This is a genomic window from Alkalicoccus luteus, assembly GCF_052061695.1.
GTDB lineage: Bacteria > Bacillota > Bacilli > Bacillales > Salisediminibacteriaceae > Alkalicoccus > Alkalicoccus luteus.
In genome coordinates this window covers 1-54889 of sequence record NZ_JBPZEY010000008.1, presented here as the reverse complement: position 1 = coordinate 54889, position 54889 = coordinate 1, and the positions used below count along the sequence as shown (strand labels likewise).

At 52.1% G+C, this 54889-nt stretch carries 68 protein-coding genes, 1 rRNA gene and 1 other annotated feature (1 of these 70 cut by a window edge); all 69 genes read right to left on the bottom strand.

What is annotated here, in order from left to right:
* Positions 1-173 carry the 5' portion of a 50S ribosomal protein L13 gene (gene rplM / locus ACSZLD_RS11775; RefSeq protein WP_168004325.1) on the bottom strand. Its footprint begins 265 nt before the window's first position, so the window shows 173 of its 438 coding nt (coding positions 1-173); its start codon is at positions 171-173; the stop codon falls past the left edge of the window.
* 167 nt (positions 174-340) lie between these two features.
* On the bottom strand, positions 341-1126 hold the full coding sequence (gene truA / locus ACSZLD_RS11770) for a tRNA pseudouridine(38-40) synthase TruA (protein ID WP_444685251.1): 786 nt from the start codon (positions 1124-1126) through the stop codon (positions 341-343).
* Positions 1127-1141: 15 nt separating this feature from the next.
* On the bottom strand, positions 1142-1939 hold the full coding sequence (locus ACSZLD_RS11765; protein ID WP_444685250.1) for an energy-coupling factor transporter transmembrane component T family protein: 798 nt from the start codon (positions 1937-1939) through the stop codon (positions 1142-1144).
* Complete coding sequence (locus ACSZLD_RS11760; RefSeq protein WP_444685249.1) at positions 1932-2807, bottom strand: energy-coupling factor transporter ATPase; 876 nt, start codon at positions 2805-2807, stop codon at positions 1932-1934. The genes ACSZLD_RS11765 and ACSZLD_RS11760 overlap by 8 nt, the downstream gene beginning before the upstream one ends.
* Positions 2792-3613 (bottom strand): energy-coupling factor transporter ATPase, encoded by an 822-nt coding sequence (locus ACSZLD_RS11755; RefSeq protein WP_377909361.1) that lies wholly within the window; start codon positions 3611-3613, stop codon positions 2792-2794. The genes ACSZLD_RS11760 and ACSZLD_RS11755 overlap by 16 nt, the downstream gene beginning before the upstream one ends.
* Positions 3614-3899: 286 nt before the next feature.
* Positions 3900-4262 carry a 50S ribosomal protein L17 gene (gene rplQ, locus ACSZLD_RS11750; protein ID WP_168004320.1) on the bottom strand — a complete coding sequence of 121 codons (363 nt, stop codon included), beginning with the start codon at positions 4260-4262 and terminating at the stop codon, positions 3900-3902.
* A gap of 54 nt (positions 4263-4316) precedes the next feature.
* Positions 4317-5261 carry a DNA-directed RNA polymerase subunit alpha gene (locus ACSZLD_RS11745; RefSeq protein ID WP_377909360.1) on the bottom strand — a complete coding sequence of 315 codons (945 nt, stop codon included), beginning with the start codon at positions 5259-5261 and terminating at the stop codon, positions 4317-4319.
* Between the two features lie 133 nt (positions 5262-5394).
* Positions 5395-5787, bottom strand: a complete 393-nt coding sequence (gene rpsK / locus ACSZLD_RS11740; RefSeq protein WP_168004318.1) for a 30S ribosomal protein S11 — start codon at positions 5785-5787, stop codon at positions 5395-5397.
* Positions 5788-5805: 18 nt separating this feature from the next.
* Entirely contained in the window at positions 5806-6171 is a 366-nt protein-coding gene (gene rpsM / locus ACSZLD_RS11735) for a 30S ribosomal protein S13 (RefSeq protein WP_168004317.1), read from the bottom strand.
* A gap of 18 nt (positions 6172-6189) precedes the next feature.
* A complete protein-coding gene (gene rpmJ, locus ACSZLD_RS11730; protein ID WP_090842670.1) occupies positions 6190-6303 on the bottom strand; it encodes a 50S ribosomal protein L36 in 114 nt (37 codons plus the stop codon).
* Positions 6304-6351: 48 nt separating this feature from the next.
* Positions 6352-6570 carry a translation initiation factor IF-1 gene (gene infA, locus ACSZLD_RS11725; RefSeq protein ID WP_090842671.1) on the bottom strand — a complete coding sequence of 73 codons (219 nt, stop codon included), beginning with the start codon at positions 6568-6570 and terminating at the stop codon, positions 6352-6354.
* 4 nt (positions 6571-6574) lie between these two features.
* A complete protein-coding gene (locus ACSZLD_RS11720) occupies positions 6575-6877 on the bottom strand; it encodes an RNA-binding protein (protein WP_377909359.1) in 303 nt (100 codons plus the stop codon).
* Between the two features lie 13 nt (positions 6878-6890).
* Positions 6891-7646 carry a type I methionyl aminopeptidase gene (map, locus tag ACSZLD_RS11715; protein ID WP_444685248.1) on the bottom strand — a complete coding sequence of 252 codons (756 nt, stop codon included), beginning with the start codon at positions 7644-7646 and terminating at the stop codon, positions 6891-6893.
* Complete coding sequence (locus tag ACSZLD_RS11710) at positions 7643-8296, bottom strand: adenylate kinase (RefSeq protein ID WP_377909357.1); 654 nt, start codon at positions 8294-8296, stop codon at positions 7643-7645. The genes map and ACSZLD_RS11710 overlap by 4 nt, the downstream gene beginning before the upstream one ends.
* Positions 8297-9015: 719 nt before the next feature.
* Entirely contained in the window at positions 9016-9456 is a 441-nt protein-coding gene (rplO, locus tag ACSZLD_RS11705) for a 50S ribosomal protein L15 (protein WP_377909356.1), read from the bottom strand.
* Positions 9457-9485: 29 nt separating this feature from the next.
* On the bottom strand, positions 9486-9674 hold the full coding sequence (gene rpmD / locus ACSZLD_RS11700; protein WP_377909355.1) for a 50S ribosomal protein L30: 189 nt from the start codon (positions 9672-9674) through the stop codon (positions 9486-9488).
* Between the two features lie 12 nt (positions 9675-9686).
* Positions 9687-10184 (bottom strand): 30S ribosomal protein S5, encoded by a 498-nt coding sequence (gene rpsE, locus ACSZLD_RS11695; protein ID WP_168004313.1) that lies wholly within the window; start codon positions 10182-10184, stop codon positions 9687-9689.
* Positions 10185-10210: 26 nt separating this feature from the next.
* Positions 10211-10573, bottom strand: a complete 363-nt coding sequence (gene rplR / locus ACSZLD_RS11690; RefSeq protein ID WP_168004312.1) for a 50S ribosomal protein L18 — start codon at positions 10571-10573, stop codon at positions 10211-10213.
* A 35-nt stretch (positions 10574-10608) separates the two neighbouring features.
* Complete coding sequence (gene rplF, locus ACSZLD_RS11685; protein ID WP_377909354.1) at positions 10609-11145, bottom strand: 50S ribosomal protein L6; 537 nt, start codon at positions 11143-11145, stop codon at positions 10609-10611.
* Positions 11146-11176: 31 nt separating this feature from the next.
* Positions 11177-11575, bottom strand: coding sequence for a 30S ribosomal protein S8 (gene rpsH, locus ACSZLD_RS11680; protein ID WP_377909353.1), 399 nt, complete (start codon positions 11573-11575; stop codon positions 11177-11179).
* Positions 11576-11603: 28 nt separating this feature from the next.
* Positions 11604-11789 carry a type Z 30S ribosomal protein S14 gene (locus tag ACSZLD_RS11675; RefSeq protein ID WP_168004309.1) on the bottom strand — a complete coding sequence of 62 codons (186 nt, stop codon included), beginning with the start codon at positions 11787-11789 and terminating at the stop codon, positions 11604-11606.
* 28 nt (positions 11790-11817) lie between these two features.
* Positions 11818-12357 carry a 50S ribosomal protein L5 gene (rplE, locus tag ACSZLD_RS11670; protein WP_168004308.1) on the bottom strand — a complete coding sequence of 180 codons (540 nt, stop codon included), beginning with the start codon at positions 12355-12357 and terminating at the stop codon, positions 11818-11820.
* A 30-nt stretch (positions 12358-12387) separates the two neighbouring features.
* Positions 12388-12699 carry a 50S ribosomal protein L24 gene (rplX, locus tag ACSZLD_RS11665; RefSeq protein ID WP_377909388.1) on the bottom strand — a complete coding sequence of 104 codons (312 nt, stop codon included), beginning with the start codon at positions 12697-12699 and terminating at the stop codon, positions 12388-12390.
* Between the two features lie 57 nt (positions 12700-12756).
* Positions 12757-13125 carry a 50S ribosomal protein L14 gene (gene rplN / locus ACSZLD_RS11660; protein WP_377909352.1) on the bottom strand — a complete coding sequence of 123 codons (369 nt, stop codon included), beginning with the start codon at positions 13123-13125 and terminating at the stop codon, positions 12757-12759.
* Positions 13126-13169: 44 nt separating this feature from the next.
* Positions 13170-13430 (bottom strand): 30S ribosomal protein S17, encoded by a 261-nt coding sequence (gene rpsQ / locus ACSZLD_RS11655; RefSeq protein ID WP_377909351.1) that lies wholly within the window; start codon positions 13428-13430, stop codon positions 13170-13172.
* A gap of 20 nt (positions 13431-13450) precedes the next feature.
* Positions 13451-13651: a 50S ribosomal protein L29 gene (gene rpmC / locus ACSZLD_RS11650; protein WP_168004305.1), complete on the bottom strand. Its 201-nt coding sequence runs from the start codon at positions 13649-13651 to the stop codon at positions 13451-13453.
* Entirely contained in the window at positions 13641-14075 is a 435-nt protein-coding gene (gene rplP, locus ACSZLD_RS11645; RefSeq protein ID WP_168004304.1) for a 50S ribosomal protein L16, read from the bottom strand. The genes rpmC and rplP overlap by 11 nt, the downstream gene beginning before the upstream one ends.
* A gap of 2 nt (positions 14076-14077) precedes the next feature.
* Positions 14078-14737, bottom strand: a complete 660-nt coding sequence (gene rpsC / locus ACSZLD_RS11640) for a 30S ribosomal protein S3 (protein ID WP_168004303.1) — start codon at positions 14735-14737, stop codon at positions 14078-14080.
* 2 nt (positions 14738-14739) lie between these two features.
* A complete protein-coding gene (rplV, locus tag ACSZLD_RS11635; RefSeq protein WP_168004302.1) occupies positions 14740-15081 on the bottom strand; it encodes a 50S ribosomal protein L22 in 342 nt (113 codons plus the stop codon).
* Positions 15082-15103: 22 nt separating this feature from the next.
* On the bottom strand, positions 15104-15382 hold the full coding sequence (gene rpsS, locus ACSZLD_RS11630) for a 30S ribosomal protein S19 (protein WP_377909350.1): 279 nt from the start codon (positions 15380-15382) through the stop codon (positions 15104-15106).
* 60 nt (positions 15383-15442) lie between these two features.
* Entirely contained in the window at positions 15443-16276 is an 834-nt protein-coding gene (gene rplB / locus ACSZLD_RS11625) for a 50S ribosomal protein L2 (RefSeq protein ID WP_377909349.1), read from the bottom strand.
* 32 nt (positions 16277-16308) lie between these two features.
* A complete protein-coding gene (gene rplW / locus ACSZLD_RS11620) occupies positions 16309-16599 on the bottom strand; it encodes a 50S ribosomal protein L23 (RefSeq protein ID WP_377909348.1) in 291 nt (96 codons plus the stop codon).
* Positions 16599-17222 carry a 50S ribosomal protein L4 gene (gene rplD / locus ACSZLD_RS11615; protein ID WP_377909347.1) on the bottom strand — a complete coding sequence of 208 codons (624 nt, stop codon included), beginning with the start codon at positions 17220-17222 and terminating at the stop codon, positions 16599-16601. Before rplD ends, rplW begins: the two co-directional genes overlap by 1 nt.
* A gap of 26 nt (positions 17223-17248) precedes the next feature.
* Positions 17249-17878, bottom strand: a complete 630-nt coding sequence (rplC, locus tag ACSZLD_RS11610; protein WP_377909346.1) for a 50S ribosomal protein L3 — start codon at positions 17876-17878, stop codon at positions 17249-17251.
* Positions 17879-17924: 46 nt separating this feature from the next.
* A complete protein-coding gene (gene rpsJ, locus ACSZLD_RS11605; RefSeq protein ID WP_168004296.1) occupies positions 17925-18233 on the bottom strand; it encodes a 30S ribosomal protein S10 in 309 nt (102 codons plus the stop codon).
* A 375-nt stretch (positions 18234-18608) separates the two neighbouring features.
* Entirely contained in the window at positions 18609-19424 is an 816-nt protein-coding gene (locus tag ACSZLD_RS11600; protein WP_444685247.1) for a hypothetical protein, read from the bottom strand.
* A gap of 372 nt (positions 19425-19796) precedes the next feature.
* A complete protein-coding gene (locus tag ACSZLD_RS11595; RefSeq protein WP_377909344.1) occupies positions 19797-20630 on the bottom strand; it encodes a hypothetical protein in 834 nt (277 codons plus the stop codon).
* A 368-nt stretch (positions 20631-20998) separates the two neighbouring features.
* Entirely contained in the window at positions 20999-22189 is a 1191-nt protein-coding gene (gene tuf / locus ACSZLD_RS11590) for an elongation factor Tu (RefSeq protein ID WP_377909343.1), read from the bottom strand.
* A 117-nt stretch (positions 22190-22306) separates the two neighbouring features.
* Complete coding sequence (gene fusA / locus ACSZLD_RS11585; protein ID WP_377909342.1) at positions 22307-24385, bottom strand: elongation factor G; 2079 nt, start codon at positions 24383-24385, stop codon at positions 22307-22309.
* A gap of 96 nt (positions 24386-24481) precedes the next feature.
* Positions 24482-24952 (bottom strand): 30S ribosomal protein S7, encoded by a 471-nt coding sequence (gene rpsG / locus ACSZLD_RS11580; protein ID WP_168004291.1) that lies wholly within the window; start codon positions 24950-24952, stop codon positions 24482-24484.
* Between the two features lie 47 nt (positions 24953-24999).
* The gene (rpsL, locus tag ACSZLD_RS11575) at positions 25000-25413 is read right to left on the bottom strand and encodes a 30S ribosomal protein S12 (RefSeq protein WP_168004290.1); all 414 of its coding nucleotides are present in this window, start codon (positions 25411-25413) and stop codon (positions 25000-25002) included.
* Between the two features lie 111 nt (positions 25414-25524).
* A complete protein-coding gene (locus ACSZLD_RS11570; protein WP_377909341.1) occupies positions 25525-25773 on the bottom strand; it encodes a 50S ribosomal protein L7ae-like protein in 249 nt (82 codons plus the stop codon).
* 113 nt (positions 25774-25886) lie between these two features.
* The gene (gene rpoC, locus ACSZLD_RS11565) at positions 25887-29504 is read right to left on the bottom strand and encodes a DNA-directed RNA polymerase subunit beta' (RefSeq protein ID WP_444685246.1); all 3618 of its coding nucleotides are present in this window, start codon (positions 29502-29504) and stop codon (positions 25887-25889) included.
* Between the two features lie 36 nt (positions 29505-29540).
* Positions 29541-33086, bottom strand: coding sequence for a DNA-directed RNA polymerase subunit beta (gene rpoB, locus ACSZLD_RS11560; protein ID WP_377909339.1), 3546 nt, complete (start codon positions 33084-33086; stop codon positions 29541-29543).
* A 360-nt stretch (positions 33087-33446) separates the two neighbouring features.
* Positions 33447-34049 (bottom strand): class I SAM-dependent methyltransferase, encoded by a 603-nt coding sequence (locus ACSZLD_RS11555; RefSeq protein ID WP_377909338.1) that lies wholly within the window; start codon positions 34047-34049, stop codon positions 33447-33449.
* 234 nt (positions 34050-34283) lie between these two features.
* Positions 34284-34646, bottom strand: coding sequence for a 50S ribosomal protein L7/L12 (rplL, locus tag ACSZLD_RS11550; RefSeq protein WP_444685245.1), 363 nt, complete (start codon positions 34644-34646; stop codon positions 34284-34286).
* A 47-nt stretch (positions 34647-34693) separates the two neighbouring features.
* A complete protein-coding gene (gene rplJ, locus ACSZLD_RS11545; protein ID WP_377909336.1) occupies positions 34694-35197 on the bottom strand; it encodes a 50S ribosomal protein L10 in 504 nt (167 codons plus the stop codon).
* A gap of 48 nt (positions 35198-35245) precedes the next feature.
* Positions 35246-35395: a sequence feature (ribosomal protein L10 leader region), on the bottom strand.
* A 36-nt stretch (positions 35396-35431) separates the two neighbouring features.
* The gene (gene rplA, locus ACSZLD_RS11540) at positions 35432-36127 is read right to left on the bottom strand and encodes a 50S ribosomal protein L1 (RefSeq protein ID WP_168004283.1); all 696 of its coding nucleotides are present in this window, start codon (positions 36125-36127) and stop codon (positions 35432-35434) included.
* 126 nt (positions 36128-36253) lie between these two features.
* Positions 36254-36679: a 50S ribosomal protein L11 gene (rplK, locus tag ACSZLD_RS11535; protein WP_377909335.1), complete on the bottom strand. Its 426-nt coding sequence runs from the start codon at positions 36677-36679 to the stop codon at positions 36254-36256.
* 171 nt (positions 36680-36850) lie between these two features.
* Entirely contained in the window at positions 36851-37387 is a 537-nt protein-coding gene (gene nusG / locus ACSZLD_RS11530) for a transcription termination/antitermination protein NusG (protein ID WP_377909334.1), read from the bottom strand.
* Positions 37388-37444: 57 nt separating this feature from the next.
* A complete protein-coding gene (secE, locus tag ACSZLD_RS11525) occupies positions 37445-37648 on the bottom strand; it encodes a preprotein translocase subunit SecE (protein WP_168004280.1) in 204 nt (67 codons plus the stop codon).
* A gap of 71 nt (positions 37649-37719) precedes the next feature.
* Positions 37720-37863 (bottom strand): 50S ribosomal protein L33, encoded by a 144-nt coding sequence (gene rpmG, locus ACSZLD_RS11520; protein ID WP_377909333.1) that lies wholly within the window; start codon positions 37861-37863, stop codon positions 37720-37722.
* A gap of 144 nt (positions 37864-38007) precedes the next feature.
* Entirely contained in the window at positions 38008-38649 is a 642-nt protein-coding gene (sigH, locus tag ACSZLD_RS11515) for an RNA polymerase sporulation sigma factor SigH (protein WP_168004535.1), read from the bottom strand.
* Positions 38650-38780: 131 nt separating this feature from the next.
* Positions 38781-39296: an NYN domain-containing protein gene (locus ACSZLD_RS11510; RefSeq protein WP_444685244.1), complete on the bottom strand. Its 516-nt coding sequence runs from the start codon at positions 39294-39296 to the stop codon at positions 38781-38783.
* Between the two features lie 3 nt (positions 39297-39299).
* Positions 39300-40052 (bottom strand): 23S rRNA (guanosine(2251)-2'-O)-methyltransferase RlmB, encoded by a 753-nt coding sequence (gene rlmB, locus ACSZLD_RS11505; protein WP_168004277.1) that lies wholly within the window; start codon positions 40050-40052, stop codon positions 39300-39302.
* Positions 40049-40450, bottom strand: coding sequence for a Mini-ribonuclease 3 (locus tag ACSZLD_RS11500; protein ID WP_444685354.1), 402 nt, complete (start codon positions 40448-40450; stop codon positions 40049-40051). Before ACSZLD_RS11500 ends, rlmB begins: the two co-directional genes overlap by 4 nt.
* 14 nt (positions 40451-40464) lie before the next feature.
* Complete coding sequence (gene cysS, locus ACSZLD_RS11495; RefSeq protein WP_444685243.1) at positions 40465-41871, bottom strand: cysteine--tRNA ligase; 1407 nt, start codon at positions 41869-41871, stop codon at positions 40465-40467.
* An 8-nt stretch (positions 41872-41879) separates the two neighbouring features.
* On the bottom strand, positions 41880-42545 hold the full coding sequence (gene epsC, locus ACSZLD_RS11490) for a serine O-acetyltransferase EpsC (protein ID WP_168004275.1): 666 nt from the start codon (positions 42543-42545) through the stop codon (positions 41880-41882).
* A gap of 325 nt (positions 42546-42870) precedes the next feature.
* Positions 42871-44331: a glutamate--tRNA ligase gene (gltX, locus tag ACSZLD_RS11485; protein ID WP_444685242.1), complete on the bottom strand. Its 1461-nt coding sequence runs from the start codon at positions 44329-44331 to the stop codon at positions 42871-42873.
* 63 nt (positions 44332-44394) lie between these two features.
* Positions 44395-44874 carry a 2-C-methyl-D-erythritol 2,4-cyclodiphosphate synthase gene (gene ispF / locus ACSZLD_RS11480; RefSeq protein WP_377909329.1) on the bottom strand — a complete coding sequence of 160 codons (480 nt, stop codon included), beginning with the start codon at positions 44872-44874 and terminating at the stop codon, positions 44395-44397.
* Complete coding sequence (gene ispD, locus ACSZLD_RS11475; protein WP_377909328.1) at positions 44871-45578, bottom strand: 2-C-methyl-D-erythritol 4-phosphate cytidylyltransferase; 708 nt, start codon at positions 45576-45578, stop codon at positions 44871-44873. Before ispD ends, ispF begins: the two co-directional genes overlap by 4 nt.
* A 32-nt stretch (positions 45579-45610) precedes the next feature.
* Positions 45611-46717 (bottom strand): PIN/TRAM domain-containing protein, encoded by a 1107-nt coding sequence (locus ACSZLD_RS11470; RefSeq protein ID WP_377909327.1) that lies wholly within the window; start codon positions 46715-46717, stop codon positions 45611-45613.
* Positions 46718-46806: 89 nt separating this feature from the next.
* A complete protein-coding gene (gene disA, locus ACSZLD_RS11465; protein ID WP_444685241.1) occupies positions 46807-47889 on the bottom strand; it encodes a DNA integrity scanning diadenylate cyclase DisA in 1083 nt (360 codons plus the stop codon).
* A complete protein-coding gene (gene radA, locus ACSZLD_RS11460) occupies positions 47864-49270 on the bottom strand; it encodes a DNA repair protein RadA (protein WP_377909325.1) in 1407 nt (468 codons plus the stop codon). The genes disA and radA overlap by 26 nt, the downstream gene beginning before the upstream one ends.
* 462 nt (positions 49271-49732) lie before the next feature.
* Positions 49733-52180, bottom strand: coding sequence for an ATP-dependent protease ATP-binding subunit ClpC (clpC, locus tag ACSZLD_RS11455; RefSeq protein ID WP_377909323.1), 2448 nt, complete (start codon positions 52178-52180; stop codon positions 49733-49735).
* Entirely contained in the window at positions 52177-53274 is a 1098-nt protein-coding gene (gene mcsB, locus ACSZLD_RS11450) for a protein-arginine kinase McsB (protein WP_444685240.1), read from the bottom strand. Before mcsB ends, clpC begins: the two co-directional genes overlap by 4 nt.
* Positions 53271-53819, bottom strand: a complete 549-nt coding sequence (gene mcsA / locus ACSZLD_RS11445; RefSeq protein ID WP_377909321.1) for a protein-arginine kinase activator protein McsA — start codon at positions 53817-53819, stop codon at positions 53271-53273. Before mcsA ends, mcsB begins: the two co-directional genes overlap by 4 nt.
* Positions 53820-53832: 13 nt before the next feature.
* Positions 53833-54306, bottom strand: a complete 474-nt coding sequence (locus tag ACSZLD_RS11440; protein ID WP_444685239.1) for a CtsR family transcriptional regulator — start codon at positions 54304-54306, stop codon at positions 53833-53835.
* A gap of 462 nt (positions 54307-54768) precedes the next feature.
* Positions 54769-54885: ribosomal RNA gene (gene rrf / locus ACSZLD_RS11435) — 5S ribosomal RNA — on the bottom strand.
* Positions 54886-54889 lie beyond the last annotated feature (4 nt).

The following is a 54889-nucleotide window of genomic DNA, read 5'->3' as shown; positions in this document are numbered from 1 at the left end:
ATGATGATGACATTGTCACCAGTATCGATGTGCGGGGTGAATGTTGGCTTGTGCTTCCCGCGGAGCAGGCTTGCAACCTCAGAAGACAGACGACCGAGCGTCTGGCCTTCTGCGTCAACAACCAGCCATTTGCGTTCTACTTCAGTTGGCTTCGCCATATATGTTGTACGCATGATTAATTTCCCTCCTAAATGTGACTCATTCAAAAAAACAACTTACGATCTAATCGATTCCGTACCCGGGGCAAGTGGGCATAAGAATACCGTTAACCATCATATAATAGATGCTCTGCTGTGTCAATACGAAAAAACACACGGGCGAGTTGTTTTTCCATCTTTTTTTACTGCGGATGGATTTTAGCTGCGAGACGTGCCTTCAGCTCCTCTTCCGTGTAGTCGACGCCGGCTAAATAAAGGCCGTGGCCGGGGGCTGTTTTCGCAGCGAGCGTACGGTCTTCTGCATGAAGCAGCTCCGGAAGTGACTCCGGCTCGCGGCTGCCGTACCCGATGTCTAACAGCGTGCCGGTCATGACGCGCACCATCTGGTACAAAAAGCCGCTCCCGATAAAGCGCAGCACCCACTCCTCGCCTTCCCGGATCACGTCGATCGCGTACATCGTCCTTACTTTGTCCTCGACGTCCGTGCGGGGCGAGGAGAGGCTCGCAAAGTTGTGCGTGCCGAGCAGATAGGCAGCCGCTTTCTGCATGCGCTCTGCATCCGGCTCGTGCCGCAGCTGGTACACGTAGTGTCTGCGGAAGACGTCCCGCTCCCGGGCTGTCGTGAGCCGGTAGCGGTATTCCTTCGCCACAGCTCCATAGCGGGCGTGAAACCCTTCCGGAGCCGTCTCAGCGTGTCTCACGTGGATGTCATCCGGCAGCAGGCTGTTCAGTGCCATCGGCCAGCGCTCTTCCGGAATAGCGAGCGGCGTATCGAAGTGAACCGGCTGGCTTAGTGCATGCACGCCGGTGTCCGTTCGCCCCGACGACGTGGACGGCCAGCTGGCTGCTTTATGCAATTTAGCGAGCGCCCGCTCGACCTCTCCCTGGACCGAGCGCGCGTCCGGCTGCTTCTGGTAGCCGCGAAAGCCGCTCCCGTCATAGCTGATCTGCATCACCATACGTTTCATGAACAACGCTCCTTTTTATCCAACAGACAGCACGCTCCACACGCCAAAAGCTGCAAACACGAGCAGCACGACCGTATCGCGGTTCCGCCAGGCGAGCTGCCGGAACTTCGTGCGTCCTTCACCGCCCGCGTAGCCTCTCGCCTCCATCGCTTCTGCCAGCTCTTCGGCCCGCTGAAACGACTGGACAAACAGCGGCACGAGCACTGGGATAAACGCGTTAAGCCGCTTCCAGATCGAGCCGCTGGAGAACGTGGCGCCCCGGGCGGTCTGTGCCTTTAAAATCTTTTCCGTTTCCGTTAAAAGCGTCGGGATAAAGCGGAGCGCGATCGACATCGTCAGCGCAAGCTCATATACCGGCACGCGGAAACGGTTGAGCGGATGCATGAGCCGCTCCATCCCGTCGGTCAGATCAACCGGGGTCGTCGTGAGAGTGAGCATCGTCGCGAGCACGATCAATAAAAACAGGCGCGTCGCAATCAGGCTGCCCTCTATAACGCCGCCGCTGTAAATCGTGAGCCAGCCGAGACTGACGAGCACTGTTCCATCCCGCGTCATAAACAGATGCAGGAGGAACGTAAAGACGACGATAAGCAGAATCACGCGGATTCCTTTCCAGAAAAAGCGGAACGGGATCCCGGCGGATAAAAAGGCGGCGACCGTGAGCGCTGCTGCCGTCCCGAGCACGAGCGGGTCACGTGAGACGAACAGAAAGATCATAAAAATGATGACGGCAATCAGCTTTGCCCGGGGATCAAGCGAATGAACGAACGATTTCCCCGGCACGTACTGGCCGATGATGACGTGCTCAAGCATCCTGTACGCCCCCTTTCAGAAGCGTCAGAATGCGCGAGAATGTTTCTGTTTCATCAAAGGCACTGATATCCACTTTAGCTCCGGAAGCCTCTCTCAGCCGGTACAGGAGCCTGACGGTGTCCGGCATTTCCAGCTGATGGCGCTCCAAAAGCTCCGCGTCCGTAAACAGCTCACGCGGCGCTTTCTGCGCGATCGCTTTTCCGTCCTCCATCACCGTCACCGTGTCTGCATAGCGGGCGACGGCATTCATGTCATGGGAAATCATAACGACGGTCCGCTCCGGCTTTTCCTCTTGCCAGGAGCGAAACAGCTCCATCATGCTTTCACGGCCGGCCGGATCGAGTCCTGCCGTCGGCTCATCGAGTAACAGCAGCTCCGGTTCCATTGCGAGCACGCCTGCAATCGCAGCCCGGCGCATCTGTCCCCCGCTCAAATCGAACGGCGAACGGGTGAACAGCTCGGCGCTGATGCCGGTGCGTGCAAGTGCCTCTTCCGCGAGACGGCGGGCCTCGTCATCCGTGAGACCGAGGTTTTTCGGACCGTACATGACGTCGTCGATCACTGTTTCATCAAACAGCTGGGCCTCGGGAAACTGAAACACGACGCCTGCTTTGCGGCGAAGACCCGCTATGTGCTTCTGCTTCGTTTCCGGGGTGATCGTCCAGTCGCCGACGTAGACTGTTCCCTCCTGCGGACGGAGCAGGCCGTTTAACAGCTGCAGCAGCGTCGACTTGCCCGACCCGGTATGGCCGACGCAGGCGTGAAAGGCACCGAAGGCAAATGAGACCGACGTGCCCTGAAGTGCCTTCGCTTCAAACGGGCCTCCCGGCATATAGGCATACGAAACGTTCTCTACACGTAATTGCACAGCACCCTCACCAGCTCTTCTTCTGACGTAGGGGACCCGGGGTCAATCCCTTCCAGCCGCAACCGCTCCGCCATCAGCACCGCAAGCGGAAGCACCAGGCCCGCCTCTTTTAAGAGATCAGGCTTTTTGAACAGCTCAGCCGGCGATGCATCGGCTGTCAACTGCCCTTCGCGCATGACGAGCATGCGGTCCGCTTCAGCAGCTTCCTCGAGGTCATGCGTGATCATAATGACCGTGATTCCGTCCTCGCGGCAAAGCCTGCGGACAACGTCACGTACGTCACTTCGTCCGGCCGGGTCCAGCATCGACGACGCCTCGTCCAGAATGATCACATCCGGCTTCAGCGCCGTAATGCCGGCAAGGGCCACACGCTGCTTCTGACCCCCGGAAAGGCGGTGCGGCTCGCGGTCCTCGAGCCCGCTTAATCCGAGCCTCTCCACTGCCGCTGCGACACGCTCCTTCATCTCGTCATACGGAATGCCCGCATTCTCAAGTCCGAAGGCGATATCGTCTGCGACCGTCGGGGCGACCAGCTGGTTATCCGGCTGCTGAAACACCATCCCGGCCCGGCGGCGGAGTGTCATGATCGTCTCCGGGTCGGTCGTCAGAAAGCCGCACGTCGTCACCGTGCCCTCCCGCGGAAGCAGCAGGCCGTTCAGACAGCGGGCGAGCGTCGACTTGCCGGAACCGTTGTGGCCGGTTACCGCCAGCCATTCACCGGCTGCAGCGGTAAACGACACGTTTTTTACGACATCTGTCTCCCCATCATAGGAAAACGAGACGTTTTCTACGATTACCCGGCTCATGTCTGCCCGCTCCTTTCACGTATAGATGAATGATGGATCTCTGCTGAGAGGCTAATCGTAACTCACAGCCCCTATTCGCAGCAGATTCCGCCGCTGTGCGCAGTGATCGCTGCTTTATGCGTACCGGTACCCTCGTTGTGCGTAAAGATCCGCCGTTTATGCGCAGATAGACGGCTGTTGTGCGGAAGCGGAAACGAGGAGCCCCCTGCGGTCGTCCATTATCAACAAAAAAAGGGCGTCGCGCAATGACTGTTTCCAGCATTGGCTGTGCGCCCCTTTCGCTTCCTTATACGAGCTCGATGATTGCCATTTCCGCACCGTCTCCGCGGCGTGGTCCAAGCTTCATCACGCGAGTGTAGCCACCCTGGCGTTCGTCGTAGCGCTTTGCGATGTCATCGAAAAGCTTCTGGACTGCGTCCTGACCAGTTTCTTCGTTCGCTGTTTCTTTGCGGACGAATGCAGCAGCCTGACGGCGTGCATGCAGGTCTCCACGCTTACCGAGCGTGATCATCTTCTCGACAGTGGAACGAATTTCCTTTGCTTTCGCTTCTGTCGTTTCAATGCGCTCATTGATAATCAGATCTGTAGTGAGATCGCGGAGCAGGGCTTTACGCGCGCTGCTGTCACGACCGAGCTTTCTGTATGCCATGAGTCATTTCCCTCCTTCGCTGAATCCATCCGGCCAAAGCCGGATGCAAAGTCGTCAGTCTTCTTTACGCAGGCCGAGGCTGAGTTCGTGCAGCTTTTCCTGGACTTCCTCAAGGGATTTGCGTCCGAGGTTGCGCACTTTCATCATGTCCTCTTCGGACTTCTGCGTCAGTTCCTGAACTGTATTAATACCGGCACGCTTCAGGCAGTTGTATGATCGCACAGATAGGTCGAGTTCCTCGATCGTCATCTCGAGTACCTTTTCCTTCTGATCTTCCTCTTTTTCGACCATGATCTCAGCGTTTTGCGCCTGATCGGTGAGGCCGACGAAGATGTTCAGATGTTCTGTCAGGATCTTTGCTCCGAGCGATACGGCTTCTTCCGGACGGATACTTCCATCTGTCCAAACGTCGAGCGTCAGCTTGTCATAGTTTGTTACCTGACCGACACGCGTGTTTTCCACCTGGTAGTTCGCACGCACGACCGGCGTGAAGATGGAGTCGATCGGAATGACACCGATCGGCAGGTCGCCGGTATTGTTGTCCTCAGCGAGAACATACCCGCGGCCGCGTGACGCTGATACTTTCATTTGGAACTGCGCGCCTTTGGAGAGCGTTGCGATATGAAGTTCCGGATTCAGGATTTCAACGTCGCTGTCGTGCGTGAAGTCCGCAGCAGTGACAACTCCCTCTCCATTTGCTTCGATCTCAATCGTCTTCTCCTCATCGGAGTAGATTTTAAGCGCGAGCTTTTTCAGATTCAGGATGATCGTGGTTACATCCTCCACGACACCTTCAATAGTTGAAAACTCGTGCAGTACGCCGTTAAAGGAAACGGACGTAACCGCTGCTCCCGGCAGTGAGGAGAGCATGATGCGGCGCAGAGAGTTCCCAAGCGTTGTTCCGTATCCACGTTCCAGAGGTTCTACGACGAATTTTCCGTACGTTTGATCGTCGCTTAATTCGACTGTTTCAATCTTCGGCTTTTCTATCTCGATCATTCAACAAACCCTCCTTCAAAACGTCGAAACCCCGGTTGTGAGTGACCACAACCGGAATCCCTCACTGGGCACACCTTGAACTGTTACGATTTTCATCCCGTTCAGGTGGAACGAGACATTGTGCTCGTTGCAATTATACGCGGCGACGTTTTGGTGGACGGCAGCCGTTGTGTGGAACAGGTGTTACGTCACGAATCATGCTCACTTCAAGACCAGTAGCCTGAAGGGAACGGATCGCTGCTTCACGTCCTGCACCCGGCCCTTTAACGGAAACTTCAACTTCCTTCATACCGTGATCCATTGCTGCTTTTGCTGCTGCTTCTGCTGCAGTCTGTGCTGCGAATGGAGTGGACTTACGGGAGCCTTTGAATCCAAGACCGCCTGCACTAGCCCAGGATACGGCGTTTCCCTGAGGGTCTGTGATCGTTACAATCGTGTTGTTGAACGTGGAACGGATGTGTGCAATACCGGACTCTATATTTTTACGCTGACGGCGCTTTGCGCGAGTCGTTTTTGGTTTAGCCATAGTATTCCGTTACCTCCTTTACTTTTTCTTGTTCGCTACAGTGCGGCGTGCACCTTTACGGGAGCGCGCGTTGTTCTTCGTCTTCTGACCACGGACTGGCAGACCGCGACGGTGACGGATTCCACGGTAGGATCCGATTTCGATCAGACGCTTGATGTTGAGGGAAACTTCACGACGGAGGTCCCCTTCTACCTTCACGCTGTCGACAACGCTTCGGATTTTACCGAGCTCTTCTTCTGTAAGATCGCGGACGCGGGTATCAGGAGATACGCCGGCTTCCTCGAGAATTTCCGCAGCGCGGGACTTTCCGATTCCGTAGATATACGTCAGGGAAATGACTACTCGCTTGTCGCGGGGAATGTCAATACCTGCAACTCGTGCCATACATTACACCTCCTGTATTTATCCTTGCTTCTGCTTGTGTTTTGGATTCTCGCAAATTACCATGACGGTACGTTTGCGGCGAATTACTTTGCACTTTTCGCAAATTGGTTTGACGGATGGTCTTACCTTCATGTTCTTTACCTCCTTGATAGTCGGAGTACTGCGCGACTTCTGCCGGTGTTATTTATATCGATACGTGATTCGACCGCGAGTCAGATCATACGGAGATAATTCGACGGTGACCTTGTCTCCCGGAAGAATACGGATATAGTGCATACGAATTTTACCGGATACATGTGCGAGCACCTTGTGCCCGTTATCCAGCTCGACACGGAACATCGCGTTTGGAAGCGGCTCTATGACCGTGCCTTCAACTTCAATAACATCTTCTTTGGCCATGAATTTACTCTCCTTCCTTCAGTAAATTATCGTTGATATGGGACGAAATTGCAAAACGCAGTTTCGCATTGGTGACACGACCTGTTTCTATTATACTGTTCCTTACTTCGGGGGCAATGATCTCCATGCGTTCTAAATGCTGCAGGTTCTTGCGTTTCGGACGATCGACTTTGCGCTTGTCGCCGTCGGCAATGTGCACAAACCGTTCGTCAAGAACCTCTATGATGCACGCATATTGATCTCTATCCCTTCCATTCAGTATCCGCACAAGCTCACCGGCTTGTGGAACCGAGTCAGGATCTTTCATTCCTTGACCACCTTCATCCATCACTGGATTTTGTCAGTATTTCGTATCCTGTTTCGACAATAGCAATCGTGTGTTCAAAATGAGCGCACCGGGAACCGTCACTCGTGACGACCGTCCAATTGTCGGACAGCGTCCGTACGTGCCGTTTCCCAGCATTGATCATCGGCTCCACGGCCAGCACCATTCCTGTTTCCAGCCGGGGTCCCTTGCCGGGAGGCCCGAAGTGGGGAATGGCCGGATCTTCGTGAAGGCTGCGGCCAATACCGTGTCCGGTGTATTCTCTCACAACAGAAAATCCCGCTGCTTCTGCATAGGTCTGCACGGCATGGGAAATGTCGGAGAGATTGTTCCCCGGCGCAGCAGCGCGCAGGCCTTCGTACAACGAGGCTTCGGTGACGTCCAAAAGACGCTCCGACTCCGGGGAAATGCTGCCGACTGGATACGTCCAGGCGGAGTCCCCGTGAAAGCCTTCGTACATAGCCCCGATGTCAATGCTGATGATGTCACCATCCTGGAGCACCCGGGATCCGGGTATTCCATGCACCAACTCTTCGTTTACTGAAGTACAAATACTTCCCGTAAATCCATAGAGCCCTTTGAAGGATGGAACCGCATGTTGAGATCGGATATACCTGTCGGCGATCTGATCCAGTTCTTGCGTTGTGACTCCCGGCTGGATGTGTGCCTGAAGCTCCTGATGAGTGCGGGCAACGATGTCCCCCGCCTTGCGCATCAGGGCCAGTTCATCCGCAGACTTGCGGATGATCATGCACGCGACTCCTGCAGAAGCTTGTCCACATCTGCAAAGACGTCGTTGATATCCTGCTGGCCGTCAATATTACGAAGATAGCCTTTCTCTTCATAAAAGTCAACGAGTGGCTTTGTCTGCTCGAGATTGACTTCGAGACGCTTATCAACCGTTTCCGGCTTGTCGTCGTCACGCTGAATCAGCTTGCTTCCATCCTTGTCGCATTTGCCGGCTTCCTGAGGAGGATTAAATACCTCATGGTAAGCCGTACCGCAGTCAGGACAGATCCAGCGGCCTGTGAGACGCTTAAACAGATCGTCACGCGGTACCTTGATGTAGATCACGTGATCGAGCGTGCGTCCAAGATCCGTTGTCATCTCTTCCAGTGCCTGGGCCTGGGCCGGTGTCCGTGGAAAGCCGTCCAGCAGGAAGCCTTTCGCACAGTCGTCCTGGCTCAGACGCTCACGAACGATGCCGATCGTGACTTCATCCGGGACGAGGGCGCCTTCATCCATAAAGGCTTTTGCCTTCAGCCCTAGTTCCGTGCCGTTTTTAATGGCAGCGCGGAACATGTCGCCTGTCGAGATGTGTGGAACACCGTATTTTTCAACGATTTTTTCTGCCTGAGTCCCTTTTCCGGCTCCCGGAAGACCCATAAGGATTAAATTCATGTGTCGATTCCCTCCAGCGTTTTGATGCGGCCGGCCTTATTCGGCCGTACCGGTGGAACATCTTCACTTTCAACTTGTTTCATCGTTTTAAGCAGCGGCATCTGCGACGATTCGTATTCCGTGGAAAGTTAAACGAGAGAATAACATGAGCTGATCCTGCGTCCTTGTTTCCGGGACGGATGTACGGGCCTCCGGCAGTCCGGTCTGCCCGCCGAATCGTACGGCGCGCTGAACAGGTATTTCCATCTTCCAAAAGCCCTATTCTGTAAAGACCGCTGACAGTACCGGCTCAGCGGCACAGTAACGAGGTGCTTTTATATGGCATCTCCTGCGCCTTCGAATAGCGTTACATTCACAGGTAACTCCATTCGGAATCCCAGCAGCAATCCCAGCAACGAGGAGAATAATGATCCCTCTCTGGATCCGCCTGACCTGCTGCTAAAACAGCATATGCGGTTGTCAAAAGACGATCACATTCTGCCTGTCTCTTGTCACTTGTGCCAGCTTTCCTGCGACCTGTTCCTCCGCTGCCGTCTGAACGGCAAGGAAGGTCATTGACGCGCCCTATCCCGAAAGGTGCAGCCCGAAGGCGTCGATCTCCCCGCTCCTTGGCGGCAGAATTGAACCTTCAGGGGCATGGGGCACCGATTTCGAAAGACGTGAGCGCTGCAGGTGAAGGCAGAAGCCCTCAGCCTGCCGGAAGATGCGTGAACGGGTGATTAAACGAGTTCAGCAGTTCCGCCGGCTGCTTCGATTGCATCTTTTGCAGATCCGGAGAATTTTGTAGCTTTAACAGTAAGCTTGCGCTCAAGGCTGCCGTTGCCAAGCACCTTGATGCCGCTCTTTTCATTTTTCACTACGCCTGTTTCCACAAGCAGAGCTGGTGTAACCTCTGTTCCGTCTTCGAAACGGTTCAGTGTTTCCAGGTTCACTACAGCGTACTCTGCGCGGTTAGGGTTCTTGAACCCACGCTTAGGCAGACGGCGGAAGATAGGCATCTGTCCACCTTCGAAACCAGGGCGTACACCGCCTCCGGAACGAGCGTTTTGACCTTTGTGTCCGCGACCGGCAGTTTTACCGTTACCAGTTGCGATACCACGGCCTTTACGCTTGCGCTCTTTGCGGGACCCGACAGCAGGCTTAAGTTCGTGAAGTTGCATGATGACACCTCCTCAGGTTTTTTCGTGTCTTACGCTTCGATCTCGTTAACTTTAATGAGATGGGATACTTTGTTTACCATCCCGCGCATTGCAGCGTTGTCTTCTTTCACAACAGTGCTGTTGACTTTGCCAAGACCAAGAGTCTTCACAGTCACGCGCTGATCTTCAGGACGTCCGATCAGGCTGCGGGTGAGGGTAATTTCGAGTTTCTTTGCCATGCCAATCCCTCCTTAACCTAGCAACTCTTCAACAGATTTGCCGCGTAGTTTAGCAACCTCTTCAGGGCTCTTCAGGCTTTCCAGACCCTGCATTGTTGCACGTACCATGTTAATAGGGTTGTTGGAACCTAGTGACTTGGAAAGGATGTCACCGACACCTGCAAGTTCAAGTACCGCACGGACTGGTCCGCCGGCAATAACTCCAGTACCCTCAGAAGCTGGCTTCAGAAGGACAGAGCCTGCACCGAACTGGCCTGTGATCTGGTGAGGGATCGTTGTTCCCTGCATTGGCACCTGAATCAGGTTTTTCTTGCCTTCTTCAATTGCTTTACGGATCGCTTCCGGTACTTCAAGAGCTTTACCCATACCGAAACCGACATGTCCGTTCTTGTCGCCTACGACAACGAGTGCTGCGAAACGAAAGCGGCGTCCGCCTTTTACTACCTTCGCGACACGGTTGACCGTGACCACTCTCTCTTCAATTTCCAGTTTGCTTGCATCGATACGCAATGTGTTTCCCTCCTTTATTCCGTTGATTAAAACTTGAGGCCGGCTTCACGCGCAGCGTCTGCAAGTTCTTTAACTCGTCCGTGGTACAGGTAGCCGCCGCGGTCAAATACAACCGTTTCCTGGCCATTATCAATGGCACGCTTCGCTACAAGTTCCCCGACCTGGCGAGCAGCGTCTTTGTTTCCGCCGTTTTCAACGTTAAGTTCTGTATCTAAGCTGGAAGCACTTGCGACTGTGACGCCTGCGACGTCATCAATCAGCTGTGCATAGATGTGCTTATTAGAACGGAAAACATTCAAACGCGGACGTTCAGCTGTGCCTGTGATCGAACGACGAACGTGGGCGTGTCTTTTCTTACGTACCGCGTTCTTAGCAGTCTTCGTGATCATCGAACGTCAGTCCTTTCTTTCCGTTAATTCAGGGCTTACTTCCCTGTCTTACCTTCCTTACGGCGAACGTACTCGCCCTCGTAGCGGATTCCCTTGCCTTTATAAGGCTCTGGAATACGTACGGCACGGATGTTGGAAGCAAGTGCGCCTACGCGCTCCTTGTCAATTCCCTTTACCGTTACCTGCGTGTTGGCAGGAACTTCAATTTCGAGACCGTCTTCCGGAACAAACTCAACCGGGTGGGACAGGCCTACGTTCAGAACCAGCTTGTTGCCGGTCTTCTGAGCACGGTAACCAACACCGACGAGCTCAAGCTTCTTCTCGTATCCTTTGGAAACACCTTCGATCATGTTGTTGATCAGGCTGCGCGTTGTGCCGTGCAGGGAACGGTGCTCCTTGTGGTCGGAAGGACGCTCGACTGTGATCGTGTTATCTTCGTGCTTGATTGTCATGGCTTCGTGCATTTCACGTGTCAGTTCCCCTTTAGGGCCTTTCACGGTTACAGTCTTGCCATCAAGCTTAAATTCAACTCCAGATGGAACTTCAATCGGTTTTAAACCAACTCGGGACATACGTGACACCTCCGTTCTATTACGTAATGAATTACCAGACGTAGGCGATTACTTCGCCGCCGACTTTTTGCTGTCGTGCTTCTTTATCCGTGATAACGCCAGAAGATGACGAAATGATTGCAATACCGAGTCCACCGAGTACGCGCGGTACTTCGTCAGACTTTGCATAAACGCGCAGGCCAGGCTTGCTGATTTTCTTAAGACCAGTGATAACCTTCTCGTTGTTAGCACCATACTTAAGGAAAATACGCAGCATACCCTGCTTGTTGTCCTCAACGGATTCGTAGTCGCGGATGAAACCCTCACGCTTGAGGATATCTGCGATTTCTTTTTTCATGTTGGAAGCCGGGAGCTCCAGGCTTGTGTGTCGCACCATGTTCGCGTTGCGGATGCGGGTTAACATATCAGAAATAGGATCTGTCATGACCATCGTAGTTACCTCCTTCCTTTAAGCGGAATTACCAGCTAGCTTTTTTGACGCCCGGAATTTGACCTTTGTGTGCAAGTTCACGGAAGCAGATACGGCAGAGCTTGAATTTGCGCAGTACACTGTGAGGGCGTCCACAGCGTTCGCAGCGGGAGTACTCTTGTACACCAAACTTTTTCGTACGCTTCTGTTTAGCGACCATCGATTTTTTCGCCAAGGTCTTCACTCCTCTCGTTTATAAGAGTTTATTTTTGGAACGGCATACCGAACTGTGTGAGAAGCTCACGAGCTTCTTCGTCTGTGTTAGCAGTTGTAACAATGACAATATCCATTCCTCGGACCTTGTCTACATCATCGTAGTTGATCTCTGGGAAGATCAGCTGCTCTTTCACGCCGAGCGTGTAGTTGCCTCGTCCGTCAAATGCTTTCTTGGAAACACCGCGGAAGTCACGTACACGTGGCAGGGATACAGAGACAAGCTTGTCGAGGAAGTCATACATACGCTCACCGCGCAGTGTTACCTTCGCACCGATTGGCATTCCTTCACGGACTTTAAAGCCTGCGATGGATTTCTTCGCCTTTGTTACAAGCGGCTTCTGACCAGTGATCGTTGCGAGCTCTTCTACTGCTTTGTCAAGCACCTTCGAGTTCTGTACAGCGTCACCGACACCCATGTTTACAACGATCTTTTCGAGCTTCGGTACTTCCATAACGGAAGAGTATTCGAACTTCTCTTTCAGAGAAGGTGTAATTTCCTGATTGAATCTTTCCTTCAAACGACTCATTGAATGAACCTCCTTTCAGCAGCCGGCTGCTTAGTTATCAAGCGCTTCGCCGGATTTTTTAGCAATACGTACTTTCTTGCCGTCTTCGACTTTGAAACCAACGCGCGTAGGCTCGTTTGTTTTCGGGTCGATCACCATAACGTTTGATACGTGAATAGGCGCTTCCTGGTTAAGAATTCCGCCTTGTGGGTTCGTCTGGGATGGCTTAGCGTGTTTCTTTACCATGTTTACGCCTTCCACGAGTACGCGGTCTTTCTTTGGATAAGCTTCAAGAATTTTACCTTCTTTACCTTTATCCTTACCGGAGATGACTTTAACGTTATCTCCCTTTTTCACGTGCAGTTTCGCCTGGGACATGAGGGCACCTCCTCTTTACTCGGTTGTTTCCGATCTCTATTCTTACAGTACTTCCGGCGCCAGAGAAACGATCTTCATGAACTTGTTTTCACGCAGTTCACGTGCAACCGGTCCAAAGATACGAGTTCCTCGTGGGCTCTTGTCGTCACGTACGATTACAGCTGCGTTCTCGTCGAACTTGATATAAGATCCGTCCGGACGGCGTGCACCTGTGCGAGAGCGTACGATTACAGCACGTACTACTTCACCTTTCTTGACAACGCCACCAGGTGTTGCCTGCTTTACAGAGCAGACGATTACGTCACCGATGTTCGCAGTCTTACGGCCTGTACCACCAAGTACTTTAATGCACTGTACTTCACGGGCACCGGAGTTATCAGCTACTTTTAAACGGCTTTCCTGTTGAATCATAGATTCCTTTACCTCCCTTCGGATGCGAAGACGCTATTGCGTGCTTAGATGATTACGGCCTCTTCCACTACCTCAACAAGGCGGAAGCGCTTGTCTTTGGAAAGCGGGCGGGTTTCCATGATGCGGACGATGTCGTTCACCTTTGCAGTGTTGTTCTCATCGTGCGCTTTATATTTCTTCGTGTGCTTAACACGCTTTTTATACAGCGGGTGCATCTTGTAGGACTCGATGGAAACAGTGATTGTCTTGTCCATCTTGTCAGATGTCACGCGGCCTACGTAAACTTTACGGTTGTTACGTTCCACGGTTATTCCTCCTCTCGGGACTATTCCGCAATACCGAGTTCGCGCTCGCGTAGTACGGTCTTAGCTCGTGCGATTGACTTCTTCACTTCGCTGATGCGAGCCGGGTTATCCAGCTGACCAGTCGCAAGCTGAAAGCGAAGGTTGAAAAGCTCTTCCTTAAGAGAAGTGGCTTTCTGTTCAATTTCTGCAGTGGTTAGGTTGCGGATTTCATTAGCTTTCATTTGCGTCACCACCCACTTCTTCACGTTTAATTACTTTCGTACGGATCGGCAGCTTGTGGGATGCAAGACGAAGTGCTTCGCGTGCAACCTCTTCCGATACACCGGCGATCTCGAACATTACCTTCCCTGGCTTTACGACTGCTACCCAGCCTTCAGGAGAACCTTTACCGGAACCCATTCGGACTTCAAGCGGCTTTGCAGTGTAAGGCTTGTCTGGGAAGATCTTAATCCATACCTTACCGCCACGCTTCATGTAACGCGTCATTGCGATACGCGCAGCTTCGATCTGACGGTTTGTGATCCAGGAAGCTTCAACTGCCTGAAGACCATACTCACCGAAAGATACTTCCGTTCCGCCTTTCGCTCGTCCGCGCATCTTACCACGGTGCTCACGACGGAATTTAACACGTTTAGGCATTAGCATGATTAATTTCCTCCTTCCTCTGCGTTCGTTCCTTTAGTTGGAAGGACTTCACCCTTGTAGATCCAAGTTTTAATACCGAGCTTGCCGTACGTAGTATCTGCTTCTGCAGTACCATAGTCGATGTCAGCACGGAGTGTGTGAAGTGGAACAGTACCTTCGTTGTATGATTCTGATCGGGCGATATCGGCTCCGCCGAGACGTCCGGATACTTCTGTTTTGATACCTTTTGCGCCGGAACGCATTGTGCGCTGCATGGACTGCTTCATTGCGCGGCGGAAAGAAATACGGCTTTCCAGCTGGCGTGCAATGTTCTGAGAAACGAGTGTTGCATCCATATCAGGCTTCTTGATTTCGTTGATGTTGATGTGAACACGCTTGCCAGTCATCTGGTTCAGTGTTCTGCGAAGTACTTCTACTTCAGAACCGCCTTTACCAATAACCATACCTGGCTTAGCAGTATAGATCGTAACGTTCACACGATTTGCCGCTCGTTCGATTTCAATCGTGGAAACGGACGCTTCGCTGAGACGCTGCTCGAGATAGTCGCGGATGCGGATATCTTCGTGAAGCAGATCAGCATAGTCTTTATCAGCATACCATTTGGACTCCCAGTCTTTGATGACGCCGACACGCAGTCCATGAGGATTTACTTTTTGACCCACACTTATCCCTCCTTCTTTTCTGTTAGCACTAATGTGATGTGGCTCGTACGCTTATTGATACGGCTTGCGCGTCCCTGTGCTCTTGGACGGAACCGCTTAAGTGTAACTCCTTCGTCTACGAATGCCTGAGCAACGACGAGGTTGTCCGGCTCCATTTCGTAGTTGTGCTCCGCGTTCGCGATCGCTGAATTCAAAAGCTTCTCTACAATCGGGGATGCTTTTTTCGGCGTGTGGTTCAGGATGGAGATTGCTTCTCCAACTTCCTTTCCACGGATCAGGTCAACGACCAGACGAGCTTTGCGAGGAGCAACACGTACTTGTTTTGCTACTGCTTTGGCTTCCATGAGTCAGTACCTCCCCTCTTTATTAACGTCGTGTTTTCTTATCGTCAGAAGCATGGCCCTTGTACGTACGCGTTGGCGCGAATTCGCCAAGCTTGTGGCCTACCATGTCTTCCTGAACGTAAACCGGCACGTGTTTACGGCCATCGTATACAGCGATCGTGTGACCGATGAACTGTGGGAAAATTGTAGAACGGCGGGACCAGGTCTTGATTACCTTCTTGTTGCTGGAATCAGCCTGTGCTTCTACCTTCTTCATCAGATGATCATCTACAAATGGTCCCTTTTTCAAACTGCGACCCATAATGGTACCTCCCTTCGCGATTGCGCTACGGCCCTCCGTGAGAACCGTAGGACAACCCCGTTATTTTTTACGGCGACGACGCACGATATATTTGTTGGACTCTTTGTTCTTGTTTCGTGTCTTGTAACCAAGAGTCGGCTTGCCCCATGGAGACATTGGAGAAGGACGTCCGATTGGAGCGCGGCCTTCACCACCACCGTGTGGGTGATCGTTCGGGTTCATAACAGAACCACGTACAGTCGGGCGCTTGTTCATCCAGCGGGAACGGCCTGCTTTACCGATTGTGACAAGCTCGTGCTCAATGTTGCCGACCTGGCCGACTGTCGCACGGCAAGTTCCAAGGATGAGGCGTGTTTCACCGGAGCGCAGACGTACGAGAACGTACTTTTCTTCGCGTCCGAGAACCTGTGCTTCAGCTCCTGCAGAACGTACAAGCTGTCCACCTTTTCCTGGGCGGAGCTCGATGTTGTGGATGATCGTACCTACCGGAATGTCCTTCAGCTGAAGTGCATTTCCGACTTTGATATCGGCATCCTTACCGGACATGATCTCTGTTCCAACCTTGATGCCTTTTGGCGCAAGGATGTAGCGCTTCTCACCGTCAACATAGTTGATCAGTGCGATGTTCGCAGAACGGTTCGGATCGTATTCGATCGTAGCAACGCGGCCTGGAATTCCATCTTTGTCACGCTTAAAGTCGATGATGCGGTATTGACGCTTATGACCGCCGCCCTGGTGGCGTACTGTCAGGCGTCCCTGGTTGTTGCGTCCAGCTTTTTTCGAAAGCGGCGCAAGCAGTGATTTTTCCGGCTTGTCGGTCGTAAGTTCTTCGTTCTGAAGAGTTGTCATGAAACGACGGCCGTTCGTAATCGGTTTATACTTTTTGATAGCCATGAGCTTTTCCCTCCTTCGTTAAGACGTTTTATTTACGCACCTTCAAAGAACTCAAGTTCTTTGCTGTCTGCGGAAAGTTGTACAATTGCTTTCTTGCGCTTGCGGGTATAGCCGCTGTGGCGACCGAAACGCTTGAACTTGCCTTTGTAGTTCATCGTGTTGACAGAAGCTACTTCCACGCCGAAGATTTCTTCGATAGCTGCGCGGATCTGAGGCTTAGTGGCAGATGGGGAAACTTCGAACGTGTACTTCTTGTTCTCCATCAGCTCAGCAGAGTTTTCAGTGATAATCGGGCGCTTAATAATATCGCGTGCGTTAGCCATTATGCAAGCACCTCCTCTACCTGTTTAACAGCATCCTGTGTAATAACGAGCTTCTCGTGCTTGAGAAGATCCAGTACGTTTACACCGGAAGCTTTAATAGCCGTTACTCCTGGAAGGTTACGGGCAGAAAGTGCAACTGCTTCGTTTTCGTCCGCTGTTACGATCAGTGTCTTCGTGTTAGCAGAAAGACCTGCAAGTACAGCTTTCATTTCCTTCGTTTTTGGAGCTTCGAAGCTCAGCTCTTCAAGAACAAGAATGTTATTCTCGTTTACCTTTGAAGAAAGAGCGGATTTCAGTGCAAGACGACGCTGCTTCTTAGGAAGCTTGTATCCGTAGCTGCGTGGTGTTGGACCAAACGCTACGCCGCCTCCTACCCAGATTGGGGAACGAGTTGAACCATGACGTGCACGGCCTGTTCCCTTCTGACGCCAAGGCTTGCGTCCACCGCCGCGTACTTCCGAGCGGTTCTTAGTGGAATGAGTTCCTTGACGAAGTGATGCTTGCTGCATGATGACAGCTTCATAAACTACGTTTTCGTTCGGTTCAATACCGAATACGCCTTCTGCCAGCTCGATATCGCCGGCCTGTGAGCCATCCTGTTTGTACAGAGTTACTTTAGGCATCGGGGCTCCTCCTTTCTTATCCGAAATTAGTTAGCTTTTACAGCAGACTGAACAGTTACAAAGCTGCGCTTTGCACCAGGTACGTTACCCTTAACGAGCAGTACGTTGCGCTCTGCGTCAACTTTTACAACTTCAAGGTTCTGAACGGTTACAGTGTCTCCGCCCATGCGCCCTGGAAGCAGTTTACCCGGACGTACGTGGTTCGGGTCAACAGGCCCCATGGAACCTGGCGAGCGGTGGTAGTGAGAACCGTGGGACATTGGCCCGCGGGACTGATTGTGTCGCTTGATCGCACCCTGGAATCCTTTACCTTTGGACTTACCAGTTACGTCTACGATATCTCCCTCAGCAAATACATCTACCTTGACTTCCTGACCAACCTCAAGTTCAGCTGCGTCAGCGTCGCGGATTTCCTTCACGAAGCGCTTAGGCGTTGTGTCTGCTTTAGCAGCGTGTCCTTTTCTCGGCTTGTTCTGGTTGTTTTCTTTCTGGTCAAAAGCACCAAGCTGAATCGCTTCGTAGCCGTCGCCTTCTGCTGACTTCTTCTGAAGCACAACGTTTGGCTCCGCCTGGATTACAGTGACAGGCACTGCTTCACCGGCTTCTGTAAAAACTTGCGTCATGCCGAGCTTTTTTCCTAAGATTCCTTTGGTCATCCGTCACACCTCCTGTTAATAATTAAATATTTTTTATATAAACAAATTAAAGCTTGATTTCAATGTCCACACCAGACGGCAGGTCAAGACGCATCAGCGCATCAACTGTCTGTGGTGTCGGCTCAAGAATGTCGATAAGACGCTTGTGCGTGCGCATTTCGAACTGCTCACGGGAATCCTTGTACTTGTGCACCGCACGAAGGACTGTGTATACAGAACGTTCTGTCGGAAGCGGGATAGGACCGCCTACTCCGGCACCTGAACGCTTGGCAGTCTCAACAATCTTCTCAGCAGAAGCGTCGAGTACACGGTGATCATACGCCTTTAAACGAATACGAATCTTTTGCTTTGCCATTTTTTTACCTCCTTTTTTCGCCCATTTTTGGAAATAGACTTGCTCCTCGGAAATTTTCCGTCAGCCGATCCATGGCAACGGGATCGGGTGTGTCGGTAACCTCCCGAATCAAAGCCTTTCTGTGACCAACATTGTATAGTATACAGGAAACGCGCTGTATACGCAATGCTTTTTCCGCTTATTTCTACAGTCACACTTTGTGTAGTATACAGGCTCGAAACGCTGATTTCAAGGGGTATTTGATGTAAATTCACAGATTACGAAGGGCGGAATTTTCTGATAGTTATCAGGGAGTAACAAAGCGTTCCGTGTTGCTATCCTGCTGCCCCCGAATTGGTCCTCCTCAGAGGACACCCTTTCTATAGAAGAAACTCGTCACGAGCGGTAGTGAAGCTGAATGACAGCCGGAGCCAGAAGATGTACAGGGTGCAGACTCGCGGGATCCTCATGGAACTGAAGAATGTCACCCCGCGTACCGGCAAACAGGTACAGCGCCTCGGCAGGAATTCCATCATGACGGATGTCGATCAGCACGTCCCCCGCCTCGTTTTTTACCTTGAACTGCGTGCCGCTGAAGCCGCCGTCGCTCTCACCGATGGGCACGCCCGCTTCATCACGAAAGGTCGTGTAGCTGCGCCTTACGTTCCAGACGTTCATTTTATAGGAGCCAAGCTTCGTCCCGTGCTGGTCGTAAAGATACGTGTACTGATGTAAACCGCGATTCTTTTCAAGCCGGTACAACGTGCCTTCCTGGTTTTCGACGACGAGTCGTTTCTTTAAGTATGGACGCAGTCCGATCAGGTGGAGCAGCGCGGTGATAATTTTGGTGATTCCATCTGCTTCTTCCCTGTCAATCGCCGCCCCTTCCCCTCGCATCGTGATGTAAAGCATATTCCGGAGCCAGTGCACGGCTGGAACGAGCATAATTCGTCTCTCCTGATCGAGTGCGGGAGGGGTCTCCGGAACGGTGATGCGGATCTGTTCTGCGCGCCGCTTCTTTACAGCAGCTGCGATAACGTGACCCGGTCCGGCCGCAGCAAGAGTGAAGAACGGAACAAGCGAATCGAGCGAGCCCGGCCAGCCGGTCAGTATCCAGTAGCCTGCCAGGGCAAGCGCTGCAATCGAACAGGCGGCACCGATCTTTTGAAATGTACGCGCCGTTCGCAGGTAATGTGCTTGTAAGTCAGGCATCGGTTCTCTCCTTTTTGAGCTGAATTGTTTGAACAAACGCAAGTAGCTGTGACCATCGAAGGCTCATGCTCCCCCGCCTGTCGATCGTGAGCAGACAAGCTTCTGTTGGTTTTGAGAAGCGTAAAGTTAGATTTGCAGCTTCTTGTATCACTTTTTTCGTTATATCGGTCCGCTTGTGTTGCGCAAGTGACAATTGGGTCCGCGACAGTTAATGATAGGACGAGCTGTGTTACTTTCCGTTACCGTTAAGTTCTTTTTGAAGCCCGGAGTTTTACTTTTTCATTCTAGTTTTCAACATGCCTGCCTGTTTTTATACGCTGCTAAGCTTCTTACATATAAATCCGCTGCCAAAATTGACAGCGGACAAGAATCTTACAAGGATTCAATAATTTCATTCATACGTTCAATGTTTTCAACCGCAAGTTCATAGTATTCAAAACCCGTTTCATATTGTTCAGCATTATTTGTTACTGCTCTATATAAAAGATGGCGCGTCTCGTATGACCATTCATGAATCAATTGATATTCTTCACTCTTATAATGTTGTTCCAATTCGTAGAGCTCACGATTAATATTTATAGAAGTATTTTGGATAGCGTCCCAACCGTAATGTATGATTTCAGTTGGCCGTCCTTCTTCTTCGATTCGCTCTGTTCCGAATGTCCCCATTGGTTCCGTTATATATTCACCGTAATAATCTGTGCCGCCGCTTAGGGGCAGGCCAAATTCACCGGATGGTGTGTTAAATGAGTCATAACTAATACTTGCGCGTTTCATCATTAAGCCTACCGCCTGACTTGCTTCAGGAATTTCAGGATCCCTTTGATGAAATTCCGGTGACGGCAAATGTCCGTGTGTGGCTACTTTCGTTTCCCGCTCAAATTCAAAACCGTTCTCATAAACGATCAGGTCACCCTCAATCGATTTCCCCTTTTCAGGAAGATTCAAATTTCGCAACGTTTCTTCGATAGATCGATACTTTTCTTCATCTAAATACGACTCCGGCGTGTCATATGTTCTATTTCTCAGTTCATCAAAATAGGATAACTGCCCCTCTTCACCTGCATTCTCTTCATCAGCCATAGCTTCGATATTATTCTGATCGTCTTCTAATTGTCCTTCGTTTAATTCTGCGTTTTCTCCTTCACCGCATGCAGTTAAGAAAGCCAGTGAAAGGAGAGCGGATGATTGTATGTATTTCTGCAAATTTGGACGCCCCTTTTTATTTGTAATTCGTTTCCAATGCTAACAAATAACCGTTTGATTTGTAAACTTGTATGAAATAGATCTGCTTTATTTGATGCAGGTTAGCGGACCCCAAGAAAAGATGCGAACTCCGCCATTCTTTAACTTCTTGAATACTTAGCGGCATGATCATATAAGCGGAACGCTGCCTTCCAGCATAAACAGCAATCCACCACAAGAAATAGGTAAAGACCATTCTCGTAGAAATTATTTACAAATATAAATGGCAAACATTGTCTGACATTGGCAAAGGAATCCACAAAAAAAAACCGGGCAGGTAAGCCTGCCCGGCTGGAGATGCGGATGAAGATCCGCATGTATTCATTCAATTACTCAGTGATTTCAGCAACGACGCCTGCGCCTACTGTACGTCCGCCTTCACGGATTGAGAATTTAGTACCTTCTTCAATCGCGATTGGGGAGATCAGTTCAACAGTCATCTCTACGTTGTCACCAGGCATAACCATCTCTACACCTTCTGGAAGGTGAGTAACACCAGTTACGTCCGTAGTACGGAAGTAGAACTGTGGACGATAGTTTGTGAAGAATGGAGTGTGACGTCCACCTTCTTCTTTAGACAGAACGTAAACTTCTGCTTTGAACTTTGTGTGTGGAGTGATAGAACCTGGCTTAGCAAGTACTTGTCCACGGTTGATGTCGTCACGGGATACACCACGGAGCAGTGCACCAATGTTGTCACCAGCTTCAGCGTAGTCGAGAAGCTTACGGAACATTTCAACACCAGTTACAGTAGTCTTGGATGGAGCTTCAGCAAGACCAATGATCTCAACTTCGTCACCAACGTTAAGCTGTCCACGCTCAACACGGCCAGTTGCTACTGTACCACGGCCTGTGATAGAGAATACGTCCTCTACAGGCATCATGAATGGCTTATCCTTGTCGCGGTCAGGTGTTGGGATGTAGTCATCCACCTGCTGCATCAGTTCAAGGATTGCGTTTTCGTGCTCTTCGTCACCTTCGAGAGCCTTCAGAGCAGAACCTTTAACGACTGGGATGTCGTCACCAGGGAAGTCATACTCAGAAAGAAGCTCACGTACTTCCATTTCTACGAGCTCGAGAAGCTCTTCGTCGTCAACCTGGTCCGTCTTGTTCAGGAATACAACGATGGAAGGTACACCAACCTGACGGGAAAGCAGGATGTGCTCACGCGTCTGTGGCATTGGGCCGTCAGCAGCAGATACAACGAGGATTGCTCCGTCCATCTGTGCAGCACCAGTGATCATGTTCTTAACGTAGTCAGCATGACCTGGGCAGTCAACGTGTGCATAGTGACGAGAATCAGTCTCGTACTCTACGTGTGCAGTGGAGATAGTGATTCCACGCTCACGCTCTTCTGGTGCACCATCGATCTGGTCGTACGCCATTGCAGTACCCTTACCGGACTTCTTGTGAAGTACAGCAGTGATAGCAGCAGTCAGAGTTGTTTTACCGTGGTCAACGTGACCGATTGTACCAATGTTCGCATGCGTTTTGGAACGATCAAATTTTTCTTTTGCCATGATCGAAATCCTCCTTACATATAGTTAAATTATTTGTATTTCTATTTGAAAAGGTGAAGAGCGCATCTGTCACCTTTTCTAGCTTACAACAAAATCAAAACAGTGACAATGACAGGCTTACTTACCGGAGGACTTTTTTACGATTTCCTCAGAGATGCTCTTTGGAACTTCTTCATAGTGGTCGAAGTGCATCGTGTACTGTCCACGGCCCTGTGTGTTGGAACGCAGGGAAGTTGCATAACCGAACATTTCAGCAAGCGGCACCATCGCTTTCACGATCTGTGCGTTTCCGCGTGCTTCCATACCTTCTACACGTCCGCGGCGTGACGTGATGTCACCCATGATGTCACCCATGTACTCTTCAGGGATAACAACTTCGACGCGCATAACTGGCTCAAGAAGAACCGGGCTGCACTTGCCTTTTGCTTCCTTCAGTGCGAGGGAAGCTGCTACCTTAAATGCCATCTCGTTGGAGTCGACATCGTGGTAGGAACCGTCGTAAAGACGTGCTTTTACGTCAACAACCGGGTAGCCTGCGAGCATACCGTTCTCCAGGGATTCTCTTACACCCTGTTCAACAGAACCGATATATTCACGTGGAACGACACCACCGACTACGTTGTCGATGAATTCGAATCCGCCGCCTTCGTCGTTTGGAGAGAACTCGATCCAAACGTGACCGAACTGACCGCGTCCACCGGACTGTCGAACGAACTTACCTTCACACTTAGCAGCCTGACGGATTGTCTCACGGTAAGATACCTGAGGTGCACCGACGTTTGCTTCCACTTTAAACTCACGCTTCATACGGTCTACGATGATGTCGAGGTGAAGCTCACCCATACCACCGATGATCGTCTGTCCCGTTTCGTCATCTGTGTGCGTGCGGAAAGTAGGGTCTTCCTCTGCCAGCTTGGCAAGCGCCATACCCATCTTATCCTGGTCTGCTTTAGAAGCAGGCTCTACGGACAGGTGGATAACCGGCTCAGGGAATTCCATGGACTCAAGAATAACGAGATTCTTTTCGTCACAGAGCGTGTCCCCTGTAGACGTGTCCTTCAGGCCGACACCAGCTGCGATATCCCCGGAGTAGCAAGTCGGGATTTCTTCACGGTGGTTGGCGTGCATCTGAAGAATACGGCCCATACGCTCACGCTTGCCCTTCGTAGAGTTCACTACGTAGGAACCTGCGTTAACCGTACCGGAGTAAACGCGGAAGAATGTCAGCTTACCAACGAACGGATCGGTGGCAACCTTGAAGGCAAGCGCCGCGAACGGCTGATCGTCGCCGGACTTCCGAACAACTTGTTCTTCCGTCTCAGGTACGTGACCTTCAATATCTTTAACGTCTGTCGGAGCCGGAAGGTAGTCAATAACAGCATCAAGAAGAAGCTGGACACCTTTGTTCTTAAATGCGGAACCGCAGAGTACCGGATAGAATTCAACGTTACATGTTGCAGTACGGATTGCTTTTTTAAGCGTTGGCGTGTCGATCTCTTCTCCTTCGAGATAGAGCATCATGAGATCTTCGTCAAGGTCGGAAACGGCCTCAACCAGTTTCTCACGATATTCGGCAGCCTGTGCTTTGTACTCTTCCGGAATTTCGCGTGCTTCTGTACGCGTGCCCTGGTCATCCAGGTAGTAGAACGCCTCCATTTCGACGAGGTCGATGATTCCTTCGAAGTCATCTTCCGCACCGATTGGCAGCTGAACTGCTGCAGCGTTTGCACCGAGACGGTCAGAAAGCGTCCCGAGAGAGTAGATGAAGTCTGCACCAAGCTTGTCCATCTTGTTGACGAAAACAATACGAGGTACGCCATACGTTGTAGCTTGACGCCAAACCGTTTCAGTCTGTGGTTCAACCCCGGACTGGGCATCAAGTACGGCTACTGCACCGTCGAGTACACGCAGGGAACGTTCAACTTCTACTGTGAAGTCTACGTGACCTGGAGTATCGATGATGTTAATGCGGTGGCCATCCCACTGGGCTGTTGTTGCAGCAGAGGTAATCGTGATTCCACGCTCCTGCTCCTGCTCCATCCAGTCCATCTGAGAACCGCCGTCATGCGTTTCACCGATTTTATGGATACGTCCTGTGTAGAAAAGAATACGCTCGGTCGCGGTCGTCTTACCGGCATCGATGTGAGCCATGATCCCGATATTACGAGTCTTTTCCAAGGAGAACTCTCGTGCCATGTGTCTTTTCTCCTTCCTGTGAATCGGAATTTGATTGTCTGCGGCAAAGGCGGAGAAAACTCCGCCCCTGCTGCAGGATGATCATGACAGTGGATCCTACCAGCGGTAGTGTGCGAATGCTTTGTTCGCTTCTGCCATTTTGTGTGTTTCCTCACGCTTCTTCACGGCTGCGCCAGTGTTGTTAGCTGCGTCGAGGATTTCGTTAGCGAGACGCTCTTCCATCGTCTTCTCACCGCGAAGGCGCGCGTAGTTCACGAGCCAGCGGAGACCAAGCGTGGTGCGGCGGTCCGGCTTTACTTCAATCGGTACCTGATAGTTGGCACCGCCGACACGGCGTGCTTTTACTTCAAGTACTGGCATGATATTCTTCAGCGCTTCTTCGAATACTTCCTGTGGATCCTTGCCGGATCGCTCACGGACGAGGTCGAAAGCTGCGTAAAGAGATTTCTGTGCAACACCCTTCTTACCATCGATCATGATGCGGTTGATCAGGCGTGTCACAAGCTTAGATTTATAGATAGGATCTGCTAATACATCTCGGCGAGGTACTGGTCCTTTACGAGGCATTAAAGGTCCCTCCTTTCAATATGATTCGGCTGCTTGCGCGCAGCTGCTTATTTCTTAGGACGCTTTGTTCCGTACTTGGAACGGCCCTGCATACGGCCGTCAACTGCTGCAGTGTCAAGTGCACCGCGCACGATGTGGTAACGTACACCAGGAAGGTCCTTTACTCGTCCACCGCGGATAAGCACAACGCTGTGCTCCTGCAGGTTATGTCCGATACCAGGGATGTAGGCGTTCACCTCAATCTGGTTTGTCAGACGTACACGTGCGTACTTACGAAGGGCCGAGTTCGGCTTCTTCGGAGTCATAGTACCAACACGCGTGCAGACACCGCGCTTCTGTGGAGAAGCTTCATCCGTCTGGCGCTTCTTGTAGCTGTTGTAACCTTTGTTCAGTGCAGGAGAGTCAGACTTCTTCCCTTTAGACTGGCGTCCCTGACGTACTAGCTGGTTAATTGTAGGCATGATGTTTCCTCCCTTCTGATCTCAAAATGCAAGCCCACTGGTCCAGGTGGTTCACAAATGGGTAAAAGGAAAGTTTTCGCTGCATCTGTAAGAATACAGCCAAAACTTTTTTCATTTTTTAATTGCTACGATCGCTGCGTTGACATCGATTCCGCATGCCCTGCCGAGCTTCTTCATCGAATCGGCATAGGTGATGGGAACGTTAAGTTCACGTGCTGTCTCGAGCGCTTTTGCCAGCACTTCCTGATCAGCGTCTTCAGCAACGACGAGCTCCCTTACCTGTTCACTTTCCAGTGCTTTTAAAGTTTGTTTCGTGCCGACCACTTTTTCAGCTGCCTGTGCTACTTTTTCATAAGACATTGTCATCCTCCAAAGCATCAGGTATTTGGCACACTTAGATATAGTATCACCAGGGCCGGACAGTGTCAACACTTTCCTGAAGGGAATTTTGTGCTGTGTCCGGCCCGGTGATCCTACATTTCTTCTTCGGGTACGGTTACTTCTTCAAACGACTGTTCTTCCGGCTCGCTCGTGTCGACGTGCTTCATCTGACGGTAGCGCTGCATGCCGGTTCCGGCAGGTACGAGCTTCCCGATGATGACGTTCTCCTTCAGGCCGACCAGTTCGTCACGCTTGCCTTTGATGGCCGCGTCGGTAAGAACACGTGTCGTCTCCTGGAAGGATGCAGCGGACAGGAACGAATCCGTTTCAAGCGATGCTTTTGTGATACCGAGCAGCACCGGCAGTCCGGTTGCCGGACGGCCGCCGCGCAGCAGAATCTCGCGGTTCACGTCGTTGAACTGATGGATTTCCACGAGGGATCCAGGCAGCACCGTCGTGTCGCCGGCGTCGATCACGCGTACTTTGCGCATCATCTGGCGAACCATGACCTCGACGTGCTTATCACCGATTTCAACACCCTGCATACGGTAAACCTTCTGTACTTCGCGCAGCAGGTATTCCTGCACGCCGTGTACACCGGAGACAGTGAGAAGCTCTTTCGGATCGATCGAACCTTCTGTCAGTTCCTGACCCGGCTTCACTTCATCGCCGATCTCCACTTTAAAGCGGGCTGCGAACAGCGCCGTATACGTGCGCGTTTCAAGCTTGTTGGAAACGACGATCTCTTTCTTTTCGCTCGCTTCGCGGATATCCGTGACTTGACCTTCAATCTCGGAAATGACCGCCTGACCTTTCGGATTACGCGCTTCGAATACTTCCTGAATTCGAGGAAGACCCTGTGTGATGTCATCCCCGGCTACGCCGCCTGTGTGGAACGTACGCATCGTAAGCTGGGTACCCGGCTCCCCGATGGACTGGGCAGCGATGATGCCGACTGCTTCGCCGACTTCCACTTCTGCGCCTGTCGCCAGGTTGCGGCCGTAGCATCGCTTACAGGAACCGTGCTTCGTATCACACGTGAAGACAGAGCGGATCAGAACGGTCTTGATGCCTGATTCCTCAATAACCTTCGCCACATCTTCGGAAATATCTTCGTTACGGCTGACGAGCAGCTCGTTTGTTTCCGGATGGTAGACGTTCTGGAAGGAGACACGGCCGACAAGACGGTCGTAGAGGCTTTCAATGACCTCAGCGCCTTCTGTAATAGCCTTCACTTCCAGTCCGCGGTCTGTGCCGCAGTCTGTTTCACGGATAATCACGTCTTGGGCAACGTCAACGAGACGACGCGTCAGGTAACCGGAATCCGCTGTTTTCAGTGCGGTATCGGCAAGACCTTTACGGGCACCGTGTGTCGAGATAAAGTACTCAAGTACCGTCAGCCCTTCACGGAAGCTGGACTTGATCGGAAGCTCGATGATTCGTCCGGACGGGTTCGCCATCAGACCACGCATACCCGCAAGCTGCGTAAAGTTCGAGGCGTTACCTCGTGCACCGGAATCACTCATCATAAAGATCGGGTTCGTCTTCTCGAGTGTTCCGAGAAGCTTCTCCTGGATCACATCTTTCGCTTTGCTCCATACTTCGATGACTTTATCGTAGCGCTCTTCCTCCGTGATCAGACCACGGCGGAACTGCTTCGAAATCTTGGATACTTTTTCCTCAGCCTCATCGAGAATTTCCTGCTTGTCTTCGAGTACGACGATGTCGGAGACCCCTACTGTAATACCAGCTTTTGTGGAATAGTAGAAACCGAGTGACTTCATCTTATCGAGCATGACGGACGTTTCGGAAATCTTAAACTTCTTAAATACTTCCGCAATGATGTCCCCGAGGAAGCCTTTCTTAAACGGCGCTACGAGCTCGCTGTTTTTGAAATGCTCTTTTACATCGGTTGTACCCGGGACGAAGAACCGCTCCGGTGTTTCGATCTCCAGGTTTTCTGCCGTCGGCTCGTTCACATACGGGAAGGACTTCGGCAGAATTTCGTTAAAGATCACCTTGCCGACTGTCGTCAGCAGCAGGTGGTTCTGGAATTCTTCACGGAAGTTATCTTTATCAATCGAGCTTACCGGCAGCGCGATACGCGTATGCAGATGCGCGTAGCCGTTCTGATAAGCCGTTAGCACTTCGTTCGGATTGTTAAAGACGCCGCCTTCGCCGATTGCGCCCTCACGCTCGAGCGTCAGGTAGTAGTTACCAAGAACCATATCCTGGGAAGGTGTGACGACTGGCTTGCCGTCCTTCGGGTTCAGGATATTCTGTGCAGCGAGCATAAGCAGGCGGGATTCAGCCTGTGCTTCAGCGGAAAGCGGTACGTGCACCGCCATCTGGTCCCCGTCAAAGTCAGCGTTGTAGGCTGTACATACGAGCGGGTGAAGCTTAATCGCACGACCTTCCACAAGTGTTGGTTCAAACGCCTGGATACCGAGACGGTGAAGCGTCGGTGCACGGTTTAACAGCACCGGATGCTCACGGATCACTTCTTCCAGTACGTCCCATACTTCCGGATTCACGCGCTCTACCTTGCGCTTTGCACTCTTGATGTTATGTGCAAGCCCGCGGCTGACGAGTTCTTTCATGACGAACGGTTTGAACAGCTCCAGCGCCATTTCCTTCGGCAGACCGCACTGATACATCTGCAGGTGCGGACCTACGACGATAACGGAACGGCCGGAATAGTCAACACGCTTACCGAGAAGGTTTTGACGGAAGCGTCCCTGCTTCCCTTTCAGCATGTGGGAAAGGGATTTAAGCGGACGGTTACCTGGTCCTGTGACCGGTCGGCCGCGGCGGCCGTTGTCGATCAAGGCGTCTACTGCTTCCTGCAGCATACGCTTCTCGTTCTGCACGATGATGCTCGGTGCACCGAGGTCGAGCAGGCGCTTCAGACGGTTGTTCCGGTTGATCACGCGGCGGTACAGGTCGTTCAGGTCAGACGTTGCAAAACGTCCGCCGTCCAGCTGGACCATCGGACGAAGCTCCGGTGGAATAACCGGAAGCACGTCGAGGACCATCCAGTCCGGATCGTTGTCGGAGTGACGGAATGCTTCGATCACTTCCAGACGCTTGATTGCACGCGTACGGCGCTGTCCCTGAGCTGTTTCCAGCTCTTCTTTCAAGGAAGCCGCCTCTTTGTCGAGGTCAATGTCCTCGAGCAGCTGGCGGATCGCCTCCGCTCCCATGTTAGCGGTGAACGAACGACCGTATTTCTCGCGGTAGCTGCGGTATTCTTTCTCAGACAGCAGCTGCTTCAATTCGAGCGGCGTGTCGCCGGTATCTGTTACGACGTAGGAAGCGAAGTAGATCACTTCCTCGAGGGAACGCGGAGACATATCGAGCACGAGGCCCATACGGCTCGGAATTCCTTTGAAGTACCAGATGTGGGAGACAGGGGCAGCAAGCTCGATGTGCCCCATACGCTCACGGCGGACTTTCGCACGTGTTACTTCTACGCCGCAGCGGTCACAGACAACGCCCTTATAGCGGACGCGCTTGTATTTACCGCAGTGGCATTCCCAGTCCTTTGTCGGACCGAAGATACGCTCACAGAAAAGACCGTCCTTTTCCGGCTTCAGCGTACGATAGTTGATCGTTTCCGGCTTCTTGACTTCTCCCCGTGACCAAGAGCGAATCTTGTCGGAGGAAGCGAGGCCGATTTTCATATATTCAAAGTTATTTACATCTATCAAGGGGCCAACCTCCCTTTCAGCATTCGAATTCACCGATTACGCGTTCGATTCTCCGCCTGACTCCAGATTCAGGTTCAGCTTATCGTTCGCCTGATCTTCTTCTTCATCGATTTCGAGCATGTCGATCTCTTCATCGTTGCTGGACAGCATCTTCACGTCCATACCGAGACTCTGCAGCTCTTTGATGAGAACTTTGAACGACTCTGGTACACCCGGCTCCGGTACGTTTTCACCTTTTACAATTGCTTCGTACGTCTTCACGCGGCCGATCGTGTCATCGGACTTCACGGTGAGGATTTCCTGAAGCGTGTAGGCAGCACCGTAAGCTTCGAGTGCCCATACCTCCATCTCACCGAAACGCTGTCCGCCGAACTGGGCTTTACCACCGAGCGGCTGCTGCGTTACGAGCGAGTAAGGACCTGTGGAACGGGCGTGCAGCTTGTCATCTACCATGTGTGCAAGCTTAATCATATACATGACACCGACAGAGACTCGGCTGTCGAACGGTTCACCTGAACGGCCGTCATACAGGACGGTTTTTCCGTCGCGGGCCATACCGGCTTCTTCGATCGTGGACCAGACATCTTCCTCGTTGGCACCGTCAAATACCGGCGTTGCAATGTGCATGTTCAGCTGACGTGCAGCCATACCCATGTGCAGCTCCAGCACCTGTCCGATGTTCATACGGGAAGGTACCCCGAGCGGGTTCAGCATGATGTCGATTGGTGTGCCATCCGGCAGGAACGGCATGTCCTCTTCCGGAAGGATTTTGGAAATAACACCTTTGTTTCCGTGACGGCCGGCCATCTTATCCCCTTCGTGAATCTTACGCTTCTGTACGATGTAAACTCGTACGAGCTGGTTCACGCCAGGCGGCAGCTCATCGCCGTCTTCACGGTTGAAAATCTTCACATCAAGCACGATGCCGTCGCCGCCGTGCGGAGCGCGCAGGGACGTGTCACGGACTTCACGTGCTTTTTCTCCGAAGATGGCGTGCAGAAGACGCTCTTCTGCGGTCAGCTCGGTAACCCCTTTAGGCGTTACTTTACCGACGAGAATGTCGCCGTCTTTTACTTCAGCACCGACGCGGATAATGCCGCGCTCATCCAGGTTGCGGAGCGCATCGTCCCCGACGTTTGGAATGTCACGCGTGATTTCTTCCGGTCCGAGCTTCGTATCACGTGCTTCGGATTCGTACTCTTCAATGTGGATCGACGTGTACACGTCGTCCTTGACGAGACGCTCGCTGAGAATGATGGCATCCTCATAGTTGTAGCCGTCCCACGTCATAAAGCCGACGAGTACGTTCTGACCGAGTGCCATTTCACCTTTTTCCATGGAAGAGCCGTCTGCAAGGATTTCTCCCTTTTCCACGACCATTCCTTCAGAGACGATTGGGCGCTGATTATAGCACGTTCCCTGGTTGGAACGTTCAAATTTCATCATGTTGTAGCGGGTAACGTCCCCTTCTACTTCACGGCCGTCGATCGTCTTCAGCTCGCGAATGTCCACAAAGTCGGCAGTTACTTTTTCCACGCGGCCGGGCTTTCTGGCTACGACTGCAGCACCGGAGTCTTTGGCAGACACGTATTCCATGCCTGTACCGACGAGCGGGGAGTGCGGCTCAAGAAGCGGCACTGCCTGACGCTGCATGTTCGCACCCATGAGGGCACGGTTGGAGTCATCGTTTTCAAGGAACGGAATACACGCCGTTGCAGCAGATACAACCTGCTTTGGCGATACGTCCATGTAGTCAACGCGGTCGCGGGCAACGATAATGTTTTCCCCGCGGAAGCGGCAGATGATGTTCTCATCCACGAAGTGACCTTCATCATCGAGCTTGGCGTTCGCCTGTGCGACGACGTAGTTGTCCTCTTCATCCGCTGTCAGGTAATCCACTTCCCGTGTTACGAGTCCTTTTTCATGGTCCACGCGGCGGTAAGGCGATTCGATAAAGCCGAACGGATTCACTTTCGCAAAAGAGGAAAGCGAGTTGATCAGCCCGATGTTCGGACCTTCCGGCGTCTCGATCGGACACATACGCCCGTAGTGGGAGTAGTGAACGTCACGCACTTCAAAGCCGGCGCGTTCACGCGTCAGACCACCGGGTCCGAGTGCAGAAAGGCGGCGCTTATGCGTTAATTCCGCAAGCGGGTTCGTCTGGTCCATGAACTGGGACAGCTGGGAGCTTCCGAAAAACTCTTTAATAGATGCGATAACCGGGCGGATGTTGATCAGCGCCTGCGGCGTAATCATGTTGGCATCCTGAATGGACATACGTTCGCGCACGACACGCTCCATTCGGGAAAGTCCGATGCGGAACTGGTTTTGAAGCAGTTCCCCTACAGAACGGAGACGGCGGTTGCCGAGATGGTCAATATCATCGGTCTGGCCTGTTCCGTGCAGCAGGTTGAAGAAGTAGCTGACAGACGAAATGATGTCGGCCGGCGTGATGTTTTTGATTTTGGAATCAATGCCGCCGTTGGCAATGATCTTCACCGGCTGCTCTTCGTCGCCGTCCTTCTGGGAGTAGATCATCACCGTCTGAAGATCCACATCTTCATCCTCAATGACGCCTCCGTTCAGGTTGTGGCGCTCAAATGAGAGCCCGTCTTCAAAGTAAGGAATGAGTTTATCGAGGACGCGGCGGTCGATCACCGTTCCTTCTTCTGCAAGAATTTCGCCTGTTTCCGAATCAACGAGTGTTTCTGCAAGACGCTGATTGAAAAGACGGTTCTTTATATGAAGTTTTTTGTTCATCTTATAGCGGCCGACGTTTGCCAGGTCGTATCGCTTCGGATCAAAGAAGCGGGACTCGAGCAGGCTTTTCGCGCTTTCGACTGTCGGCGGCTCACCAGGGCGGAGACGCTCGTAAATTTCAAGCAGCGCCTTTTCGGATCCGTCTGTATTGTCTTTTTCGAGCGTATTGCGGAGATACTCATCTTCTCCAAGCAGATCAATGATTTCCTGATCAGAGCCGAAACCGAGCGCACGCAGGAGCACCGTCACCGGAATTTTCCGCGTACGGTCAATACGTACGTATACGACGTCCTTGGCATCTGTCTCCAGCTCCAGCCATGCACCACGGTTTGGAATAACCGTAGCCGTGTAGCCGCGCTTGCCGTTTTTGTCCATCTTCTGACTGAAGTAGACACTTGGCGATCGCACGAGCTGGGAAACGATGACGCGTTCTGCCCCGTTAATAATGAATGTACCGGTATCTGTCATGAGAGGGAAATCTCCCATGAATACTTCTTGTTCTTTTACTTCACCGGTATCTTTATTAATCAGGCGTACTTTCACGCGGAGCGGTGCGGAATACGTCACGTCGCGCTCTTTCGATTCGTCGACCGGATACTTAGGCTCCCCTAAGCTGTAATCGACAAATTCCAGAACGAGGTTTCCAGTAAAATCCTCGATCGGTGAAATGTCCTGAAACATGTCCTGAATACCTTCATCAAGAAACCATTGATAAGAAGCCGTCTGAATTTCAATTAAGTTCGGCAGATCCAAAACTTCATTGATTCGTGCATAACTTCTTCTCTGGCGGTGGCGTCCATACTGAACTAGTTGACCTGTCAACTCATTCACCCCTCAAACCTAACGTTTTTATCATCAAGAGACCATAAATGCCCCTGACTGATCGTATACTGATAATGTGTGTTACGGTGGAATATGCTGTAGGAATCACAGGCCGTGCTTTTCGAGGCTGCTGTGCAGGAAGATTTGTGCAGATTCTGGAAACAAAGAAAAAAAGGGCACTAAGGTCGTTGGCATGCATCCATGTTGATGACGACTGTAGTTAATGTTCCCACCCTTTTTCTCCGCAGTTTTCTATTCAAATTCTATAAAAGCAGCTGGCGCTATGATAAAGAAGTGCATAAGAGCCCTATTTTCATATTCATACGCATTAAATAACATTAACACAGCGCCCGTATCGCGTCAATGTTTTTCTGCACGAAAGATGAAATAGCCCTTCTTTTTAGCAGTCGTTTCAACGGTGAAGCCCAGTTCTTCAAGCTTTGCCTTCGTCGACGGCGCTCCCTGCTTTTTCTGAATCACAATTGTAAGCGTACCGCCCTGCTTCAGGACGTGCCACGCCTGTTCGTACAACCGGAAGACAACCTCCTTGCCAGCCCGGATCGGCGGATTGCTGACGATCATCGCAGCACTGCCGGCATCGAGCCCTTCCAGCAGATCCTGCTCCCGCACCTCGGCCCGGGCTGCTCCGTTTCGATCCGCATTGCGCCGGGACAGTTCCACGGAACGTTCGTTCACGTCGACCATGAGCACCGGTCGTTCCGGATACCAGACGGCTGCGAAAATTCCCAGCGGCCCCCAGCCGCAGCCGGCATCGATCAGACGCCCTTCCGCTGTCGGCTCTTCAAGCGACTCGAGCAGAAGTCGTGATCCAAAGTCGAGCCCGCCTTTGGAGAAAACGCCGCTGTCGACGGTAAAGGACAGCTCCGTGCCGCGGACGGACTCCTTGAGCTCCCGCGGGCTGCTCGCTGTCGACGGTTTTTTTGAGTAATAGTGATCTGCCATAGCAGTCCCTCCCAGTCATTCAGGGCCGAAGCCCTTCTGTTTATCAGCTGCACATCATGCACTTTTCCAGTTATGAGAACAAATGTTCTTATTTGTTTTTATGCGCACAGTGCCGTGTCCCTGCACCGGCTGACCTTATGAGTATCGGGTGTATATCGCGCGGTCAGCCTGAATGTCAAAAAAGAACCCGCAGGAAATGAATTCCCGCGGGTTCCAAGCGTGCGTTGAACGCGATTACTTAACCGTGATCTTCGCTCCAGCTTCTTCAAGCTTCGCTTGCATTTCTTCAGCTTCAGCCTTTTCAACGCCTTCTTTAACTGGTGAAGGAGCGCCGTCAACAAGTGCCTTCGCTTCTTTCAGGCCGAGACCTGTGATTTCACGAACAGCCTTGATAACACCGATCTTGGAAGATCCAGCGTCTTCGAGTACTACGTCGAATTCAGTCTGTTCTTCAGCAGCTTCTCCTCCGCCGCCGCCTGCTGCAGCTACCTGAGCTGCTGCAGATACACCAAATTCTTCTTCAATTGCTTTTACCAGGTCGTTCAGTTCGAGTACGGACATTTCCTTAACCGCATCGAGAATCTCTTGATTCGTCATGATTAAATTCCTCCTGTAAATAAGTTTTTATGCTGCCGGGCAGCTTTTTATGACGCGCTTTCTTCTTCGTTCTTGTCTGCCACTGCCTTGAGGCCGATCGCGAGTCCGCGGATTGGAGCCTGAAGTACGTTGGCAAGCATGGAAAGGAGTGCTTCCTGCGAAGGAAGTTCCGCCAGTGCTTTTACTTCGTCGAGAGACACAACTTTGCCTTCGATGATTCCCGCCTTGAGTTCAAGAGCTTCATGCTTCTTCGCAAACTCGTTGAGGATCTTGGCTGGTGCTACAACATCGTCATAGCCGAACGCAATTGCAGTAGGGCCTGCAAGCTGCTCATCGATTCCAGTCAGTTCTGTCTGTTCTGTCGCGCGGCGTACCATTGTGTTCTTGTACACCTTGAAGTCGATTCCGGCTTCACGCAGCTGCTGACGCAGTTCCGTTACTTCTGCCACGTCCAGTCCGCGGTAGTCTACAACGATTGTAGACTGGCTTTCTTTCAGTTTCCCGGCGATTTCTTCCACGATGCTTTGTTTCTGCTCAATTACACTGCTCATCTAGATGACACCTCCTATGCCTGAAGCTGTTCATACCGTCCGTGTTCCAGCCCAATAAAAAGAGCTTCCTCACATAGACGCAAGGAAGCCGCAGGTCGTCCTGGGCAAACTGCTGCCCGGACTGTATCTGGTGCAAACCTCGGCAGGACGTTTAAGCCCGAAGGCTCCTGCTGTCTACGGTATGATTTATTTATTCACAACTGACAGTATAACGCGCCCAACAGGCTTCGTCAACTACAGTTTGAATTCGTTTGTTGATACGCGTACGCCAGGTCCCATTGTTGCAGCAACGGAAAGGTTGCGCAGGTAGGTACCTTTTGCAGCAGCAGGCTTTGCCTTCATGATAACATCCATCATCGCACGCAGGTTTTCTTCCAGCTGCTGTTCGCTGAAGGAAGCTTTCCCGATCGGTACGTGCATGTTACCAGTTTTGTCGGCACGGTATTCTACCTTACCAGCTTTGATTTCTTCAATGGCCTTTGTTACGTCGAATGTAACAGTGCCTGTTTTCGGGTTCGGCATGAGGCCGCGTGGTCCGAGAACACGTCCGAGCTTACCAACCTGAGCCATCATGTCCGGAGTAGCTACGACAACGTCGAACTCCATCCAGCCCTGGCTTACTTTGTTAATCAGGTCTTCTTCTCCGACAAAATCAGCGCCGGCTGCTTCTGCTTCCTTTGCCTTTTCGCCTTTAGCGAATACAGCAACGGTCTGGGTTTTACCCGTTCCGTGTGGAAGAACAACAGCTCCGCGGATCTGCTGGTCGGCTTTCTTTGTGTCGATTCCAAGGCGCGCAGCCATTTCGATTGTTTCATCGAAGTTGGCTGTTGCAGTCTGCTTTACAGCTTCCACTGCTTCTGTTACACCGTAGTTCTTCTCACGGTCAATAACTTTCAGTGCATCTTCGTACTTTTTGCTGAACTTAGCCAATGTTTTTTCCTCCTCGTTGTGGTTTTAGCGGTTAAACCTCCCACTAATAAAGGTTGCGAACCTGAACGTGTCAGGCAGGACAGCGTCCTTTACTCGCAACCTCATTGACCGGTTATGGTCTCTACATTAGTCTTCGATCGTGATACCCATGCTTCGGGCAGTACCTTCAACCATACGCATAGCTGCTTCTACATCAGCTGCGTTAAGGTCAGGCATCTTTGTTTCCGCGATTTCGCGTACTTGATCACGTCCCACTGTTGCAACTTTCGTCTTGTTCGGCTCACCGGAACCGGATTCGATTCCTGCGGCTTTCTTAAGAAGAACAGCTGCTGGCGGAGTTTTCGTGATGAATGTAAAGGAACGGTCCTCAAATACAGTGATTTCAACTGGAATGATAAGACCTGCCTGCTCTTGAGTCTGAGCGTTGAATTCCTTACAGAAGCCCATGATATTTATACCTGCCTGACCGAGTGCTGGCCCGACCGGCGGTGCTGGGTTTGCTTTACCAGCTGGAATTTGCAGTTTTACAACCTTAATAACCTTCTTTGCCACGCGACACACCTCCTTAAGTCCGTGATGTGGTAAACCGAGCGATTGCTTCCGCTCTCCCACTCAAAAAAACCTGCGTATTCGCAGGAAAAACGTGAACAGCATGTCCACGTTCATTAGCAACATTCAAATTCTATCACTTCACTCCAAAATTGACAAGGAGTTTTTGTGATCCTATGATAATTTTTCTACCTGCGTGAAGTCCAGCTCTACCGGCGTTTCGCGGCCGAACATGTTGACCGTTACCTTCAGCTTTTGCTTTTCGGCTGAAATGTCTTCGATCGTGCCGACGAATTCTGCAAACGGTCCTTCCTTCACTTTGACAGCTTCCCTCAGCTCGAAATCAACTTCCTGCTTCGGTGCTGCCACACCCATTTGACGCAGGATGGCTTCTGCTTCTTCGGGCAGGAGCGGCGTCGGCTTTGATCCGGCACCGGAGGAACCGACGAATCCGGTAACACCAGGCGTGTTGCGCACAACGTACCAGGAATCATCTGTCATCACCATTTCTACAATGACGTAGCCTGGAAATACTTTTTTGGAAACCTGCTTTTTCTTGCCGTTCTTTACTTCTGTCTCTTCCTCTACAGGAACGAGTACGCGGAAGATCTTATCGACCATGTCCATGGACTCGACCCGCTTTTCAAGGTTTGTCTTCACCTTGTTTTCGTAGCCGGAATACGTGTGTACTACATACCAGTTTTTCTCCATAAGAATCAGGGGGTGCCCCCGTATTCCCTCCTCCTACCGGTGCGATCCGGGAATCTGTTAGTTCGTGATCAGCTGGAGCAGTGATGAAATAATAAAGTCGGAAATTGCGAAGAAGATGGCTATGAATGTGACTGTTGCAACAACAATCCCCGTGTAGCGCTTCAGCTCTTTTCCGTTCGGCCACGTAACGCGCTTCATTTCCGCTACGACCTGCTTCAGAAAGACTGCCGGGTTTTTCGTCGTCTTGGTGTTTTCCGCCATGCCGGACACCTCCATTTCCTTTTAGCTCCGCGCTGTGTCAGCCGGATGCCGTATTTCCCACTGCACCGCCGTCACTTTGTTTCGGCGTGCATCGTATGTGATCCGCAAGTCTTGCAATATTTCTTTATCTGGAGCCGCGTCTGGCGGCTGTCGGTTGATTTCGTCGTCCAGTAATTACGGCTGTTGCATGTCTGGCAGGCGAGAGCGACCTTCATCGGCTCTCCCTCCTTTTAGCTGAACTGCTTACATACTAAACGAACTTATCACAGGAAACAGCGGCGTGTCAATGCTTCTCCGGGATTCCGGACAAACGAAACGGCACCTGCCGGATCGTCGCTCGTCCGGAGGTGCCCGCAGGTTTACGTAAATTTAACTTCCTTCAGTTCCACATACCGTTCGAGCTTCCGCTTGACCCGCTGCAGTGCGTTATCGATCGACTTGACGTGGCGCTCCAGATCCTCGGACATCTCCTGATATGTTCTGCCGTCCAGATACTGCATGAGCACCTCACGTTCCAGTTCGCTGAGCATTTCACCCATTTTGGATTCAATATCGGAAAATTCTTCCCGGTTGATCAGCAGCTGCTCCGGATCGGTCACCCCGTGACCGCAGAGAACGTCGAGCAGCGTTCGTTCTGATTCTTCATCGTATATCGGCTTGTCGAGGGATACGTAGGAGTTCAGCGGAATGTGCTTTTGACGCGTCGCGGTTTTGATCGCGGTGATGATTTGCCTGGTGATACAAAGCTCCGCAAAGGCGCGGAAAGAGGAAAGCTTATCTGCCTGAAAATCACGGATCGCCTTATAGAGACCAATCATGCCTTCCTGCACAATATCCTCGTGATCGGCGCCGATCAGAAAGTAGGACCTTGATTTAGCGCGGACAAAATTCCGGTATTTCGTAATCAGGTATTCGAGCGCGCCGCTGTCTCCCTCCCGGACAAGACGGACGAGTTTTTCATCCTCAATGTCACGATAGTGCTGGTGCATGCCAGTTTCCATAAGATGTACAGCCACGGCGATCCCTCCGACCTGTCTTTAGTGAAAGTCGTACGCAAATTCCGGTTTTCGTGGTGCAGGACTCCTGATAGTAACGTTAAGTATACTAGATAAAAAAGGAAATCGTCAAGGTGTTATCGCTTTCCTCTGCGCCATTTTTCAAAAATTTCTGCCATTTCCTCGTCAATCGGCAGCTTCGTTTTGACCTTCTTCTGCTTCGTTTCCGCCACGCTCTGCTGAATCCCTTTTTCGATCTGTTCTACTTCCGTACGCAGCTCGCGGGCAGACTTTCGGTAGGCGCCGCTTGCAAAAATCACCCGCTGCTCTACGTAGTCGGAAGTTGCGACGTAAATCTGCCGGTCGACCCGCTTGCGTTCAATGACGAGCTTTTCAATCCGCTCGTCCGCTGTTTCTTTTTCTTTTGTAAAGACAATATCGAGATCGTAGTGCCGGTACTTCTTACCGGTGCCGGGAACCATATGAGCGTCAAATACAATCGTGACGCTCGTTCCCGTATAGGCCTGATACTCGGCCATCTTTTCAATGAGCAGGTCGCGCGCACTTTCCAGATCGGAGTCGGATAGAGCCTTCAGCTCCGGCCAGTCTCCGATGATGTTGTAGCCATCCACGAACAAGTACGCTTTTCGCATCGGTTACGCCTCCCCGGCTACCGTGCGCCGGCGGAATACTTCATACATCAGCAGCGATGCCGCGACCGATGCATTCAGCGAAGTAACCTTGCCGAGCAGAGGAATCTGCACGAGAAAATCACACTTTTCTTTGACGAGTCTGCTCATGCCGCGTCCTTCACTGCCGATCACAAGCCCGACCGGCATGTCGAGGTCGACGCTCCGGTAGTCCTCGCGTCCGGACGCGTCCGTTCCGACAAACCAGAGGCCGCGGTCCTTCAGCTCATCCATCGTTTTTGCCATGTTCGTCACGCGCACGACCGGTACGTATTCAATCGCACCGGCTGATGCTTTGGCAACCGTCGCTGTCAGGGCGGCTGCCCGGCGCTTTGGGATAATGACTCCGTGCGCACCGGATGCATCCGCTGTGCGGAGAATCGATCCGAGGTTGTGCGGGTCCTCCAGTTCATCCAGCAGAAGAAAGAACGGTGCTTCGTTCTTTTTCTCCGCACGCTCAAACAGAGTCTCCATGTCGGCATATTCAAATGCGGCGAGAAACGCCAGTACCCCCTGATGAGCCTTTCCGTTTCCGGCAATCTGCTCGATCTTCTGCTTCGGCACGTTCTGCAGCTGCACCTTTTTCTCCCGGCAGAGCTTCTGAATCTGGCTGATCTGCCCTTTGGCAGTATCCGCCACGAGTACTTTATGAACCGTCCGGTCTCCCCGGAGTGCCTCCAGTACGGGATTTCTTCCAATGACGTAATCGGTATCCTTCATGATGCTCCCTCCTTTCCTTCTGCAATCGTCAGCGCAGCAGCCGCAATTTCATCCAGCCGCTCGTCCTGTCCGGTTACGTACAAATAGCCGATGAGCGCCTCAAACGCGGTACTGCTTTGATAAACGGACCGTTCGGTATGTTTTGGAATCGTACCCGATTTAGCATTGCGGCCGCGGCGGACGACCGCTTCTTCCTGCTCCGTCAGCACATTTTGTTCATACAGTTTTTCCAGTATGCGCGCCTGGGACTTCGCTGATACGTAGGCTGTCGCTGCTTTATGAAGACGGTTTGGCTTTACGCCGCCTTTGACGAGCAGCCGATAGCGGACGTAGGTTTCGAATACGCCGTCTCCCATGTAGGCGAGCGCCAGAGCATTCAGCTGCTCGGGCTCGCGGATCGTTTCATTCAGCTTCATGCGTCTCCCCGCTTCCAGCGAGTGCCCTGCGGTGTATCTTCCAGTAAAATATGCTTTTCTTTTAATTCGTCCCGGATCTCATCTGCCCGGGCGAAATCGCGATCGTCTCTCGCCTGTTCACGCTCGGCTATCAGCGCCTCGACTTCCTCATCAAGCAGCTCTTCTGCTGTGCCCAGCTGCATGCCGAGCACGTACCCCATGTCGTCGAACTGCTGGAGAAACGCCTTCAGCACGGAGGTGTCTGTCTGCTTTTCCTGCAGGTACAGGTTCGCCTGGCGGACAAGGTCAAACAGAACGGCAACTGCATTAGCGCTGTTTAAATCATCATCCATCGCCTCGGTAAAACGTGATTCGTGCTCCGCAATCACCCGCTCCCACTTTTCTGTCTGCAGACCGAGATCGACTGCGGTATCTAGACGATGCTGCACGTTCTGATACGTCGTTTTGATCCGCTCAAGCGAGGCGGCCGCCGTATGCAGCTGCTCGTCGCTGAAGTTGATCGGGCTCCGGTAGTGCGCGTTTACGATAAAGAAGCGCACGACTTCCGGGTCAAATGTCCGGATGATGTCGTGAACGAGGATAAAGTTCCCGAGTGATTTGGACATCTTTTCGTTATCGATATTAATATAGCCGTTGTGAATCCAGTAGTTGGCCATCGGCTTTTCGTTCAGTGCTTCAGACTGGGCAATTTCGTTTTCATGATGCGGAAACGACAGATCCTGGCCGCCGGCGTGGATGTCGATCGTATCACCGAGATACTTCTTCACCATCGCCGAGCACTCAATGTGCCACCCCGGACGCCCCTCGCCCCATGGACTCGACCATGAAATTTCTCCCGGCTTTGCTGTTTTCCAGAGGACGAAATCGAGCGGATCCTCTTTTTTATCGCCGACGTCGACGCGGGCTCCTGCCTGCAGGTCGTCAATCGACTGGTGCGAAAGCTTCCCGTAGCCGTCAAAGCGGCGAGTGCGGAAATAGACGTCTCCCTGAGATTCGTAGGCATAGCCTTTTTCAACGAGCTTATGGATAAACGTGATGATATCATCCATCGTATCTGTTACCCGCGGATGCAGATCGGCTTTTTTGACGCCGAGTGCAGCTGTATCTTCATGGTACGCATCAATGAAACGTTCGGCGATCTCCATCACGTCGCCGCCGATTTCTTCCGCTGCTTTAATGATTTTATCGTCGACATCGGTAAAGTTGGATACGTACTGCACCTCGTAGCCCCTGTACTCAAAGTAACGGCGTACCATATCAAAGACGACAGCCGGCCGTGCGTTGCCGATATGAATATAGTTGTAAACCGTCGGACCGCAGACGTACATTTTGATCTTGCCGGGTTCGATCGGCTCAAAGGTTTCTTTTTTTCGTGACAGTGTATTGTAAAGCTGAATCGCCATAAGCTGGCTCACACCTTCCTTTTTTCTGCTTCCTCTTTTTCGTGCTTCAGCTCGCGCACTTCCCGCTTGAGCCGGATCATTTCTTTTTCCAGCTGTCTGAACTTATCTGCGACAGGGTCGGGCAGGTTGATATGGTCAAGATCATCATCCACCTTGATGCCGTCCTGCACGACGATGCGCCCTGGTATGCCAACGACCGTTGAATTCGGCGGCACTTCCTTCAGTACGACGGAGCCGGCTCCGATCCGCGAGTGCTTTCCGATGCGCATTGATCCGAGCACTTTCGCACCGGAGGCGACGAGCACGTGATCCTCCAGCGTGGGGTGGCGCTTGCCTTTTTCCTTTCCGGTCCCGCCGAGCGTTACCCCTTGAAAAATGGTAACGCTGTCTCCAATTTCACACGTTTCCCCAATGACAACGCCCATCCCGTGGTCAATGAACAGGCGCTGGCCGATCGTCGCGCCGGGATGAATTTCAATTCCGGTAAAAAAACGACTGACCTGCGATAAAAAGCGGGCGAAAAAATACAGCTTCTTCTTCCAGAGCCAGTGCGCGGCACGGTGCGCCCAGACGGCATGCACACCGGAGTACGTCATGATTACTTCCAGCCTGTTGCGCGCGGCCGGGTCGCGCTCCAGGACGACATCGACATCATTTTTCAGCGTGGTAAACACCGGCATTCCCTCCTCTCGCTACTTGCACTTCAGGCTGCATGCGCCTGTTAATCGGTACGGCGTGCGGCCGTCTTTCTCTGTCCAGACGATCATCTGATCCTCCGATGAAAAAAAGCGTCTTTGTGCCGCATTGGCACAGAGACGCTTTGTAAAAGCGCGGTTCCACTCTGCTTGAAGGCACGGATGCCTCCCGCTTTTTTCCGCTTCGACCGTTGACGGTGATCCGGGTGCATTTCCAAACTGACGGCCTGATCCGCTTCCAGCCGCGGCGGATCTCTCTGGGAAAGCGTCTGTTTGTACTTCGTCCGGGGACGGTCTTGTTTAATTATGCATCTGCCAGCAGCGTGTCGAGGCGCTTCAGCACCTTGTCACGGCCGAGCAGAACGATCGTTTTTGGTAAATCGGGTCCGTGCATCTGGCCTGTAACAGCCACGCGCACCGGCATAAACAGCTTCTTGCCTTTATGCCCGGTTTCCTTCTGCACTTCCTTCAATGCGGCTTTGACAGCATCCGGCTCCCACGTAAGTTCTTTCACCTTCGTCCGGAATGCATCAAGAACCTCCGGCACCTGCTCTTCATCGAGCACAGCCTTTGCGTCTTCATTATAATCGATCTGTTCCTTAAAGAACAACTCTGTAAGCTCTACAATTTGCGCACCGTAGCTCATTTTTTCCTGATGAAGCGTAATCAGATCATATGCCCAGTGGCGCTGCTGCTCGCTCATGTTTTCCGGCAGCCGTCCTGCTTTGACGAGATGCGGGAGCGACATCCAGACGACGCGGTCAGGATCTGCCTGCTTCATATACTGGTTGTTCATCCACTCCAGCTTTTGTGTATCAAACACTGCCGGGGCCTTGATCACCCGGTCGAGACGGAACTGTTCTGCAAGTTCCTTCAGCGACAGCATTTCCTCTTCGCCGCCTGGAGACCAGCCGAGCAGGGCGATAAAGTTCACGATCGCCTCCGGCATGTAGCCAAGCTCCCGGTACTGTTCCACAAACTGAATGATCGACTCGTCACGCTTGCTCATCTTTTGACGATCCTGGTTCAAAATGAGCGACGCATGGCCAAACACCGGCGTTTCAAATCCGAGCGCTTCATACAGCAGCACCTGGTTCGGTGTATTCGACAAATGTTCTTCACCGCGGATAACGTGTGAGATTTTCATCAGGTGGTCGTCGATCGTTACCGCAAAATTGTACGTTGGAATGCCATCCTGGCGCACGATAACAAAGTCTCCGATTCCGTTCGAGTCAAACGTCACGTCGCCGCGGACTTCATCCTTTACGACGATTTCCTGGTCGGACGGTACAAGAAAACGGACGACAGGCTTCCGTCCTTCAGCTTCGTATGCCCGCTTCTGTTCGTCAGTAAGGTTGCGGTCGCGGCCGCTGTACATTGGTGTCTCTCCACGGGCGCGCTGCTCTTCCCGCTCTTTTTCAAGCTCCTCCTGCGTCATATAGCAGTGGTAGGCTTTCCCTGATTCCAGCAGCTGGTCCACGTAGGTTTGATACAGCTCCAGACGGTCCATGCTTTTATAAGGACCGTATTCTCCGCCTTTATCGACGCTTTCGTCCCAGTCGATGCCGAGCCACTTCAGGCTTTCCATCAGTTTTTCAGTGGCCGTATCCACGTTTCGTGCCTGATCGGTATCTTCAATCCGGAGAACGAATGTGCCTCCGTGATGGCGTGCAAATAAGTAGTTGAACAATGCCGAGCGTGCCCCTCCAATATGGAGGTGACCGGTCGGACTCGGTGCAAACCGCACGCGGATGTCGTTGCTCATATCCGTGATCCCTTCCTCTCTCAATAGCATCTTTTCCTATTTTATCATGCCTGGCATCAGGCTTTAACCCTTTTCGGGTACAAGCAGGATTACCGCCTGGGAGGCAATGCCCTCTCCGCGTCCGGTAAATCCGAGCTTTTCTGTCGTCGTCGCTTTCACGTTTACTTGGCCTGGATCTGCTTCAAGCAGTTCCGCAATTCGTGCCTGCATCTGCGGCACGTACGGAGCCATCTTCGGCTTCTCGGCCATGATGGTACAGTCGAGGTTGCCGAGCCGGTAGCCGTGCCGCTTAATGATCCCCCATACGTGCCGGAGCAGCTCCGCTGAATCCGCTCCTTCAAAGGCCGGGTCCGTATCCGGAAAATGGCGGCCAATATCGCCTTCCGCAACTGCTCCAAGAGCCGCATCTGCTACGGTGTGGAGCAGCACGTCGGCGTCCGAGTGTCCGGCCAGTCCTTTTTCATAGGGAATGTCAATGCCGCCTAAGATAAGCGGGCGCCCCTCTGTAAGCTGGTGTACATCAAATCCTTGTCCAATCCTCATTCCAACGCTTCCTTTCGATAACGGATGACCGCCTCAGCAAAGACGAGGTCTTCCGGAGTCGTCACTTTAAAGTTTTCGTAATCACCTTCCACAATCGCCACGCTGCCGCCGTTGCGCTCAACAAGGCTTGCATCATCCGTGCCGATCCATTCTCCATCTTCTGCAGCCTGGTGAGCATCCAGTATCACCTCGTAGCGAAATGCCTGCGGCGTCTGAGCGCCCCAGAGCAGAGAGCGGTCGGTCGTCTTTTCAATGATGCCGTCTCGCACTTCCTTTACGGTGTCTTTTACCTTTACGGCCAGAATTGCCGCGCCGTGCTCAGCTGTGCGAACAGCAAGCCGGTGCAGCTGCTCCTGCCTGACGAACGGACGGGCGGCATCGTGAATAAACACCAGACCAGATCCGTCACCGGACTCTGCGCCTGCGCGGATGCCGGCACGGACGCTGTCCTGCCGCTCCTTGCCGCCCTCCACGTAGCGAATCGGCGTCAAGCCGTGCCACGAGCTCAGCATGCGGCGGATGTCCGCTTCCTCCTGCTTGTTAATGACGAGCAGGATTTCCGTGCACAGCGAATCCTCCTCAAACACACGAAGCGTGTGCAGGAGAAGGGGGTCGCCGGCTATACTCAGAAACTGTTTGTTTCGTCCTGCCTGCATGCGCCGGCCCTGGCCGGCAGCAAGCAGTACGGTCTGGTACGTTTGCATCTGCATCTTCCTTCTTCAAACTCAGTCTAGGTTCAGAGGGCCTTTTCCACCGGCTTCGGCTTGGCAAAAATCATGCGTCCGGCTGACGTCTGCAGCACGCTGGTAACGATGACCTCTATTGTTTCGCCGATGTGGTTCCGGCCGCCTTCCACGACGATCATCGTGCCGTCATCAAGATAGGCAATCCCCTGATTCTGCTCTTTGCCATCCTTGATCACCTGCACCGGCATTTCTTCACCAGGCAGGACGACAGGTTTGACGGCGTTGGCAAGATCGTTAATGTTCAGCACCGCGACACCCTGCAGGTCGCATACTTTGTTCAGGTTGAAGTCATTGGTAACGACAAAGCCGTCCAGCAGCTTCGCCAGTTTAACGAGCTTGCTGTCCACTTCCTGAATATCGTCAAAGTCGCCCTCGTAAATCTCCACTTCCACGTCGAGCTCTTTTTGCATTTTGTTTAAAATATCAAGCCCGCGCCGGCCGCGGTTCCGCTTCAGTACGTCCGAGGAATCGGCAATGTGCTGCAGCTCTTCCAGTACAAACTCAGGTACAAGCAGCGTTCCTTCGAGAAAGCCGGTGCTGCAGATATCTGCAATTCTTCCATCAATAATGACGCTCGTATCGAGGATTTTCAACCGGTAGCGGTTTGCTTGTTCCTCCGCATTATCTTCCAGCTTCTTCTCACTCTTATTCTGCGCCGTGCGCCCGAGTGTAAACAGGCCCATGAGCTCCTCGCGCTTCTGGAACCCGATCCGCGCACCGAGATACCCCATAAAGAGCGTCAGGAGAATTGGCACAACAGAGCTTACGATCGGAATTTCCAGGCTGATCAGCGCCACGGTGATCAAGTAGGCAAGACCGAGTCCTACAAACAGGCCCATCGATCCAAACAACAGATCTGTCACGGGATATTTCATCAGGGATTCTTCAACATACCGAATGGAGTGGACGATGTTATCGGTGAACCAATAAAGAGAAGAAAAGAGAATGATTGCACCTAGCAGAGACCCGAATAACGCGCCTGTTGACCATTCCGGCAGCTGTTCAAACGGCAGGCTTGCAATTAAGTCCGGCATAAACAAATAACCGAGCACCCCGCCGATAAACACGATCACCAGCTGTACGATTTTATGCAGCATTGTTTCACCTCCTTATCATCAATATAGACAAAAACATCTCCGCTGAACCAAAAGCGGACCGTTTCACAACTATTTACATATTTTACCCGTTAAATGTGTCTGTCGATGAAAAGCTGCTCCTGCAGCCTGGTCAATCCGTCCTTAATCTTTTTCGCCCGCGCTTCCCCGATGCCATCCACGTCATCCAGCTCCTCCTGTGAGGCCCGCGTAATGTGCGGAAGCTGTTCAAACCGGCTGATCAGGTTTTCAATAACCATCACCGGCAGCCGCGGAATTTTGCTTAAAACCCGGTATCCTCTCGGAGCAATTGGATATTCAGACAGATTGACGATTTTGCTGTAGCCGAGCAGCTTCACGATGACGTTATCATCGAGCAGCTCTTCGTTGCTCAGCCGCTTCAGCTTGCGCAGCGTTTCCTTCGGGCTGTAGTCGGCTTCCTTCATGTAGTCCTTGATTAGAAGCAGTGCCTCCTGCTCGGTGTTCATGACAAGCTCCTCGAGCTGCATCGAGATCAGTCTTCCTTCATCACCGAGCTCGTTGACGTAGTTTAAAATTTCTCCCTTGATGCGAAGCACCATCTCGATCCGGTGCATCACCTGCGAAACCTCCGAAAACGTTACAAGCTCCTCAAACTCCAACGCCCCTAAATTCGTGATGCTCTGATCCAGGACGGACTGATATTTCTCCAGCGTTTGAATGGCCTGATTCGCTTTAGTGAGGATCACGCCGATATCCTTGAGCGCATAGCGGTAGGCACCCTGGTAGAGCGTGATGATGTTCCGGCGTTGGGAAATCGAGATGACGAGGTTCCCGGTCTGCCGGGCTACCCGCTGTGCTGTCCGGTGACGAATCCCCGTTTCGGTAGAATCAATCGTATTATCCGGCACAAGCTGGGTGTTGGCATAGAGAATGCGGCTCCCGTCCTCGCTCAAAATAATCGCTCCGTCCATCTTGGCCAGCTCATACAAGTAGGCCGGTGAAAAATCGGTGTTGATGAAAAAGCCGCCGTCGACAATGTTCATCATCTCATTATTGTATCCGAGGACGATGAGTCCGCCGGTGCCTGCCCGGAGCACGTTATCAATGCCTTCCCGGAGCTTCGTACCCGGCGCGACGAGCCTGAGTACATCGTTTATAAAGTTTTCGTCATAGCTCGAACGATGGTGTTCCACGCGTCTTCCCTCCTAACGTCACTTCCAGCGCCTCGCTTACCGTGCGGACACCGGTTACCTGTATGCTGCTCGGGGGCTCCCATCCTTCCAGGCATTTCGCCGGGACGATCACCCTCGTAAATCCAAGCTTGGCCGCTTCCTGAACACGCTGTTCAATCCGGGAGACACGGCGGACTTCGCCGGTTAGTCCCACTTCCCCGATGATGACATCTCCCGGCTCGGTCGGTACATCCCGGAAGCTTGATGCAATCGCGACGGTGATCGCGAGGTCGATCGACGGCTCATCCAGCTTGACGCCGCCTGCCACTTTAATATACGCATCCTGGTTCTGCAGCATCATGCCGACCCGCTTTTCCAGTACGGCCATAATCAGCGAAATCCGGTTATGGTCCACGCCTGTCGCCATCCGCCGCGGATTTCCAAAGCTTGTTGGAGAAATGAGCGACTGAATTTCTACGAGAACCGTTCGCGTGCCCTCCATCGAGGCGACAACAGCAGAGCCTGCAGCTCCGGCCGACCGCTCTTCGAGAAAGATTTCAGAAGGATTCAGCACCTCTTCCAGTCCGCTTTCTTTCATCTCAAAAATACCGATTTCATTCGTCGAACCGAACCGGTTTTTTACGGCCCTTAAAATACGGTACGTATGATGCTGCTCTCCTTCAAAATACAGCACCGTATCGACCATGTGCTCGAGTATACGAGGTCCGGCAATGGCTCCCTGCTTCGTCACGTGCCCGACGAGAAAGATGGCAATCCCCTTCGTTTTGGCAATACGCATAAAGGATGACGTACATTCCCGCACCTGCGAGACGCTCCCCGGTGCACTCGTCACATCCTCTAAATGAACCGTTTGAATGGAGTCAATGATCACAAGAGCCGGCTCCATTTCCTCGATGACACGTTCAATGACCTGCACGTCCGTTTCAGCGAGAACGAGCAGTTCATCCTCCTCGATTCCAAGACGATCTGCCCGCAGCTTCGTCTGCCTGACAGATTCTTCTCCCGATATGTACAAAACGCGTTTCTTATGAGAGGCAAGCATAGCCGACACCTGCAGCAGCAGCGTCGATTTCCCGATTCCCGGATCCCCGCCGACAAGCACCAGAGACCCCGGTACAATTCCGCCGCCCAGCACCCGGTTCAACTCGTCAATGTGAGTGCTGCTGCGCGCTTCTTCCCGGCGTTCGATCTTCGTGATTGGCTCAGGCTTTACTTTTCTCGGCCCGTCAGACGTCACAAATCCGCGCCGCTTCGTTTTCGGCGCTGCTTCCATTTCTTCCACGAGCGTATTCCACTGCTGACAGCCCGGACATTTTCCCATCCATTTTGTAGATTCATACCCGCATTCCTGACAAACAAATTTCGTCTTCTGCTTGGCCATATGTGTCCTCCTTTCCCGTTTTATCTCCTGCACTTTATTTTAGCATGAAATCAGGCGTGAGCGCGCCTCTCACGCCTAAAAAGCCGGTATATCCCTGTTTTTAACCCGCAGCAGCCGCTACGGGTTAAAGGTCGTTTCTTTTTTCCGCTTCGGCCTCTTTTTACGCGGGAAGGCCGTCAGTTCAATCAGCACATACAAAACGAGGACAATGATATAAAAATTAATCCCAAATCCGGCGGCAGATACGAACAGTCTGTAAATGAAAAGTCCTGCAACGAAAGCTGCGGCCAGTGCTAAAAGTGAAAGCTGGAGTCGCTGAATTACGAAAATCCCCTTTCCCAGGCTGTGGCTTCTCTATAGTTTCTCCTTCGACACACCGCCCGGCGCTTCCTGCCGCTGCTAAAAAACGGTAAAAAAGATGCCCCGGATTCCGGTCCGGGACATCGTTCTCGTATAGAGATTTTACACCGTTTCTTCTGCTTCGGCAGTCGTTACGTAAAACTCACCGTCGCGAATACCGAGCTTTACTTTTTTCCCTTTCGAGATGTTGCCTTTCAGCAGCTCCTCGGAGAGGCGGTCTTCCACTTCTTTTTGAAGGGCCCGGCGGAGCGGTCTCGCTCCATATTCCGGATCGAAGCCTTCGTCAGCGATTTTCGCCTTCGCTGCGTCCGTCAGCTCAAACTCAATGCCCTGCTCTTTAAGACGCTTTTTCAGTGCATCAGCCATGAGCGTCACGATCTGCTTAATGTGCTGCTTCTCAAGCGAATGGAAGACGATGATTTCGTCGATCCGGTTCAGGAACTCTGGACGGAACGACTTTTTAAGCTCGCCCATCACTTTGCCCTTCATATCTTGGTACTTTTCGCTTTCCTTTTGAGCCGTAAAGCCAAGGCTCTTCTCCTGGCGCAGCACGCTTGCTCCGACGTTGGACGTCATGATGATCGCCGTATTACGGAAGTCCACGCGCCGCCCTTTGGAGTCTGTAAGGAACCCGTCTTCAAGCACCTGAAGCAGAATGTTAAAGACTTCCGGGTGTGCCTTCTCGATCTCATCCAACAGAATAACGGAGTACGGCTTGCGGCGGATCTTCTCTGTCAGCTGGCCGCCTTCCTCATGGCCGACATACCCTGGAGGTGAACCGACAAGACGGCTCGTCGTATGCTTCTCCATGTATTCGGACATATCGATTCGCACGATCGCATCCTCGTCACCGAAGAGGGATTCGGCGACAGCACGGGCAAGCTCCGTTTTACCGACACCGGTCGGTCCAAGGAAAATAAAGGAGCCGATCGGTCGCTTCGGATCTTTCAGGCCGGCACGGGCGCGGCGTACCGCTTTGGATACGGCCGTAACTGCTTCATCCTGACCAATAACACGTCCGTGAAGAATTTCTTCCATGCGCAGCAGACGGTCCGTCTCTTCCTCTGCCAGCTTGCTCACCGGAATCCCGGTCCAGGTAGCTACGACGGAAGCAATATCCTCGGTTGTTACTTCCGAATTTTCCTGCCCTTGCTTTTCTTTCCATTTATCCTTCAGGGACTCCAGCTCTTCGCGCAGCTTCTGCTCATTGTCGCGCAGCGAGGCTGCTTTTTCGAACTCCTGGCTTTGCACGGCTGCATCCTTTTCCTTGCGAAGCTCCTCCATCTCCTGCTCTTTCTCCTTCAGGTTCGGCGGAGCGGTGTACGAACGCAGGCGCACTTTGGATCCCGCTTCATCGATCAGGTCAATTGCTTTGTCCGGAAGGAAGCGGTCGGAAATGTAGCGGTCCGACAGCGTGACTGCAGAATCAATGGCCTCATCGGTGATTTTGACACGATGGTGGGCTTCATAGCGGTCACGAAGACCGGAGAGAATCTGCTTCGATTCTTCCACCGTCGGCTCGTTTACTTGAATCGGCTGGAAACGGCGCTCAAGCGCAGAGTCCTTTTCAATATATTTACGGTACTCATCCAGTGTCGTCGCACCGATACACTGCAATTCTCCACGTGCGAGTGACGGCTTTAAAATGTTTGACGCATCGATCGCGCCTTCTGCGCCGCCTGCCCCGATCAGCGTATGAAGCTCATCGATAAACAGGATGACGTTTCCGGCCTGACGGATTTCCTCCATCACTTTTTTCAGGCGGTCCTCAAATTCACCTCGGTATTTCGTTCCGGCTACAACCGTTCCCATATCGAGCGTCATAACCCGCTTGTTACGGAGAATCTCCGGCACTTCATTATTGACGATCTGCTGCGCCAGTCCTTCAGCGATTGCTGTTTTACCAACACCCGGCTCCCCAATGAGCACTGGATTGTTCTTGGTGCGGCGGCTGAGGATCTGAATGACGCGCTCTATTTCTTTTGACCGCCCAATAACCGGGTCGATCTGCTCCTCTTTAGCAATGGCCGTTAAGTCACGGGCGAGACCGTCAAGCGTCGGCGTGCTTGCATTTGCTGCCCCGGAGGTTGCCTGCTGCTGCTGATTATTTGCCTCGCTGCTTCCAAGCAGCTGCAGTACCTGCTGTCGGGCTTTGTTCAGGCTGACCCCGAGGTTATTAAGCACTCTCGCTGCCACACCTTCTCCTTCACGAATGAGGCCGAGCAGGATGTGCTCTGTACCGACATAGGAATGACCAAGCTTTCGTGCCTCATCCATAGACAGCTCAATGACTTTCTTCGCTCGCGGAGTGTAATGAATCTGCTTTGTTACTTCTTCTCCGCGGCCGATCAGGTTTTCCACTTCAGTCTGAATTTTTTCAGCACCGAGGCCGAGGCCGGTCAGCGCTTTTGCTGCGATTCCTTCCCCTTCCCGAACCAGACCGAGTAAAATATGCTCTGTTCCTATATTGCTGTGGCCGAGACGCGCTGCTTCTTCCTGCGCTAAGGCCAATACCTTCTGGGCTCTTTCCGTAAATCGTCCAAACATCATCTACTTGCACCTCCATCATTATTATCTGTCTCTTCTTCCATCTGCAGCCGTTCCCGAATGAGAGAGGCTCGGCGCTGGTCACGCTCGGAAGCGGAGAGCGCTGCCCCTGCATACTGCTGCAGAAAGCCGGGCTGCGTCATCACCATCAGCTCGTTTAAAATGCTTCCCTTTACTTGCTCAATAATACCCATATCGATGCCGAGCCGTACGTCCGACAATCGTTCCATCGCTTCTTTCGTTTCCATCGTGCGGCTGTAGAGCAGGGCTCCGTAGGAACGGTATATCCTGTCCTCCAGCTTCAGCAGCGAGTTCTGCGTCAGCTGTTCACGTGCTGCACGCTCATGCTGAATCATCTGCGAAACGACGCTGCTGAGGTCCTTAATGATTTCTTCTTCTCCCTGTCCGAGCGTCGTCTGATTGGAAATTTGATACAAATTACCGAGCGCTTCACTGCCCTCGCCGTAAATTCCTCGTACGACGAGTCCCAGCTGATTAATCGCAGGCAAAATCCGGTTCAGCTGGTTCGTCAGCACGAGCGCCGGAAGATGCATCATAACCGATGAACGAAGCCCGGTGCCAACATTGGTTGGACAGGAAGTCAAATACCCTCTTCGTTCATCAAAGGCGAAATCAAGCTCTTCTTCAAGCCAGTCGTCTATCAGTTCCGCATGCTTTAACCCTTCTTCCAGCTGAAATCCGGAGAGCAGACATTGGATGCGGAAATGATCCTCTTCATTGACCATCACACTGATCGATTCATCCTCACTCAGCAGCAGACCGCGCCCGGCGGCTTCGCCTGTCAGATTCGGACTCATTAAATGCTTTTCCACGAGCACGCGCTTCTGATTATCACTCAGATCTTCCATTCGCAGCAGAGAAAACGGCCCGAACGGATCGCGGTTTGTTTCGTGGCAGACAGCACTCGTCTGTTCCAAAATCGACCGCAGCTGCTCTTCCTTTGCCACAATCGGAAATGGAACGTCCGCGAGATTTCGCGCCAGACGGACTCTGCTGCTGATCGCGATGTCCGCCTCCGGTCCCTCGTTTTTCATCCAGGGACTGATCGCATCATTCATAAAAGACTGAAGCGTCATGATGCATCACCTCCCTTTTTCTGAACGGTTTCCTCCAGGCTGCGGATTTTATCCCGTGTCTCTGCCGCCTGTTCGAATTCCTCTGCCTCAATTTGTTCCTGCATCTGCTGTTTCAGTGTCTCAATCTCCCGGTAAACGTGCATGTCCTTCCCTCTGCGCTTTGGAATTTTTCCGCCGTGTGCAGAATTGCCTCCATGGATGCGCTTAAGTACTGGATCGAGTTTCTTGTCGAAGTACTGGTAACAGTCCGCACAGCCAAATCGGCCAATGTCAGCGAACTGCTTATACGTCATGCCGCATGACTCACATCGCAGCTGCGGCCGCGGTTTCTGCGTGGAGCGCTGCTTGGCAGTCTGGGAAAAAGGCTGGTTCGCATCAAGCAGTCCCGACAGAAGCTGATGAATCGAAAAGCTTTTGCCGCCAGGCAGATACTCACCCTTATCCTTGGCACATACCTCACAAATATGAAATTCGGTTTTTTCCCCGTTTATAATTTTCGTAAAATGAAGGGATGCTTCGCGTTCCCCGCACTCTTGACAAAGCATGCAGATCCCTCCTTCACTGGTTCGATAATTTATACTTTAACGTTCTGATTAATGCCACCATCAGCTTGGCACGAAGCTGGTCGCGTGCAGGAAGCGGAACTGTGAGCACTTCCCGGTCCATGACGGCCTTCATCAGCTTTGCCTCCCGTCCTGTGACGGCTTCCTCTTCTTCCAGCCGGCCAATAATCCCCTCAGCTGCCTGCTGGCTGAGCTGAGTGCCGATTAATTCAATCAGCCTGTCATATAAGTCAACGTGATCGGTCAGTTCCACCTTAATGATTCGGATGTAGCCTCCACCTCCGCGTTTGCTTTCCACGACGTACCCTTTTTCCTCGGTAAAGCGCGTACGGATCACGTAATTAATTTGGGAGGGGACACAGTCGAACTGGTCGGCCAGCTCACTACGTTTAACTTCAATTAAAGCCTGCTCATTTCCTTCTATTATCTGCTTTAAATACTTCTCAATTACATCTGAAATATTCCTCATGGCATCATCCCTCTCTTTCGTGCCAGGCAGACACCCGGTGATATATGCACACTATCTGACTTTGACTATATTTGACTATAATTATATAAAAGAACCGTCTAAAACACAACTAAGACGTTCAGACAAACATGCAGCCACCGTCGGATGGATGAAGCCGTTTCTTTCTATTCCACATTCAGTCGCTTATTAATCGTCGTTTTTAACGTTTGGATTGGATTGATAGGAAGCTGCGCCGTAAGGCATCGAATGGCGCGAGCCAAGCGTTTTTTATAAAAAATCGTAATAAGGGAATTGACGAGGTCCACGCAAGATGTGACCGGCTTTAACAAAAGAAAAAGAACAGGATCTGGAGCACAATGCGCTGATTATCTGGCATCATGGTACGAAGAAAAATCGAAGAACGCAAAAAAGGAGGGTGCCGCCCGGGAACCAGGGTCTGGTTCCGGGAGACACCCTCCGGCGACCCAGCAACGTCCTACTTTCGCAGGGGGAGAGCCCCCAACTATCATCGGCGCTGGTGAGCTTAACTTCCGTGTTCGGCATGGGAACGGGTGTGACCTCACCGCTGTCGCTACTGGATACA

Bases quoted from the DNA above. Each gene is read 5' to 3' on its own strand.
- truA (WP_444685251.1), bottom strand. From the start codon at position 1,126: ATGAAACGTATGGTGATGCAGATCAGCTATGACGGGAGCGGCTTTCGC.
- ACSZLD_RS11765 (WP_444685250.1), bottom strand. From the start codon at position 1,939: ATGCTTGAGCACGTCATCATCGGCCAGTACGTGCCGGGGAAATCGTTC.
- ACSZLD_RS11755 (WP_377909361.1), bottom strand. From the start codon at position 3,613: ATGAGCCGGGTAATCGTAGAAAACGTCTCGTTTTCCTATGATGGGGAG.
- rplQ (WP_168004320.1), bottom strand. From the start codon at position 4,262: ATGGCATACAGAAAGCTCGGTCGTGACAGCAGCGCGCGTAAAGCCCTG.
- ACSZLD_RS11745 (WP_377909360.1), bottom strand. From the start codon at position 5,261: ATGATCGAGATAGAAAAGCCGAAGATTGAAACAGTCGAATTAAGCGAC.
- rpsK (WP_168004318.1), bottom strand. From the start codon at position 5,787: ATGGCTAAACCAAAAACGACTCGCGCAAAGCGCCGTCAGCGTAAAAAT.
- rpsM (WP_168004317.1), bottom strand. From the start codon at position 6,171: ATGGCACGAGTTGCAGGTATTGACATTCCCCGCGACAAGCGAGTAGTC.
- rpmJ (WP_090842670.1), bottom strand. From the start codon at position 6,303: ATGAAGGTAAGACCATCCGTCAAACCAATTTGCGAAAAGTGCAAAGTA.
- infA (WP_090842671.1), bottom strand. From the start codon at position 6,570: ATGGCCAAAGAAGATGTTATTGAAGTTGAAGGCACGGTCATAGAGCCG.
- ACSZLD_RS11720 (WP_377909359.1), bottom strand. From the start codon at position 6,877: ATGAAAGATCCTGACTCGGTTCCACAAGCCGGTGAGCTTGTGCGGATA.
- map (WP_444685248.1), bottom strand. From the start codon at position 7,646: ATGATCATCCGCAAGTCTGCGGATGAACTGGCCCTGATGCGCAAGGCG.
- ACSZLD_RS11710 (WP_377909357.1), bottom strand. From the start codon at position 8,296: ATGAATTTAATCCTTATGGGTCTTCCGGGAGCCGGAAAAGGGACTCAG.
- rplO (WP_377909356.1), bottom strand. From the start codon at position 9,456: ATGCAACTTCACGAACTTAAGCCTGCTGTCGGGTCCCGCAAAGAGCGC.
- rpmD (WP_377909355.1), bottom strand. From the start codon at position 9,674: ATGGCAAAGAAACTCGAAATTACCCTCACCCGCAGCCTGATCGGACGT.
- rplR (WP_168004312.1), bottom strand. From the start codon at position 10,573: ATGATCACGAAGACTGCTAAGAACGCGGTACGTAAGAAAAGACACGCC.
- rplF (WP_377909354.1), bottom strand. From the start codon at position 11,145: ATGTCCCGAGTTGGTTTAAAACCGATTGAAGTTCCATCTGGAGTTGAA.
- rpsH (WP_377909353.1), bottom strand. From the start codon at position 11,575: ATGGTCATGACAGATCCTATTTCTGATATGTTAACCCGCATCCGCAAC.
- rplE (WP_168004308.1), bottom strand. From the start codon at position 12,357: ATGAGTCGTTTGAAGGAAAGATTCAATCAGGAAATTACACCTTCTCTG.
- rplN (WP_377909352.1), bottom strand. From the start codon at position 13,125: ATGATTCAACAGGAAAGCCGTTTAAAAGTAGCTGATAACTCCGGTGCC.
- rpmC (WP_168004305.1), bottom strand. From the start codon at position 13,651: ATGAAAGCTAATGAAATCCGCAACCTAACCACTGCAGAAATTGAACAG.
- rplP (WP_168004304.1), bottom strand. From the start codon at position 14,075: ATGCTAATGCCTAAACGTGTTAAATTCCGTCGTGAGCACCGTGGTAAG.
- rplV (WP_168004302.1), bottom strand. From the start codon at position 15,081: ATGGAAGCCAAAGCAGTAGCAAAACAAGTACGTGTTGCTCCTCGCAAA.
- rpsS (WP_377909350.1), bottom strand. From the start codon at position 15,382: ATGGGTCGCAGTTTGAAAAAGGGACCATTTGTAGATGATCATCTGATG.
- rplB (WP_377909349.1), bottom strand. From the start codon at position 16,276: ATGGCTATCAAAAAGTATAAACCGATTACGAACGGCCGTCGTTTCATG.
- rplW (WP_377909348.1), bottom strand. From the start codon at position 16,599: ATGGCTAACGCACGCGATATTATTAAGCGCCCGATTATCACTGAAAAC.
- rplD (WP_377909347.1), bottom strand. From the start codon at position 17,222: ATGCCTAAAGTAACTCTGTACAAACAGGATGGCTCACAGGCCGGCGAT.
- rplC (WP_377909346.1), bottom strand. From the start codon at position 17,878: ATGACCAAAGGAATCTTAGGAAAAAAGCTCGGCATGACGCAAGTTTTT.
- rpsJ (WP_168004296.1), bottom strand. From the start codon at position 18,233: ATGGCAAAGCAAAAGATTCGTATTCGTTTAAAGGCGTATGATCACCGT.
- ACSZLD_RS11600 (WP_444685247.1), bottom strand. From the start codon at position 19,424: ATGCCTGACTTACAAGCACATTACCTGCGAACGGCGCGTACATTTCAA.
- tuf (WP_377909343.1), bottom strand. From the start codon at position 22,189: ATGGCAAAAGAAAAATTTGATCGTTCCAAAACGCATGCGAACATTGGT.
- fusA (WP_377909342.1), bottom strand. From the start codon at position 24,385: ATGGCACGAGAGTTCTCCTTGGAAAAGACTCGTAATATCGGGATCATG.
- rpsG (WP_168004291.1), bottom strand. From the start codon at position 24,952: ATGCCTCGTAAAGGACCAGTACCTCGCCGAGATGTATTAGCAGATCCT.
- rpsL (WP_168004290.1), bottom strand. From the start codon at position 25,413: ATGCCTACAATTAACCAGCTAGTACGTCAGGGACGCCAGTCTAAAGGG.
- ACSZLD_RS11570 (WP_377909341.1), bottom strand. From the start codon at position 25,773: ATGTCTTATGAAAAAGTAGCACAGGCAGCTGAAAAAGTGGTCGGCACG.
- ACSZLD_RS11555 (WP_377909338.1), bottom strand. From the start codon at position 34,049: ATGGCAGATCACTATTACTCAAAAAAACCGTCGACAGCGAGCAGCCCG.
- rplL (WP_444685245.1), bottom strand. From the start codon at position 34,646: ATGACGAATCAAGAGATTCTCGATGCGGTTAAGGAAATGTCCGTACTC.
- rplJ (WP_377909336.1), bottom strand. From the start codon at position 35,197: ATGAGCAGTGTAATTGAGCAGAAACAAAGCATCGTGGAAGAAATCGCC.
- nusG (WP_377909334.1), bottom strand. From the start codon at position 37,387: ATGGAGAAAAACTGGTATGTAGTACACACGTATTCCGGCTACGAAAAC.
- secE (WP_168004280.1), bottom strand. From the start codon at position 37,648: ATGGCGGAAAACACCAAGACGACGAAAAACCCGGCAGTCTTTCTGAAG.
- rpmG (WP_377909333.1), bottom strand. From the start codon at position 37,863: ATGAAGGTCGCTCTCGCCTGCCAGACATGCAACAGCCGTAATTACTGG.
- sigH (WP_168004535.1), bottom strand. From the start codon at position 38,649: ATGGAAACTGGCATGCACCAGCACTATCGTGACATTGAGGATGAAAAA.
- ACSZLD_RS11510 (WP_444685244.1), bottom strand. From the start codon at position 39,296: ATGCGAAAAGCGTACTTGTTCGTGGATGGCTACAACATCATCGGAGAC.
- rlmB (WP_168004277.1), bottom strand. From the start codon at position 40,052: ATGAAGGATACCGATTACGTCATTGGAAGAAATCCCGTACTGGAGGCA.
- cysS (WP_444685243.1), bottom strand. From the start codon at position 41,871: ATGGCGATTCAGCTTTACAATACACTGTCACGAAAAAAAGAAACCTTT.
- gltX (WP_444685242.1), bottom strand. From the start codon at position 44,331: ATGAGCAACGACATCCGCGTGCGGTTTGCACCGAGTCCGACCGGTCAC.
- ispF (WP_377909329.1), bottom strand. From the start codon at position 44,874: ATGAGGATTGGACAAGGATTTGATGTACACCAGCTTACAGAGGGGCGC.
- ispD (WP_377909328.1), bottom strand. From the start codon at position 45,578: ATGCAAACGTACCAGACCGTACTGCTTGCTGCCGGCCAGGGCCGGCGC.
- ACSZLD_RS11470 (WP_377909327.1), bottom strand. From the start codon at position 46,717: ATGCTGCATAAAATCGTACAGCTGGTGATCGTGTTTATCGGCGGGGTG.
- radA (WP_377909325.1), bottom strand. From the start codon at position 49,270: ATGGCCAAGCAGAAGACGAAATTTGTTTGTCAGGAATGCGGGTATGAA.
- clpC (WP_377909323.1), bottom strand. From the start codon at position 52,180: ATGATGTTTGGACGATTTACGGAAAGAGCCCAGAAGGTATTGGCCTTA.
- mcsB (WP_444685240.1), bottom strand. From the start codon at position 53,274: ATGACGCTTCAGTCTTTTATGAATGATGCGATCAGTCCCTGGATGAAA.
- mcsA (WP_377909321.1), bottom strand. From the start codon at position 53,819: ATGCTTTGTCAAGAGTGCGGGGAACGCGAAGCATCCCTTCATTTTACG.
- ACSZLD_RS11440 (WP_444685239.1), bottom strand. From the start codon at position 54,306: ATGAGGAATATTTCAGATGTAATTGAGAAGTATTTAAAGCAGATAATA.